A 55,041-nucleotide genomic window follows, 5' to 3' on the forward strand; every position below is an offset into this window, starting at 1 on the left:
TCGCGCGGATGCCGATCGGACGCTGGGGCACGCCCGACGACCTCGCCGGCGCCGTCGTCTACCTCGCCTCCGAGGCCTCCGCCTACGTCACGGGCACGGTCCTGTGCGTCGACGGAGGGTGGTCGGCGCGCTGACCCGTCATCGGAGGTCGGTCAACGCCTCCACGATCGTCGACTCGACGAGTTCCAGATGATGCACGGTCTCCCGCTCGGCAAGGCTCGCGTCCTGGGCGACGAACGCCTCGAGCAGCGTGTCGTGGTCGTGTGCGGACAGCACGTCGGCGTTCAGCGATGCCACGCTCAGCCGGACGTAGCGCTCGGCGACCGTGGCGAGCTGGTCGAGGACCCGGCGTCCGATCCCGTGGACCGCGGGCTCGATCAGCTTCCGGTGGAAGGCCTGGTGGCTCCCGAGCCAGGCGTCAACGTCCGATCCCGATTCGGCGGCGAGGTGGCGGCGGGCCGCCTGGGCCGCGGCGACCTGCTCGTCGGTGCGGATCGTGACCGCTCGGGCCATCAGTGGCGGTTCGAGTAGCCGCCGCATGGCATAGACCTCGCGCAGCTCCGCCAGCGAGACATCCGCCGCCGTCGTGCCGCGTCTCGGCACGGTCACGACCAGGCCCTCGGCCTCGAGCGCGCGCAACGCCTCCCGCACCGGGATGTGGGAGACACCGAACCTGGCCTGGATGTCCCTGGGAAGGATCTTCTCGCCCGGCTTGATCTCGCCCGTGAGGATGAGCGATCGGACCAGACGCACGAGATCCCTGCCCAGGCCCGCCGAGACAGCGTGCGGCTCAGCCGTCACGGCGGACCTCCTTCACGTCGGGCAGGCGGGGTGGCTCGCTAGAAACTATAGGTGTGTCTCAGGCGGGCCGGAGCTGCTCCTCATGGATGTCCAGCCAGGCACGGAACGTCTGGAGCCGGGGGTTGAGGGAGCGCACGAAATCGAGATCGCGGGCTCCGACGAAGTCCTTCTCCGCCTCGTAGTAGTACTGGAACATGTTCCCGAACTCGGCGGCGCCCGGAATGGGCAGCGCCCGGAACTGGTCGTGGGTCAGTGGCCGGTAGTCGACCGGTTCACCGAAGGCGTCAGCGAACGCGTCGGCGAACTGCTCACCGGTCAGGTGCTCCCCTGCGATGCTCACCGTGGCGCCGATGTACTCCTCGCCCCGCGCGAAGATCCCCAGCGCGGTCCGTCCCACGTCCTCGGCCGCAATCCCGGCCAGCCTGCGCTCGCCCATCGGCAGGGTAAACACCAGCCTGCCGTCCTCGCCCCGGGTCACCCCGAGGCCCACCGCGAAGTTCTCCCAGTTGAAGCTGGTCTGCAGGAACGTGGTGGGGACGCCCCGCTGCTCGAACAGCGCGTTCGCCTCCGCCTTGGCGTCGAAGTGCGGCACGGTGTAACCGTCGAGGGCCGGATACCGGTCGGAACCGACCGGGAGCTGGTCACGCGTGTCCTCGAGCGTGGACCAGATCACGTGCTGCACACCCGCGGCCTCGAGGGCGGCCGCCGCCGCTGCCGCTTGGGCGATCTCGATCCTCGCCGAGCCGTGCTCCCAGAAGTTCGTCACCACGAACGCGCCGTACGCACCGTCGAAGGCCTTGTGCAGCGACGCCTCGTCCTCGAGGTCGGCTTCCACGACCTCGGCGCCTGCCTCGGCCAGCCTGCGCGCCCGCTCCGAACCCGCGCCGCGGGTGATCGCGCGCACGGAGAACGGGCCCTCCGGATCGGCCAGGATCGCGCGCGCCAGACCGCCGCCCTGAGCGCCGGTCGCACCGATCACGGCGATGATCTTCTTGTCGGTCATCACATCTCCCATGGCTTCGTTCGAGCAGTTACCTGTCCGGAACAGCTAACTTGCGTAATATCATTCCGCCGCGGCTGAACTGTGGCGCACGGCACGCAGATCTTCCGACTGCAGGCCCGCGCCACGCGAGATCACTGTTCCGGACAGGCAGCGCTACCATCGATGCATGGAGTCGGTTGGGGCCAGTCGGGGTCGGACGCCGTCGCCGACTGCTGCGGCGAGCGGGCCGATCAGCCATGCCATCGCCCGCGTCGCGTTGTTGCACAGACAGCGCGCCCGGCAACTGCTGCGACAGATCGGCCTGTACCCGGGGCAGGAACTGCTGATGATGCACCTGTGGGATACGGGCGCCCTACGCCAGGCCGACCTCGCGACCGTGTTCGACACCGACTCAGCCTCGATGACCCGCTCCGTGCAACGGCTGGAGCGCGCCGGGTTCGTCCGGCGTCGGCCGGACCCGACCGATCGTCGAGCGACCCTGGTGGAGCCGACCACGGCCAGCAACGGCCTCCGCGAACGCGTGGAGCGGGTGTGGGCCGAGCTGGAGGCCTCGACGGTGGCGAACTTGACCTCCGAGCAGCGCGACCACCTGCTGGCCGGCCTCCATCGGGTGGAGACGAACCTGGCGGGACCCGCCGAACAGCCACCCCACGGTTGACCGTGTAGAAATTATAGTCTAGAAAGACTCATCCGCGGTCCGCATTGAGGAGCTCCGATGGCGATGCTGCATCCGGACGTCGAGCACCACACCGCGACCGTGAACGGTGTCCGCCTGCACTACGTGACCGCGGGCGAAGGCCCGCCCGTGTACCTCCTGCACGGATTCCCGGAGACCTGGTTCGCCTGGCGCAAGCAGATCCCGGCCCTCGCCGAGCGCTTCACGGTCGTGGCGCCGGACCTGCGCGGCTACGGCGCCTCCGGCAAGCCCGCAGCCGGCTATGACAAGCGCACGATGGCGGGCGACGTCATCGGCCTCATGGATCACCTCCGCCACTGGCGCATCGCCCTCGTCGGCCACGACCGGGGCGCGCGGGTCAGCACCCGCTTCGCGAAGGACCACCCGGACCGGCTCGACCGGCTGGCGATCCTGGACAACATCCCCACTCGGGTGGTCGCGGAGACCTATGATGTCGCGAAGGCGCGAGCCGGATACTGGTTCTTCACCTTCCTCGGGGTGCCCGACCTCCCCGAGACCCTGATCGCCGGGAACGAAGAGGCCTTCCTCACCCACTTCTTCCGCAGCTGGTCGTACAACCCCGAGCTCCTCTCCTCCGAGGAGATCGCGGTCTATGTCAAGGCCTACCAGCAACCGGGCGCGATTCGCGGCGCCTGCTCCGACTACCGAGCCGCCGCCGAGGACGTGGCACAGGACACCGAGGACTCCGACAAACTGATCGACTGCCCGGTGCTCACTCTGTGGGGGGCCGATTCCGACGTGATCGGGAAGGCTTACGACGTCGCGGAGATCTGGCGCGGAATGGCGAGCGACCTGCGTGCCGTCCCCATCTCCGAATGCGGGCACCTGTGCCAGGAGGAGCAGCCGGAGATCGTGAATCGGGAGCTGCTGGCCTTCCTCGACGGCTGGACCGGATAGCGCAGCACTCGTACATCCACGAAGAGGTAACCCATGGCTGGAACGAAGTTGTCCCTGCTCGACCTCGGCCGCATGGACGTCGACGACGGATTCTTCATCCGCGGCTGCAACGCGGCCGTCGTCTCCGACCCGCACCCGCAGTACGACCGGCGCCACATCGCCGTGGTCGCCTCGGTCATCGAACACCCGACGGCGGGCCCCATCCTGTTCGACACCGGCTGCGCCCGGCACGCCGAGGACGAGTGGCCTGCGCCGGCCTGGGAGGCCTTCCCGCTCAACGTCTACGAGGAAGAGCACCACCTGGACAAGGCACTCGAAGCGGCCGGCTACGGCATCGACGAGATCCGCGCCGTCGTCATGGGCCACCTCCACCTCGATCACGCGGGCGGGCTCGAGCACTTCCGGGGCACGAACGTCCCGATCTACGCCCACGAACTGGAGATCAAGGAGCACTACTACGCGGTCGCCACGAAGGAGGACATCGGCGCCTACCTGCCGAGCGACCTGAACTGGCAGCTCAACTGGCAGCCGATCCACCGCGACGAGACCGAGCTGTTCGACGGCATCACAGTGCGCCACATGCCCGGGCACACACCGGGCCTGCTCACCATGCAGGTCGAAACGCAGAACTCGGGTCATTTCATGCTGACCTCGGACCTCTACCACGTGCGGGACCTGTTCGAGCAGGACGGCCTCACCCAGGGCTGGCTCGGCCGCGATTCCCACAACTGGCACCGCTCGCACCGTTGGATGCGCCAACTCCAGCACCGCTACTCCGCCACCATGGTGTACGGGCACGACGCCACCGTGATCGAGGAACTCAAGACGCAGGCGAAGCAGTTCGCCTGATCCGCCGGCCACCGCCGTGACGGCTCGTCACCCCCGGGGCCGTCGCGGCGGATCCGTTCTGGTCCGGACGAAGCTCGACCACATCCTCGCGCGCCTGCCCGATGGCCTGCGAACACCGGTCGGGCACCGCGGTGCGAGGTTCTCGGGCGGCGAATGGCAGCGCATCGCGATCGCCCGTGCCCTGACCGCCACACAGCTCCAGAGGCTTGCGGCGTGTTGAGCCTCGTGGGCCGCGTGCAACATTTCCCGAGTCCACGCGACGGTCGCTCCGCGCACCAAGGTCACGTGGCACCCCAGCGAGCCGGCGGGCCAGGCGGCCGTCAGAACATCGTGTTGTCGTTGGCGGGAGTCTCCGGCACGTCCTGCACGGCGTCCCAGTGCTCGACGATCTTTCCGTCCCTGACCCGGAAGAGGTCGATGACCGCCCGGCCGCGCTCGCCGGGTGTGTCGACGTAGTGGCTGTGGACGGCAACCAGATCGCCCTCGGCGATGATCCGCTTCGGCGCCACGCTCAGCTGCGGGAACTGCTCGAAGTACGCGCCCGCTCCGGCCTTCACACCTGCCACGCCGTCGGGGAAGTTCGGGTTGTGCTGGTGGTACTCGGGGCCCACGTAGGTGTCGATGGCGGCCAGGTCCTTGCGGACCAGGAGCTGGTCGACGAAGGCGGTGACGAGCTTCTTGTTGTACGCGGTGAACCACCGCTGCTCCGGCGCCTCGGTCTGTGGCCGGCTGAGGGTGGAGAACATGTCGTTGCCGTTGGCCGTGGTCGTCGGCACCTCCTGGAGGACGTCCCAGTGCTCGGCGATCTTCCCGTCCTGGAAGCGGAAGATGTCGAAGACGGCGAGCCCGGGGGTGCCGGGGACCAGGACGCCACGGGAGTGCAGGAGCACCAGGTCGCCCTCGGAGATGGCCCGCCGGACGTCGAGCATGGCGTCCGGGAACTGCTGTCGGATGGTGGCGCCGAAGGCCTTCATGGCCTCGGGGCCGTCGGGGGCAAGCGGGTTGTGCTGGATGTAGTCCGGCCGTACGAAACGCTCGATGACGGTTGTGTCGCCCCCGTCGGACACGGTCTTGAGGACTTGGGCCGCGATCTGCGTCTTCCGTGTCCCTTCCATGGTCAGCACGATCTTGCCGGTGACGCGGCCGGTTTCGCCGAGGGCATGGGCCTTGGCGGCTTCGGCGAGCGGGAAGGTGGCCTCGATGTGGGCGCGCAGGGCGCCGGTCTCGACGAGGCCGGCGATGGCTTGCATACCGCCGTGGTCGGCCTCGACAAGGAGAGACTCGAAACGGATGCCCCGCTCGGCGATCTTCGCCAGCTCGTCGGGGTCGATCGGTACCAGCAGGACCGAGACGAGGACGCCGCCCGGGCGCAGGACGGCGAGGGAGCGGGCGCGGGCTGCGGTGTCCAGCGAGACCGGGTCGAGGACCACGTCGATGTCGGTGACAGCTTCGGTGAAGTCGACCGTGCGGTAGTCGATGACCTCATCGGCTCCGAGTGAACGCAGGAAGTCGTGCTTGGAGGCGCTGGCGGTGCCGACGACGTGCGCGCCGCGGGACTTGGCGATCTGGACGGCGAGGTGACCGACGCCGCCGGCCGCCGCATGGATGAGGACCCGTTGTCCGGGGCGGATGTCGGCGGTGTCGACGAGTGCCTGGTAGGCGGTGAGGGCGGCGAGCGGCAGGGCACCGGCCTGGACGTGGTCGATGCCGGCCGGCTTGTGGGCGAAGGAGCGGGCGGGTGCAGTCACGTACTCGGCGTGCGAGCCGACACCGTATGGGTAGGGCAGCATGCCGAAGACCTCGTCGCCCGGCTTGAACAGCGTGACGCCGGGGCCGACGGCCTCGACGACCCCGGAGACGTCCCAGCCCAGGACGAGCGGCAGGCGGTCGATGGACAGCGCCTGAGCGCGGTTCTTCCAGTCGGTCGGGTTGATGCCGGCCGCGCGGACGGCGACCAGTACCTCACTCAGGCCTGGCACGGGCCGGGGAATCTCCACTTCCTCGAGTACCTCGGTGGAACCGTGGGCGTCCTGCCTGATGGCGCGCATGGTGGCGGTGTTCGTCATGCGTCCAGCCTTGCCTCCGGCACCGTTCGATACCATGGCATGAATGCCACCTTTCGACGGGATCATGCCATGGGCAGCGTTCACCGCGTCGTCGTGCTGGCCCCCGACGGGGTGTACCCCTTCGACCTGGGCATCCCGAACCGCGTCTTCGGCGCCGCAGGCGGCCGCTACGAGGTCCTGACCTGCACCGCCGACGGCCGCCCGGTCCGCACCAACGCCGACTTCTCGATCACCGTCGAGCACGGCCCGGAGGCCTTGCGCACAGCCGACACCGTCATCATCCCAGCCTTCGACACCCCCGAGGTCAGCCGGAAAGCGGCCACGGCCGTGGCGGCGGCGCTCGCGCACGTGGCAGCCGGCACACGCCTAGTGTCGATCTGCACCGGCGCCTTCGTCCTCGCCGCCGCGGGACTCCTCGACGGCCGGCCGGCCACCACGCACTGGACGCTCGCGGACCTCTTCCGCGACTGGTACCCGCAGGTGGCACTGGACCCGGACGTCCTCTTCGTCGACGACGGGGACGTGTTGACCTCGGCCGGCGCCGCCTCCGGGATCGACGTCTGCCTGCACATCGTCCGCAAGGACCACGGCAGCGAGCTCGCCAACCGGGTGGCGCGCATCTGCGTGGTCCCGCCATGGCGCGACGGAGGACAGGCGCAGTACATCGAGCACCCGGTGCCCGAGGCCACGGCGAACGGAACGGGCGCCGCCCGCCAGTGGGCGTTGGAGAACCTCCACAAGCCGCTGACCCTGGTCGACCTCGCCGAGCATTCCCACATGAGCCTGCGCACCTTCTCCCGCCGCTTCAGCGAGGAGGTGGGCATGAGCCCAGGCCGCTGGCTGATCCAGCAACGCCTCACCCGCGCACGACACCTCCTGGAGTCGACCGACCTGGCGGTCGACGACATCGCCGGCCATGTCGGCTTCGCCGGCGGCACGTCGCTGCGAGAGCATCTGCACGCCGCCATCGGCGTCTCGCCGCTTGCCTACCGGCGCACCTTCCGAGGCGTTTAGCAGCCGAGCACGCCAGCAGCACGGCCGCGCTGTCGCGACGACTCCGGCGTGCCACTCCCTGCCACGACAGAGCCATCCCCCGCGGGCTCGTCGACCCGATACCTGGTGAGTCGACGATGTCCGGTTGCGGCGTCGAGCAACCTGAGGCTATTATCTGTCGAACGTAAGCTTACGAACGTACTTCCATTGGATCCATCGTTCGCCGCGGCGCGCGGTCGGTGCCCAGATCTCGAGGAGTCCCCATGACGACGTTGACCGACCAGACCGTTCTCGTCACCGGCGCGAACCGCGGACTCGGACGCGAGTTCGTCGAGCAGTTCCTGGCCCGGGGGGTGGCGAGGGTCTACGCCGCCGCCCGCAACCCTGAGTCGATCACCACTCACGACCCCCGCGTCATCCCGCTGCAGCTCGACGTCACCGATCCCGAGTCCGTCGCCCACGCAGCCGAGACCGCCCACGATGTCAGCATCGTGGTCAACAACGCCGGTATCTCCACACCGACCCCGGTGCTGAGCACTGACACCGCCAACCTGCGCCGGGAGCTCGAGGTCAACCTGTTCGGGCCGCTCGCGGTCACCACGGCCTTCGCCGACCGGCTCGCCGATCGTTCGGGTGCGGTGGTCAACGTGGCGTCGGCCCTGGCCTGGATCGGGCTCGGCGGCAGTTACAGCGTCTCCAAGGCGGCCCTGTGGAGCGCGACCGACTCGATGCGCCTCGATCTGACCCCACGCGGGGTGCAGGTGGTCGGCGTCTACATGGGGTACGTCGACACCGACATGACCACCGGGGTCGACGCACCGAAGACCGCGCCCGCCGACGTCGTCCGACAGGTCCTGGACGGCCTCGAAGCCGGAGCCGTCGAGGTCCTCGCCGACCAGACCGCCCGCGACGTGCGCGCCGCGCTCGACCGCCCGGCCGACGAGCGCTACGCGCCGTTCGCGGCTGCTGGCTGAAGTACAGCTACGCCAGCAGCGCGAGCGCTGCCGCGGCGGGTGGAGGGTTCGCATGATCGTCAGAAGTGGTGGCAGAACGTCAGATCCGTCGCTCTGCCACCACTTCTGGTGATCACGGCCCCAGCGGCGTCCCAGTCGCGGCCGGACCGCGTGACGCACGCAGCGCAGATCCCTCCCACAGAAGGAACGGCCGTGAACAACGAACAGCAAGCACGAGACGACGTGGTCACGTCGTTCCAGAACGCACCGACCCATACCGTCTCCGCCGGTGGCGTAGATTTCGCCTACCGCGAGCTCGGCCCCAAGACCGGCGTCCCGGTGGTCTTCCTCACCCACCTGGCCGCGGTCCTCGACAACTGGGACCCTCGAGTCGTCGACGGCATCGCCGCGAAACACCGGGTCATCGCGTTCGACAACCGGGGCGTCGGCGCGTCCACCGGCTCGACGCCGCGCACCATCCAGGCGATGGCCAAGGACGCCGTCACCTTCATCCGGGCGCTGGGTCTCACGCAGGTCGACCTCCTCGGCTTCTCCATGGGCGGCATGATCGCCCAGGTGATCGCTCAGGACGAACCGCAGCTCGTCCGTAAGATGATCATCGCGGGCACGGGGCCCGCCGGCGGCGAGGGCATCACGAACGTCACCAGGCTCTCGCATCTCGACACCGTCCGGGGACTGCTCACGTTCCAGGACCCGAAGCAGTTCCTCTTCTTCACCAGGACCCCGAACGGGCGTCGGGCCGGCAAGGAGTTCCTGGCTCGTCTCAAGGAACGCACGAACAACCGGGACAAGGCGATCTCCCTCAAGTCCTACGGCGCGCAGCTCACGGCCATCCACCGCTGGGGACTGGAGCGGCCATCCGACCTCTCCGGCATTCGCCAGCCCGTGCTCGTCGCCAACGGCGAGACCGACAGGATGGTGCCGACGAACAACTCGGCCGACCTGGCCCGCCGCCTACCGGACAGCGAGCTGGTGATCTACCCCGACGCCGGTCACGGCGGCATCTTCCAGTTCCACGGGCAGTTCGTGGAGAAGTCCATCGAATTCCTCGCGCGGTAGAGCCCGAGGAGCTGGCGACCCCCGGCGAGCCTCGGGTCGGAGTCGGACCGCGAACTCGAGATCGCGGTCCGAGGGGGTGGCGGGCGGCGCGGTCAGCGCTCGAGGAACTCCAGGACCTCCGGCACGAACTGCTGGTGGTGCTGGAAGACGCCGCCGGCGGGACCCGTGCCAGCGAGGATCGCCCGGCGGACGAGGTCGGGATGCGGGAGCGCGACGACCTGGGCAACACCGCCGCCGAGGGGAACACCGCCGCGAGGCCCGAGCTCGCGGTACGCGAACTCCACACCACCGGCTTTGATCGTGCGGGTCGGCGTGTGCTTCCACCTCGTGTCGGCCGCACCCTCGGGCACGTCGGCCTTCGTCATCTCATGACCTCACCTTGACGACGACCTTGCCCTTCGCGCGCCCCTTCTCGAGGTACGCCATGGCCTCTTTGGTCGACTCGAACGGAAACACCCGATCCAGGACCGGTTGAATGATCCCGGAGTCGACGAGAGAAGTGATCTCGCGCAGCTGGTCTCCACTTGCCCGCATGAAGAGAAATGAATAGCTCACATGACGACGCGCAGCCGCCCTCCTGATCGGATAACTCAGCACGCGCGTGGCCGGACCAAAGATCCGGGACGACCCGATCTCCTTCGCGAAGGCCGGGTCGGGCGGGCCGGAGATCGAGATGAGCTTTCCGCCGGGCTTCAGAACGCGCAACGACTTCTTGAGCGTCTCGGCGCCCAGACTGTTCACGACCACATCGTAGTCATGCACGACTCTTTCGAAGTCGTCCTTCTTGTAATCGATCACGACATCGGCCCCGAGGCGCTCGACCAGTTCGACGTTGGCCGTGCTGGTCGTGGTCGCCACGGTCGCGCCCACATGCTTCGCCAGCTGGATCGCAATCGTTCCCACACCACCGGAGCCGGCGTGAATGAGAACCCTTTGACCCTTTTCCAGATTCGCCCGCTCGATCAGCGCTTGCCACGCGGTCAAGCCGACCAATGGAATGGACGCCGCCTCTTCCATGGTCAGGCTCTCCGGCTTCGGCGCCACGTCGTCTTCGCTTATCGAGATGAACTCGGCGAAAGTGCCGATCTGATCCGTGCCCGGCCGCGCGTAGACCTCGTCTCCGGGCTTGAACCGCCGCACCCGAGATCCGACCCGGACCACGACCCCGGCCACGTCGTGACCCAGGACGACCGGCAGACGATAAGGCAGGAAGAGCTTGAACTCGCCATTTCTGATCTTGGAGTCCAGGAGATTCACCCCGGCGGCGCGGACCTCGACCAGCACGTCGTTCGCCCGCACCTCCGGCTCGGACATCTCGCCGAACCGCACATTGTCACCGCTTCCGTAGCGATCGAGCACGAAAGCCTTCATGGTCCTCACCTCTCCAACCTGGTGCGCGCCCGGTTGATCTTGCGCACGCCCTTGCCGAGGACTCGGCCGGAGACGATGCGGCGGAGCGCGCTGGTGCGTCCGGCGGTCGGGCCGGCCGTGTTGCTGTCGTCATCAACTTCCGAACCCTTAGGATTATGACTATAATATCATAGCGCCCGGAGCGAGCCCCGCCAGCTCGTGGCGAGGAAAAAATTATGACTGTACTCTCACGGGAGAGGCCCGTCGTCCCGGCTGGAGGAGCGTGTGGTGCGGTACGGCAAGGAGCACAAGCAGGCGACCCGGCAGCGGATCATCGAGACGGCCGGGCGCCGGTTGAAGCGCGACGGCATCGACGGCTCCGGCGTCGCCACTCTCATGGCGGACGCGGGGCTGACCAACGGCGCCTTCTACGCCCACTTCGCGTCGAAGGAGGACCTGGTCGCCACCGCGGTCGCCCACCAGCTCCGCACACAGTACGAGGGCCTCGACGGGCTGGCTCCCGGCCGCGCCGGCGTCGAACAGCTCGTGCGTGCCTACCTCTCGCCCGAGCACCGCGACAATCCCGAGGACGGCTGCCCGTCCGCCGCGCTGCTCGACGAGATCCGCCGCTGCACCGACACCACCAAGCAGGCCTACACCGACGGCGTCCTGGCGGTCGTCGACGACATCGCCGCCCACCTGGCACCGCACGACCCGCCCTCAGCACGCGTGAAAGTACTCAGCATTTACGCCCTGATGATCGGGACGCTGCAGCTCTCCCGCGCCCTTGCCGACCGGGAACTCGCCGACAAGGTCCTCGAACAGGGCATCCACAACGCCCTCACGGTGCTGGACGCCAACCAGCAGAGCTGACCCGCCGCATCACAGACGGTGTGGCCCCTCTGCCGCCCCGGTCGGCCCCGCGTGACTCGCCGGCCTTCGAGCGTTCCCGGGTCCCGTTCGCCGGTGGCCGCGGCCCATGATCCGCAGTACCGGTTGCTCATGGCTGTGCCGGCAGCCATGAGCACCCGTTACTTGCGATCTTCCCGTGCATGATCCGGAGTTTCGCAACCGGCTGTGGTCCCGACCCTCCACCCAGCCCTCTCCCGGATGATCGAGGCGCCCCCTCGGGGCTGGGCCGCGGGCAAGTCCGTGATCAGGAGGTACGGGGCACCAGCTGCAGGGGTGCAGCTCCGGTCCCGATCCGCTGATCACGCCTCAGATTCCAGGGCGGCCAGTAGGCGAGGATCGGGACCACAGCGGAGCGGGCGGGCCACCGATCGCGGCGAGCCGCAACTTGGTCTCGTCGGCGCTGCCCGGCACGGTCGTCATGATCACGATCTTGAGTTCGGAGTCCCCGTCGGTCAGCACGTCGCAGTCCACCGCGACCGGCCCCACCGACGGGTGCCCGATCGTCTTGCGGTCCTCGCGGTGGGCCGCCACCGTGCCCGCCGCCCACAGCTCGGCGAACCGCCCGTTGCCCGCCTCCAGGGAGCGGATCAGCTCGGCGAGCCGCGTGTCGCGCGGGAAGCGGCCGGTGGCGCGGCGCAGGTCGGATACGACCGCGGCGTCCGTGGCGGCGCTGTCCTGCTCGGTCACGGGCCACCGCGCGACGTGGACAGAACCGCCGTCCACGGGGAACCTGTCGCGGGCGAAGTTGCGCAGCTGGCCCGGCGACGACGACGGATCGCCCAGCAGCCCGGCCCAGCTGCGGTTCCACCAGACCAGCCGCCAGTCGGCCGCGAACACGGCGACGGCGACGTCCCCGAGCCGGGTGAGCACGCGGTGGACGCCGGGCGGGATGTGATCGGAGATCAGGCCGTCCGCCGGTGGGACGAGGTGGGCCAGCCGGTACAGGTGGTCCCGCTCCGCGGTGGTCAGCTGCAGGGCACGCGCCAGCGACGCCACCACCTGAGCCGAGGGCGTCCTGGCCCGCCCCTGCTCCAGACGCACGACGTAGTCGACCGACACGCCTGCGAGGTCGGCGAGCTCCTCGCGGCGCAGCCCGGCCACGCGGCGGGACCGGCCCACCGGCAGCGCCACCGCCGACGGCGGCAGCCTCTCCCGCCAGGTGCGGATCATCGCACCGAGCCCGGCCTCGGACGACCTGGTCATGAGGTCCACCTTCCCGCATCGTCGGTCGTCGACGGGGTGTCGATGGTGGTACTGCTGCTCCTACCGTCCAGGCGTCCCTGGCCGCGTGCCGGGGGCGGACGAACACTGGCCGCATGACGATCACCTTCATCACCGGCGCGAACAAGGGGCTTGGGCGCGAGACCGCCCGCCGCCTCGTCGAACTCGGTCACACCGTGCTCGTCGGGGCCCGCGACCCCGAACGGGGCGCGGAGGCCGCCGCCGCGCTCGGCGCGCGGTTCGTCCTCATCGACGTCACCGATGACGCGTCCGTCGCCGCCGCGGCCGCGGACGTCGCCGAACACGAGGGCCGCATCGACGTCCTGGTCAACAACGCCGGCGTCCACGGCCCCGCCGGCGATCCCAGCACGCTGAGCGGAGCCGACGCCCTCGGTGTCTTCGCCGTCAACCTCGCCGGTGTGGTGCGGACGACCACCGCGTTCCTGCCGCTGCTGCGCCGATCGACAGATCCGGTGATCGTCAACGTCAGCAGCGGGATGGGGTCGCTCGCCTACACCCACGACCCGTCGCGGGCCGAGTCGAAAGTCGTCGCACCGCTCTACACCGCCTCGAAAGCCGCGCTCACGATGCTGACCACCCAGTACGCCAAGGCGCTGCCGGAGATCCGCATCAACGCCGCCGATCCCGGCTACACGGCGACCGATCTCAACGGCCACAGCGGCCCCCAGACCGTCACCGAAGGCACGGACGCCATCGTCGGCCTCGCCACCGAGGGGCCCAGGGCCGGCAGCGGACGCTTCGTCGACCGAGTTGGCGAGATCGCCTGGACCTGAGAAGTTCTGGCCGCGGTCGACGGGTTGACGCGCCTCACACCTGCAGCAGGCGTAACAGCCATGTCATACGTGCTCTGTAGCTTCACCGGATGCATCACCGATCAGACGGCGTGATACATCAGGAGCGGCCATGACGAACCGAATGCGCCTCCCCGCAGTCGCGGTGAGCGGACTGCTGCTCGCACTGGCCGCGTGCGGAGGTCCATCGGGGGCCTCCGAAGCCGCGGCCCCGTCGAACTGCACCCAAGCCGTTCCCGACTCCGCACTGGCCCAGCCGGGCAAGCTCAACCTCGGGACCAACGCGACGCTGCCCCCGCTGAGCTACACCGACCAGAACGGCGACCTGTCAGGGCAGCGGATCGAACTCGGTGAGGAGCTGGCCGCACGGCTGTGTCTCGAGCCGGTGTGGACCAACGCCCAGGCCACGACGATGCAGCCCAGCCTCGACGCGAAGCGCATCGACGTGGCGGACATCGGCTTCTTCGTCACCGAGGAGCGCACGAAGGTCATGCGGATGATCCCCACCGAGCGGATGGGGATCAGCATCTCGGTGCCGACCGGCAATCCGGACCAGGTGACGGACGTCGCGCACCTGTCCGGCAAGTCGGTGGCCGTCTCCGCGGCCAGCTTCGAGGAACGGACTGTCCGGCAGTTCTCCGACCAGCTCGTGGCCAAGGGGCTGGCCCCCATCGACGTGCGGTCGTTCAACGAGTACGACATCGCCTTCCAGGCTCTGTCGTCGCGGCAGGTGCAGGCGGTGGCAACCACGAGCCCGGTCGCGAAGTACTACGCGGAGCGCGGCGGGTTCGACGCCGCGGTACAGGGGCTGCAGCTCACCCCCACCGCGCTGACGATCCGCGGGGACAACGCCGCGCTCGCTGACGCGATCATCACGGCACTGAACGGCATGCGCGCCGACGGAAGCTACGGCGCGCTGACGGAGAAGTACGCGCTCGAGCCGGTCGAGGACTTCCGCGTCCTCTACACCGGCTGACCGGGGTCGGCCGATGGCCTTCGACTGGAGCGCCGCCCTCGACGCCGTATTGAGCCCTCGCCTCCTCGAAGGGGCCTGGACGACGGTGTGGCTGTCCGTTCTGTGCATGGCGCTTGGCTTCGTCGGCGCGGTGCTGGTCGCGGCGATGCGCGAGTCGCCGTTGCGTCCGATCTCCCTGCTCGCCCAGTGCTACATCTGGGTGTTCCGCGGAACGCCGGTGCTCGTCCAACTCATCCTGATCTACACGGGACTGCCCCAGCTGGGGATCCGGCTGGACGTCGTGACCTCCGCGATCGTCGGGCTCACCCTCAACGAGGCGGCCTACCAGGCCGAGATCCTCCGCGGCGGGATCCGGGCGATGCCCCGCGGCCAGTTCGAGGCCGCGCGGGCGCTCGGTATGACCGACGCGACGATGATGCGCCGGATCATCGCGCCGCAGACCCTGCGCCTGGTGCTGCTCCCGCTCGGGAACAACTTCAACGCGCTGATCAAGGCAACCTCGCTGGCGTCGGTGATCTCGATGGAGGAACTGCTGCGGCGCACCGAGCTGATGGGCCAGTTCACGTTCAAGGTCCTCGAGACCTTCACCGTCGCCGCCCTCTACTACCTGCTGATGACGACCCTGTGGGGACTCGTGCAGTCCCGGCTCGAACGCCGGCTGAACCGGCACGTCCTGCCCGAGGTCACGGCGGCACCCCGGCTGGCGGTGGCCGACCGTGGCTGAACGAGGAGACCTCATGGCCACGGAAGCGCCCGCCCCCGCCGGCACCGCGCTGTCTGCGCGCGGGCTGCACAAGCGGTTCGGGCACCAGCACGTGCTCCGCGGGGTGGACCTGGACGTCTTCCCCGGCGAGGTGGTCTGCGTGCTCGGGCCGAGCGGTGGCGGGAAGAGCACGCTGCTGCGGTTGCTCAACGGGCTGGAGACCGCGGACGGCGGTGAGGTGCGCATTGCCGGTGAGCTGCTCGCCGCGCCGTCCCGGCTGGGGGCGCTGCTCGGTCTGAGCTCCCGGAAGCTGGCCCAGCAGCGCCGGCACATCGGGATGGTCTTCCAGCAGTTCAACCTCTTCCCGCAGCTGACGGCGGCCGAGAACGTCGCGTCCGGCCCGATGTACAGCCTCGGGACGGGACGCGACGAGGCCATCACCGCCGCGCGAGGGCTGCTCGACCGGGTCGGGCTTCCCGACAAGGGCGACGCGTACCCGGACCGGCTCAGCGGTGGCCAGCAGCAACGGGTGGCGATCGCGCGGGCCCTCGCGATGCAGCCCCGCGTGCTGCTGTTCGACGAGCCGACCTCGGCACTCGACCCCGAGATGGTCGCCGAGGTGCTCGACGTGATGCTCGCGCTCTCCCGCGACGGCATGACGATGGTCGTGGTCACCCACGAGATCGGGTTCGCGCGTGCAGCCGCCGACCGCGTGGTGCTGATGGCCGACGGACAACTGGTCGAGCAGGCCCCGCCCGCCGACTTCTTCGAGCGACCGCAACACGCCCGTACGCAGCAGTTCCTGGCGAAGGTCCTGTGAGCGGCGGTTTAGTGTCCCGAACCGGAAGTCCACCACATAACTCGACGGCCCAGCTTCCCGCTGGGCGCACCGGCGAACCGGCCGAGTACGCCCGGTACGAGGCGCGGTCCGCCGGCACACCCAGCGGAAACCTGGATCCGCCGATTTATGCACCGGACTTCCGGTTCGGGACACTAACGACTCAACGCGCCGCCCAGCCGCCGGCGGAAGTCGCGCACGTGCTCGGTGAGGATCGTCTCCAGTGCCGCCCGGTCGCGCGTGCGCAGCGCCTCGCGCGCGGTGCGCAGCGTCGACAGTTGCTCCGCCCTGCTCTCCATCTCGCAGTGGGTGAGGTGGAACAGCCGGATGGACGCGTCGACCAGCTGCGAGTAGTAGCGGCTGAGATAGCGGTTGCCGGCGATCTGGAGCAGCGCGTCGTGGAAGGCGCGGTCGACCACCGGGTCGGACGTCGGGTCGTCGTCGGCCTCCACCGTCGCGATGAGATCGTCGAGCACCGCGAGGTCGGCCTCGGCAACCCGGCTGATCACGGCCGTGGCCACCACGCCCTCCATCGCCACGCGCAGGTCGAAGATCTGCTGTACGTCGTCGAGCTGCACGGAGCTGACGAACGTGCCGCGGCGCGGAGTGATCTCCACAAGGCCCTCGTGGGCGAGCCAGAGCAGCGCGTCGCGAACCGGGGTGCGGCCGACGCCGGTCGCGGCCATCAACGCCTGCTCCTCCAACGCCTCCCCCGGCCGTAGCTCGCCCGTGACGATCCGCTGCCGGATGGACTCGTAGGCGCGCTGCGCCTGCGTCTTCTTCGCCCCCACGATCCGTAACGTATCACACGATATATCAAGGAGCCGACTCGATGAACCGCGACGACGTGGACTGGTGCGGGTACTGGCCCGCGGCCCCCACGCCGTTCGGCCCCGACGGGGAGCTGGACGAACCGGCGCTGCGCGCCACCCTCGCGCTGTATGCCCACCAGGGCGTGCACGGGGTGCTGGTCAACGGCACGACGGGCGAGTGGTTCGCCCAGTCCGCCGCCGAGCGTCGCCGGGTGGCCGAGGTCGCGGTGGACGCACTGCGCGACACGGACGTCGTGGTCGTGGTGGGTTGTACCGGATACACCCCTGCCGAGACGATCGCGCTCGCCGAGCACGCCAGGTCCGCGGGTGCGAGCGGAGCTCTCGCCACCGTGCCCCCGTACGCGCACCCGACCGATATCGAGGCGGTCGCCTTCTACCGGACGGTGACCGAGGCGGTCGACCTGCCGTGGATGATCTACAACTGGCCCCGTGGCGTCGCCGTCGACCTCTCGGTGGAGGTGATCGCCCAGCTCGCGGAGCTCGACCGGGTCGTTGCGGTCAAGGACAGCACCGGCGACGAGCTCAAGGCGATGCGCGCCTGCGAGGCCGTCGTCGGGGGTGTTCGGTTCTTCGCCCGGTTCATCCACCGGAGGGGCATGGCCTTCCTCACCGGCATCGGCGGTGACGGCAACATCGACGGCGGCGGACTCGGCGCCCCGTTCGCGGTGCCGTTCTACGAGGCCGTGTGGGCCGGGGACCTGGAGCGCGCCGGGCGGTTCTCGGACCGCTACGGAGCACTCGCCGCCGCGCTCGTCCGCGACGACTACAGCGCCCGGTTCGCCTCGCCAACGGCGCAGCTCAAGGCCGCGATGGGGCTGCTGGGGCAGCCGGGCGGAACGGTCCGGCCACCGTTGCTCCCGCTGACCGATCCGGCCGCGCTCGACGCGCTGCGGAGCGCGCTCGCGGGCGCGGGGTTGGTGCCGTGACCATTACCGCGGACGCCGTCGTCGTCGGGGCAGGCGTGGTCGGCGCCGCCTGCGCGCACCGGCTGTCCCGGGCCGGCCTGCGGGTCGTCGTCCTCGATCGCGGCGAGCCCAACGGGGGCGGCTCCGGCGCCACGGCGGCGAACATCCACGTGCAGGGCCTGCACAGCAGGCGGCCGGCCCAGCAGGTGCGCCTGGACGCCCGCAGGTTGCTGCCGCTGCAGCACGCGGCGCGGAGACGCTGGGACGGGGTGGCCGGCGAGCTGGGGCGCGACGTCGGTTTCGTCGCGTGCGGCGGGCTGATGGTCGCCGAGACCCAGGACGACGTCGACGCGCTGCGGACGAAGCAGGCGTGGGAACACTCGGCGGGGATCGACACCGAGGTGATGGACGCCGACACGGCGCACGCCGCGCTCCCCCTGCTCGGCGCCGGGGTGCTCGCCGCGACCTGGTGCGCGAGCGACGCGTTCGCCGACCCGTGGCTCACCACCCCGGCCTACCTGGCCGCGGCCGCCGAAGGCGGGACGTCGATGCACCCGTACCACCCCGTGCATGCCCTGCGTCGCGGCCGGGAGACCTGGCGGGTCGAGGCCGGGCAGGCCACGTGGGAGGCCCCGTTCGTGGTGAACGCCGCGGGGCCGTGGATGGGGGAGATCGCGGCGCTCGCGGGGGCCGCGCTCGCCATGGCCCCGCTCGCCATCCAGATGCACCGACTGACCCGGACGGAGCTGCGGCTGCCCCACCTCGTGCAGCACGTCGGGGAAGGGTTCTCGGTGAAGCAGGATCGCCACGGCAGACCGGTGCTCGGTGGCGGCTGGCCCGCGGAGCCGTGGACACCGGGCGAACCGGCGGCGGCCAGCCCGGCCGGCGTCGCGGGCAACCTCGCCCAGCTGCGCAGGCTGCTACCCGCGCTGAGTGACCTCCCCGTCGAGTCCGTCCACGCCGGACCGCTCGCGGCCACCCCCGACGAGATGCCGGTCGTCGGGATGCACACCGAGCATCCCGGGTTGATCAGCGTGGGCGGCACGTACGCGTTCACCCTCGCGCCGCTGTGGGCCGACGTCGTCGCGGCCTTGGTCACCGGGACGGCCCCGCCCGTCGAGATCGCCGACCTCGGGCCCGACCGCCTGCGCGTCCCCGTCCCCCAACTCACGAGGAGATGAGAGTTGCCGAGCCGACCCCACCCCGTCCGCATGTTCGTCAACGGGCAGGCGATGTCCGGAGGAGAACTGCACGACGCGCTCGCCGAGGCGAGGTTCCTCGGCCCCGTCGAGACCGCGCCGAACTACCGCTTCTACTCGGTGCGCGACGAGTTCCCCGGCATCCACCACGTGCCGGACGGCGGCGCGGCCGTGCCCGGCGAACTCTACGAGCTGGACTACGCCCTGCTGCGCGAGCAGCTCCTCCCGAGGGAACCCGCCGAGCTGGAACTCGGCGTGATCGAGCTGGCCGACGGCACCGGGACGCTGTCGATGGTGATGCGGGCGGCGGCGATCGGGCTCCCCGGCGTCACCGACATCACAGCCGCCGGCGGCTGGCTGGCCTACCGAGGAGCGAGCGCATGAGCGCGGATCTCGTCGTCCGCGGCGGCACGGTCGTCGACTCGGCCTGGGAGGGACCGGCGGACGTGCTCGTCAGCGACGGTGTGGTGGCCGCGCTGCTCGCACGGGGCACGCCGGTCGACCCGGACGTGCCGGTGGTCGACGCACGCGGCCGGCTGGTGCTGCCCGGTGGCGTCGACCCGCACTGCCACGTCGGGTTCACCTCCGGCGAGTACACCTCGCTCGACGACCACCGCGAGTGCACGACCGCGGCCGTGTTCGGCGGCACGACCACGATCGTCGACTTCGCCATCCCGCGTCCCGGGCAGCGCCCGCTCGACGTCGCACGGGCCCAGCGCGCCAAGATCCCGGCCGGGCTGTGCGACGCGGCATTGCACGGTTGCGTGGTCGAGTGGGACGACACGACCGCCGATCAGCTGCGGGTGCTCGCCGACGAGGGCGTCCGCACGATCAAGATGTTCACCACGTACCGCGGCGAGAGCATGGCGGACGAGTCGACGATCCTTCGGACGATGGCCGCGCTGCGCGACCTCGGCGGCATGGTGGTCGTGCACTGCGAGGCCGACCACATCATCGTCGACTCCCAGGAGCACGCCGCCGGCGTCGATCGGATCGGCGCAGGCGACATGCCCGCGACCCGCCCGGAGCTCGCCGAGACCGCGTCGGTCGCGGAGGTGCTGGCCATCGCGGAGTCACAGCGGACCCCTGTGTACTTCGTCCACCAGTCGACGGCCGCGGCGGTCGAGCTGGTCGCCGCGGCCCGGCGCCGAGGGCTGCGCGCCTACACCGAGACCGTTGCGCACCACCTGCTGCTGGACGAGTCGTCCTACGCGGGACCGGAGCCGGAACGGTTCGTCTGCTGCCCACCGCTGCGGGCGAGGGAGTCCGTCGAGGCGCTCACTAGGCACCTGTTCACCGGTGAGATCAGCACGATCGGGTCCGACCACTGCTGCTACGACACGGCGCAGAAGCGGGAGCACCGCCACGACGTGCGTCAGATGCCCAACGGCCTGCCCGGCGTCGAGACGCGGCTGGCGACGGTGTTCTCCGAGTTCGTGGTCGGGCGCGGGCTGTCGCTGACCCGGTTCGTCGAGCTCACCGCCGCCAACCCGGCCCGGGCCAACGGGCTCTACCCCCGGAAGGGGTCGCTGATGCCGGGCGCCGATGCCGATATCGCGATCTGGGACCCCCGGCTCGCGTGGACCGTCACGGCCGCGCAGCTGCACCAGGCCACCGACTACACCCCGTACGAGGGCAGGCGGCTCACGGGGCGCCCGACCACCGTCGTCGTCGGCGGGCGTGTGGTGGTGGACGAGGGCGAGCTGGTGGACGGTACGGCCCGCGGCCGGTACGTCCCGGCAGGCGACATTCCCGCGGGGCCGGTTCAGTAGCGACAGCCGTAGCCGTCGCGCACGCCGACGTTCGGGGTCCACCCCAGCCGGCGGGAGATCCCGAGGCCGCTGGTGACGACCGACGGGGTGACCGCGGTCAGCGACACCGACCCGGTTCGCACGACGACGGACAGCGCTGCAACGACCCGTCCTTCGCCGTCCAGGATCCGGGTCGCGACCGAGTCCGCGCCATGGCTGAGCTCCTCGCGCACGATCGCGGTCCCCGTTCGGCGGCAGTCGGCGAGCTCACCGCGCAGCCGTGCCGGGTCGGTGACCGTCTGCGGCGTGAACCGTTCGAGCCCCCGCTCCACCAGTGCGTCGAACATGGCGGCGGCGCCGTGGGCCAGCAGCACCTTGCCGACCGCCGAGCAGTGCAGCGGCAGCCCACCGCCCACCCCCGACGTCAGGCCGACGGCGCTCGTCGTGGAGAGCCGCTCCACGATGACCCCTTCGTGCCCTTCGAGGACGGCGAGCTGCACGTGCTGTTGGAGGGCGGTGTAGAGGTCCTCCATGAACGGCAGGGCCACCGTCCGCAGCGGCTCCGTCAGCGGTGCGAGCGTGCCCAGCTGCCACAGCCGGGTCCCGACCGTGAGCGTCCCGTCGCGTGCCCGCTCGAGCGCACCTGCGGCCACCAGCTCGAAGGCCAGCCTGCGCACCGTGGCCTGGGGCAACCCCGTTCGGCGGGCCAGCCCGGCCAGCGTGAACCGGGTGTGCCCCGGCTGGAACGCGAACAGGACCTGCAGCAGCCGGGAGCTGACGCTGCGCCCCGGTTCACTGGTCGGTGGCATGCCCTGGTTATAGCCGTTGAACGAACACCCGCAGGTGCATTCGTTCATTCAATGGACTCGACGGTTTCGCCGCCGTCCGGGCTCTCGAACAATCGCGGTCATGGTCGCATCGCCTGCGGGCACCCCACGGGTCGCCATCGTCGGTGGCGGCATCGGCGGCCTCGCCGCAGCTGCCTTCCTGCACCGCGCCGGGCTGCCCAGCACCGTCTACGAACAGGCCCCGCAGCTCACAGAGGTCGGCGCGGGGCTCGTCCTCGCACCCAACGCGGCCCGGCTGTTGCGCCGGCTGGGCGTGCTGGACCGGCTCCACGAGCACGCCGTACCGCTGGACGTCGGGTGGGAGTTCCGCCGCTGGGAAGACGGGCGCGTCCTGTCCGCGGAGAACCTGGCCGACGCCTGCGAGCGGCTCTACGGCGAACACACCTACACCGTCCACCGGGCAGACCTCCTCACCGCGATCGCCTCCGCCGTCCCCCCGGACGCGCTCCAGCTGGGCAAACGCTGCACCGACCTCACGGTCAACGGCGACATCGCGCGGCTGGCGTTCGCCGACGGCACCCGCGCGGAGGCCGATGTGGTGATCGGCGCGGACGGAGTGCACTCGACGATCCGCGGCGCGATCACCGAACCGACGCCGGCGACCTACTCCGGGATCTGCGCGTTCCGCGCCCTCGTGCCGGCCGACCGCGGCCCCTCGTTCGCGCGGCGCCGCGCCCAGACACTGTGGATCGGCCCCGACCACCACCTCGTGCACTACCCCATCGCCGGCGAAACCGTGATCAACCTCGTCGCTTTCGCCCCGGCGGGCGAGTACACGACCGAGTCGTGGAGCGCCACCGCCACTGTGGAGGAGTTCCTCGCCGAGTTCGCCGGATGGGATCCCCGGCTGCAGGAACTGATCCGCGGTGCCGGCACCCCCGGCCGATGGGCGCTGCTCGACCGGGAACCACTCCGACACTGGAGCCAGGGCCCCATCACCCTGCTCGGCGACGCCGCCCACCCCATGTTCCCCTTCTTCGCCCAAGGGGCAGCCCAGTCCATCGAGGACGCCGCCGTTCTCGCCCGCTGCCTCGCCGACGACGTGCACGCACCCGAACGCGCCCTGCGCCGCTTCGAGTCGCTCCGGATCGAGCGCACCACCCGGCTCCAGGACGTCAGCCACGCCCGAGCACACCTCAACCACCTGCCCGACGGGCCCGAACAACGAGCCCGCGACGCATCACTGGCCCATGCGGACCCGCTGGTCGACAACGGCTGGATCTACGCCCACGACGCCGAAGCCGAAGCGGCCGCAACCCCGGTCTGACGAGGAGGTACCGATGATGAACGCCGACCAGGCGGAGATCAGACAGCTCGTGGAGAACTGGGCGCTGTGGCGGGACGCAGGCGACTGGGACCGGTTCGCCACGACGTGGCACCCGGACGGATGGATGAGCGCCACGTGGTTCCAGGGCCCTGCCGCCGACTTCATCGCCGCGAGCAGGCGGGGCTTCGAGAACGGCGTCAGCATCCTGCACTTCCTGGGCGGGCACACCTCGGACGTCGCCGAGGACCGGGCGATCGCCCAGACCAAGATGACGATCAACCAGCGCGCGGAGGTCGACGACGTCCAGGTGGACGTGGTGTGCACCGGCCGCTTCTACGACTTCCTGTCCCGGGACGACAACGAGTGGACGATCGTTCGCCGCCAGCCCATCTACGAGAAGGACCGCCTCGACGTCGTCGACCCCGCCGCCTCGCTCGAGCTCGACCCCGAGCTGCTCGCCCGGTTCCCCGACGGGTACCGCCATCTCGGATACGTGCAGACGAAGGCCGGGTTCACGGTGAAGCCCGGCCTGCCGGACCTGGTCGGAGAGGCGGTCGACCGGCTCTACCGCGAGGGCGCCGCATGGCTGGCGGGCTCGGAGCGGCCCGGGGTGCCGGCGTGACTCGCCTCTGACGGCCCTTATCAAACCGGCAGGTCGGGCCCTCATCAAGCCGCCAGGCCGCAAGGCCTCCGGTGGCGCCGCGCATCGTGCGGGGCCGCCCCTCCCCTGTCAAGGGCGCTCCGCGTCGCTTCGCGATCGCTTCGCGACCCTTGACAGGCGAGCCTCTGCGACCCCTCTGGGCAGTAGCACGGGCAGGCCAAGGGCCTGCCCAGATGGGCGCGCGGCGCCACCGGAGGCGGATTCACGGGCATGATCAAGGCTTCGGCGCGGAAACGGGCAAAAACCACCCGGGAACGCGCCGAACTGCTGATCAAGCCGCCATTCCGGGGACAATGCGGCGATCAAGGCGAAATGGTCGCTAGATGATCTTCAATCGCGACCACCAGCCCTTGATCACCGCACTGACCTGCCAGTATCGGGTGCAGATGGTCCTTGTCGCTGGGCTTTTCGGGTGAACCCCCGTCACGCTGCCCGAATGCGGCCGGGAATGTCAGGGTGCGAACGTAGTTTCGAATCGTGGCCGGAATGGCGGAACTCGTGGACCGGGCGGTGGCGCTACCGCCCGGTCCGGAGCTGTCCGCCGTCCTGGATGCGCTGCCCCGGGAGAAGGTCCCGAACACTCGTCTGGTCGAGGTGGTGCGGGCTCGGGCCCGGCAGCTGGCCCATGACCAGGCAGAACTGTTCGCCGACTTGGTGGAGATCGCCCACGCCGTCGCCATCGCCGACCTGCCCGGCGACCGGGCCGAGGCGGTGGCGCGGGCCGCGGAGCAGTTCGAGTGGGCCTCCCACGAGATCGCCGCCGGACTCACCTGGACCCCCACCGCCACCGACCGGGAACTCGGGTTCGCCACCGCCCTGGTCGAACGCCTACCGCTGGTCTACGAATCCCTCCGGCACGGCCACATCGACCGCGGTAAGGCACGGGTCTTCGTCGAATACCTCGACCCGGCGAACGGTGACCTCACCGACCAGCAGAGCCGGCGGCTCTGCGAGAAATTCGTGCCGCAGGCGCCGGGATTGACCACCAAACAGCTCTCGGACCGGCTGTACCGGGCGCTGCACGCGATCGACCCCGACCTGCGCCGCCGCCGATACGAGCGCGCCGTGCAGGGCCGAGGCGTGGCGCTGTACCTCGACCCGCGCACCGGCACGGCCATCCTGGTCGGGAACGGACTCCCACCCGACGAAGCGGCCGCCGCGGGCCAGCGGATCGACCGGCTCGTGGAGGCCACCAAACGGGCCGGGCACCCAGCACGACGGGCACAGATCAGCGCCGACATCTACCTCGGAATGCTCAACGGCACCTTCCACGGCCTCACCGAGAACGACATCATCAACCGGCTCCTGGCCACCCGACGACCCGAAGACGGCCCCGACATCGACCATCCCGACGACCACCCCGCAGCCGAGGCCGCTGCCACAGCTGCCGCCCCGGCGGGCGAGAACGCCGAGCGGTGGACCGGAGACCGGGTCGCCACCCGCGAGGGCATCGAGATCCGAGTCGGGCTCGCCACCCTCGCCGGGCTGGACGACCGGCCCGGCGAGATCCCCGGCCTCGGACCCGTCGGTGCCCACCTCGCCCGCACCGCCGTCGCCGCCCAACGGCGGGGGGCGTCCTGGAAGTTCGCCATCGTCGACACCGACGGCCACCTCCTCCTCGCCGGACCGCTCCGGCGCCGCCCCCGCACCTCCACGCGAGCTCTTCCGGTGCGGGGCGGGATCGTCGAGCTCCACCTCACCCTCGACGAGCTCGGCGGCTACGGCACCGACCCGGTCCTCGGCGACTGGAACGGGCTGCTGGCCGAGATCGCCGACGCCTGGGCCGACCGCGACGAGCTCCGCCGGCGACTGGCCGCCAACCCGCACGCACGGTTCGCGCGCGGCCGGCTCGCCGACCACATCCGCATCCGCGACCGGAACTGCTGCGGCCCGGGCTGCACCCGCCCGGCACGGCGCAGCGACCTCGACCACACCCGCGACCACGCCCGCGGCGGCGAAACCGTCGAGGTGAACATCGGCCCCGCCTGCAAGCGTCACCATCCGGACAAGGATCGGCACTGGTCCCTGGCCCAGCCCGAGCCCGGGCTGTTCCTGTGGATCAGTCCGTTGGGGCGCATCTACGTCCCGAAGGGCGAACCGGTCCGCCCCGACCTGCCCGACCCGGACCCATCGCCACAGCCGGACGACGAAACCGGCGCCGAGGTCGACCAGCGGCTGCGCATGGTCGACCCGCGAATCCTGGAACGACCGGAGGCGGACCTGCCTCGGCCACCACCGCCGAAACCCGAACCGCCACCGGACGAGCAGCCGCCGTTCTGAGGGGCGGCACCAACGGCCGAGCGGTCAGCGCCAGGAGAAGTCGCCGGGATCAGTGGCCGGTCATGCGCTCGAGGTGTTCCGGGTAGCGGGCACCTTGCACCTGGATCGCCGACGCGGCCTTCTCGATCTCGGCCAGATCGTCGGCGTCGAGCTCGACGTCGGCCGCACCGAGGTTCTCCTCGAGCCGGCCGAGTCGTTTGGTGCCCGGGATCGGGACGATCCACGGCTTCTGGGCGAGCAGCCACGCCAGCGCGACCTGTCCCGGGGTGGCGCCCTTGCGGGCGGCGATGGTGCCCAGCAGGTCCACCAGCGCCTGGTTGGCCTGGCGCGCCTCTGCCTCGAACCGCGGGATCGTGGTGCGGATGTCCGAGCTGTCGAAGGCCGTGTTCGGGTCGATCGTCCCGGTGAGGAACCCCTTGCCGAGCGGGCTGTAGGGCACGAACCCGATGCCGAGCTCCTCGCACGTGGCCAGCACTTGCTCCTCGGGACGCCGCCACCAGAGCGAGTACTCGCTCTGGACCGCGGTGACGGGCTGGACGGCGTGCGCCCGCCGGATCGTGGCCGCGGCCGCCTCGGACATCCCGAAGTGCCTGACCTTGCCCTCCGCGATGAGCTCACCGACGGCGCCCGCGACGTCCTCGATCGGCACCTCCGGGTTGACCCGGTGCTGGTAGAACAGGTCGATCGCATCGATCTGCAGCCGCCGCATCGACTGCTCCGCCACCTGCTTGATGTGCTCGGGCCGACTCGACAGACCGGTCTGGCGCCCCTGATCGTCGAAGGCGAAGCCGAACTTGGTCGCGATCACCACCTCACCGCGGAACGGCGCGAGGGCCTCCCCGACGAGCTCCTCGTTGACGAACGGTCCGTAGACCTCGGCGGTGTCGAAGAAGGTCACGCCGCGATCGACGGCCGCCCGGACCAGGGCGATCGCGTCGTGCCGCTCCGGCACCGGTCCGTAGCTCTGGCTCAGGCCCATGCAGCCGTAGCCGATCTCAGAGACGGTCAGGTCGCGTCCGAGCGTCCGGGTCTTCATCAATGGTCTCCTCCACTTCGGAAGATGCGCTTGGCGACTGCCATCGCGGACATCGCCTTCGGCCACCCCGCGTAGAACGCCAGGTGCGTGATCGTTTCGATCAGCTCGTCCTCGGTGGCGCCGTTGTCCTTGTTCTCGAGGCAACCTCGTTTCCCGCCCGCATGGGAGGTCGAACCTGTAGGGGGTTCCAGCTCAACCCCCCTCGGCCCCCGCGAAGGATCTACCGTCATGGCTGTGGACAACCGGGCCGAGATCCGCGAGTTCCTGGCCAGCCGGCGCGCCAAGGTCACGCCGGAACAGGTCGGGCTGCCGGCGGGCGGCGGCAAGCGCCGCGTCCCCGGCCTGCGCCGCGAAGAGGTCGCCGTGCTCGCAGGCGTCAGCACCGACTGGTACTCCAAACTGGAGAAAGGCCACTTGGGCGGCGTCTCCACCGACGTACTCGACGCCGTCGCCCGCGCACTGCAACTCGACGAAGCCGAGCGCACCCATCTCTTCAACCTCGCCAGGGCCGCCAGGGCCACCAGCCCCGACCGCACCCCACGCCGACGCGGCCGGTCCCGCGTCCGGCCGAGCGTGCAGCGCATCCTCGACTCGATGGTCACCACGCCCGCGTTCGTCCGCAACGGACGTCTGGACCTGGTCGCGATCAACGCGCTCGGCCGGGCCCTCTTCTCCCCGGCGTTCGCGGACCCGGTCCGGCCCGCGAACCTCGCCCGGTTCAACTTCCTCGACCCGGCGGCGCGCGACTTCTACCCGGACTGGAACAACTCCGCCAACACCACCGTCGCCCTGCTGCGCACCGAAGCCGGCCGCGACCCCCACAACAAGGACCTCGCCGACCTCATCGGCGAGCTCGCCACGCGCAGCGACGCGTTCCGCGTCCGCTGGGCCGCCCACGACGTGCGCCTGCACCGCAGCGGCGTCAAGCACTTCCACCACCCGGCCGTCGGCACCGTCGAGCTCTCCTTCGACGCCTTGGACCTCCCCACCGACCCCGGTCTCACCCTCACCGCCTACACCGCCGAACCCGGCTCCCCGTCGGAGGATGCGCTCAGGCTGCTCGCCAGCTGGGCGGCCACCGCCGGTTCAGAGCCCCTCGACCACACCCCGACCAGCAAGGACTGAAACCACGCCGGCGCCGACTGTACGTGGCGGGCCCGACCTGCTCAGGCAGATCGGGGCGGGTTGAGCTCGGCGAGCCGCGCCGCGCTCTCGCGGTCCATCGGCAGGAACGTCTCGATCGCGAGGTTCGCGGCCGTGACGTCGAGCGGGGCTCCGAGGGTGGCGATGACCGTGAACAGCCTGACCTCGCCGATGGGAGTTTGGAGCGTGAACGAGACCACCGGCTGGGTGGCGGGGCTCGTCGGCGCCTCGCCGGGGAGGTAGGACTCGACCTCCTCGACGAGCTCGGCGAGGGCCGGATCGGCGTCTTCGCGGCTCCTCCGCTTCAGCCGGTGAATCAGCGGCGCGTTGCACGCGGCGGTCAACGACGAGATCCGCGGCAGGCCGCCCGGGTGAACGCCGAGGCGGAGCATGTTGATCGGTGGCTCGAGGAGCTCCGGGTCAACACCGTCCCAGAGAAGCGGCGCGGCTCGATTGGACTCGATCAAGTTCCAGAGCCCGTCGACGATCAGAGCCGGGTTCGGTTCGTGGGCCTCGAGCAGCCGCTCGAGCGACTCCCGAAGCGGCTGCATCACCTCCCCCTGGTAGGGCAGGTCCAGATACGAAGGCGCGAAGCCGCCCGCGAGCAGCAGTCGATTGCGCTCCGCGATCGGCAGATCGAGGTGCTGGGCCAGGTGCAGGAGGAGCTGTCGACTCGGGCTGGAGCGGCCGGTCTCGATGAAGCTCAAGTGCTTGGTCGAGACGTTGGCGTCCAGGGACAGCGCGAGCTGGCTGAGGCCGCGTCGCGTGCGCCAGAAGCGGATCAGCTCGCCGGCTGTCTCAGGCTCCCGCTCGGTCTGGACGACCACGTGGATCAGGCTAGCGGGGCGTCCTGCCCGGGTCCATTACGCCTCGTGTAGTGCCGAACGGCGTTACACGAGAGGTAATCGACGCGCGGCATCCCCTCCGGGATCGTTGAAAGCGAAGCAACGGAAGGGAATGGCCATGACGACAACAGGCAGTGGGGACGACGCGATGAGGGTGCGAACCACCCGCGAGGTACTCGACCTGTACAACGATGCTTTCCGTCTGCACGACCCAGGGCTACTGGATGATCTGATCGCGGACGATTGCGTCATCGAGGACACGGGACCGGCTCCGGACGGTGTTCGCCGTGAGGGCGGTCAGGCGTGCCTGGCGCGGTGGTCCGAGCTCGCGGAGAACCGTGCACTGAGGTTCACGCCGGAGGCGGCGGAGATCCACGGGGATCTCGCGGTCCAGCCGTGGGGCCTGCAGTGGGGCGACGGCGCGCAGGACCGTGTCCGTGGCGTGAACCTCATCCGGATCCGCGATGGCCGGATCGTCGAGGCACGCGGCTACGTGAAGGCCTGATGAGGACCGATCCCGAGGAGGAAAAATGATCATCATTGCCGGCCACGAGCTCGTAGAAGCCGAGCAGCGCGACATCTTCGTCGCTGCCTTCCGTGATCTCGTCACGCGCGCTCGTGACTTCGACGGATGCATGCACATCGCCATCACCGCCGACTCCGTGGATCCTGAACGGGTCAATATGGTCGAGGTGTGGCGGGACGCCGACGCGCTGAACAAGTGGCGGAAGCGGGCCAAAGGTCCGAAAGTCGGCAAACCCAAGCACATCGAGGTCAAGCGATACGACGCCACCGACGGTGTCCCGCTCTTCTGACGGCCGATCGGGCGATTACCGCTCCTGGTGCCGGTCCGTGTCCCGCCGCCGCTCGGCGCGCATCTGCGCCCATCGCCGCAACCGCTCCCGCACCTGCTGCTCGTATCCGTTGCCGGTCGGCCGGTAGAACGTGGTGCGCTCCATGCCCTCCGGGAGGTAGTCCGCTCCGGAGAAGCCGTCCTCCACATCGGGGTCGTACTGGTATCCCCGTCCGTAGCCGAGGTCCTTCATCAGCCGGGTCGGCGCGTTCAGGATGTGCGCGGGCGGCATCAGCGATCCGGTCTCGCGGGCGGCGCGGGTCGCGGCGGCCAGCCCGCGGTAGACCGCGATGGATTTGGGGGCCGTCGCGAGGTAGACGACGGCCTGCGCGATCGCCAGCTCCCCTTCGGGTGAGCCGAGCCGTTCGTAGACGTCCCAGGCGGCGAGGGCCTGCTGGATCGCGTTCGGGTCGGCGATGCCCACGTCCTCGCTCGCGAACCGCACGATGCGGCGGGCGATGTAGAGGGGGTCCTCGCCGCCGTCGAGCATCCGGGCCAGCCAATACAGGGCGGCGTCCGGGTCCGACCCCCGCATCGACTTGTGCAGCGCGGAGATCAGGTTGTAGTGCCCTTCCTGCGCCTTGTCGTACAGCGGCGCCCGCTTCTGCACCTGGCTCGCCAGGCCGGCCACGTCCAACGGGTCGGCCCGGTCGGGCAGCGCCATGAGCTCTTCGGCCATGTTGAGCACGTATCGGCCGTCGCCGTCGGCCAGCGCAATCAGCGCCTCGCAGGCCTCCGCCGTGACCGGCAGCGGCCGGCCAGCCAGATTCTCGGCGCGCTCGATCAGCCGGGCCATGGCGTGCTCGTCGAGCCGTTCGAGGACGAACACCTGGCAGCGGGACAGCAACGCCCCGTTGAGCTCGAAGCTCGGGTTCTCCGTTGTCGCGCCGACCAGCACGATCGTCCCGTCTTCGACGTAGGGCAGGAAGCTGTCCTGCTGGGCCCGGTTGAAGCGGTGGATCTCGTCGACGAACAGCAGCGTGCCGTGGCCCGCCTGCCGGCGCTTCGTGGCCGCCTGGAACACCTTGCGCAGGTCGGCAACGCCCGAGAACGTGGCGGACAGCGACTCGAAGACGAGGTCGGTCCGCTCGGCCAGCAGCCTCGCGATCGTGGTCTTCCCGCAGCCGGGAGGCCCCCAGAGGATCATCGACACGAGACGGTGCTGGGCGACCATCCGCCCTATCGGTGCGTCCTCGGCCAGGAGGTGGTCCTGGCCCACGACCTCGTCGAGAGCGCGCGGGCGCAGCCGGTCGGCCAGCGGTCGGCCGGCGTCGTCTTCGAACAGTGCCATGGGGGAACCGTCACTCACCCCACGATCCTGGACCCCGGGACCGTCAGAACGGCGTGATCAGGGGTTCGGCGCGTTCTCGTGTCAGATTCGCCCGCTTGCGCGCCGAAGCCTTGATCATGGCTGCGGAACCGCCTCCTGAGGCGCCGCGCGCGGCCCTGCCTGTGCTTGCAGCCCTTTCAGGGCTTGCGCCCTACGGCACAGTACGAGTCGATGGGCGCGGGAGCGCCGATGTCGGTCGGGTTCGGGCGCCAGAGCGGCGTGGACACGAGGCCGGGTTCGACCATCTCGAGGTTCTCGAAGCACTGCCGGAACTCGTCGAGGGTGCGCAGCTCGTAGTTGCTCATCGCGGCGCTCTTGCGGACCTTGTCACTGACGTCGGCCCCGTCGAGCAGCGCGAGGTAGCTTCCGGCGGGGACGCCGGCCATGAGGCGGTCGATGATCGATCGCATGTCGTCGAAGTCGGGGGCGGCATGCCCCAGGACGCCCAGCAGCATGACGGCAACCGGCCGGTCGAGGTCGAGAGTCTCGCCTGCGGCCGCGAGGATCATCTCCGGTTCGCGGACGTCCGCGTGGATGTACCTGGTCACGCCCTCCGGTGTGCTGTTCACCAGCAGGGCGCGGGCGTGCGCGAGCACGAGCGGGTCGTTGTCGACGTAGACGACGCGGGCGGCCGGGTCGTGCCGCTGCGCCACCTCATGGGTGTTCTGCATGGTCGGTAGCCCGGTGCCGATGTCCAAGAACTGGTCGATCCCCACCTCGCCCGCCAGGTAGGTCACCGCGCGGATGAGGAACTGCCGGGCCTGCCGCGCGATGACGAGGATCTCCGGGTTCTGCGCCGCCACCGCGTCACCGACGGCCCGGTCGGGTGGGTAGTTGTCCTTGCCGCCCAGCCAGTAGTTCCAGATCCGGGCCGAGTGCGGGATGTCGAACCTGAGCTCGGTGGGCTCGTGTTCCACGGGCAGCTCCTCAGGGCGGCGTCGCCGTGATGCTATGCGGGCCGCAAGCCTCACGCCGCCCTGTTGCCCGTCGGCAAACGCACGCGCAGGCTGCAGACCGGTTCACAGCCGCGCGATGCGCGCGTTTCGCCAGCGGCAGGCGGAGTCGGGCGCCCACCGCTCCTCGGCCAGTCCCGGCGCTGGGTCGTTGTCGTGCGCCTCGAACGCGATCCGGCCGGCCGGGCCGAGGAGTTCCTGAACCGCCTGCGGGTCGTAGTTCGGCGCCTCGAGCGTGGCGAGGTCGATCTCGGCGACGAGCAGGTCGTTGATCCAGACGGTCACGGCCGGAAGCGCACCCACGCACCGGATCCGGAACTCGTTCCAGTCGCCCCACTTCCACACGCGCAGGAAATCGTCGAGATCGGCCGCGCGCGTCAGCATCGCCCGCTTCGCCTCCGTGAACGGCTCGAAGCTCGTCGCAGGGTCGTCCGGGCCGAGACCGATCGCGTTGCCGCGGTCGTCGTAACGGGCGTCGAGCGTGAAGGGAACCGCGTGGAAGGAGGCGATGCCGTTCCCGAAGAACCCGCCGATGGAGCCCGATCTACGGTGATCGACGAGGATCTGCAGACCGGCCCACGAGTCGGGCCTGCGACGGATCATGATGCCGGTGTCCGCGGGCCAGTCCGGTTTCGCCTCGACGACGAGCTCGAAGTCGCCGAAGTCCTCATCGGACAGGAGATAGCCGCCGTACCCGGAGCCGGGCGGGTCCTGCCGGCCGACCACCGCGCCGTCCTCGACGGTCCATCGTGCCGGATGCGCGAGCGCCTGCTCCTCGTAGTCCGCGGGAAAGAGGTCCACGACGTCGAGGACCTCCGGGCCACCCGGGTACAGCGACCCGTAACTGCGCGGGATCTGCGTCCAGCCGCTGAGGTCGGTTCCGGTGAAGAGCGGGGTGTACGTCAGGTCGCTGGAAATGCTCACGGCAGGTCCTTTCGGGTTTCCGGCGCAGCGAGACGAAGATCCGCAGCGGTGTGACCGGCCGGCGAGTGGCTGTCGATCCAGACGGGTAGCGCCGCACGTCCGAGAAGCTGATCGAGAGCGAGGAAGGCAGCACCCACGAGACCCGCGCGATCACTCAGCGGCGAGAAGCTCACCCGCAGATCTCGCACGGACGAGGGAAAGGCACGCGGGTACATCGCCTGCCGGATGGCCGAGAGGAAGGAGTCCCCCGCGGCCGCGACGGTGCCACCGATGAGGATCAAGGACGGGTTGTGCACGTTGACCAGCACAGCGAGCACGCGACCGACCTTGTCGGCGGCGCGGTTGAGGATCTCGACCGCAGCCCGGTCCCCCATTGCCGCTGCCCGCGCGACGTCGTTGGCATCGAGGTCGCCCTTCGCCTCGTGGATCTCGCGGAGGGAAACACTGCGCCCGCTCCGTGCCGCCTCCCGCCCAGCGGCGGCCAACCGCTGGGAACCGGTGAACTCGTTCAGACAGCCCAGGTTCCCGCAGGCACACGCGAATGCGGGGTCGTCCGACACGCTGATGTGGCCGATCTCGCCCGCGGCGCCGCCGACCCCGTGGATCAGCCGTCCGCCGCTGATGATGCCGGCCTTCGTGCCCGAGCCCATCTTGACGTAGATCATGTCGGGCGTTCGGCTGCCGCCCTGGCGGAACTCGCCCAGCGCCATCAGGTTGACCTCGTTGTCGACCCACACCGGCACGCCGAAGGCCGCCTCGAGCCTGTCGCGCACGGGGTAGTCGCCCCAACCGGGCAGGAACGACAGCGGCACCGGTCGGCCGGATGCCGCATCCACCGGACCGAGCACGCCGATGCCGATCCCCCACAGCGGAGCGGCGAGCTCGTCCGCAGCCGCGGCCAGCAGCTTGCGGAACATCTCCTCGACCCTGGCCAGCGTCGTCTCGGCGCCTGCGAGGGTGTCGGCCGGTTCGATGTGCTCCTGGATCAGGCGGCCGGACAGGTCGGTCAGGCCGACGCTGATGACGGTTGCTCCGAGCTCGGCGACGAGCAGTAGCCCGGCGCGTTCCTCGAACTGGAGCTCACGCGGGAGACGTCCGCCCGTCGACCGGCCGAACCGGCCTTCACTCAGCAGGCCACAGGCGATCAGCTGCTCGACACGCAGCGCGACGGCCTTCCGACCGAGCCCGCTGAGCCGGGAGATCTCGGGCCGAGTGACCGCAATCCCCGAACGGACGAGGTGCAGCACCATGGCGAGCCCAGGGCTGTCCGGACCGCCATCACCAACCGTTGACACGGGCATCGAGTCCTCACCCCCTCGCTGCGAGCGTAGCGAACCTTTTTAGGTTCCTGAAGCATTGCGCTAGGTTCCTCACGAACCTAAGGTGCTGACCGTCCGCGGTTGACCGTGGCCGAGGGCAAGGCCGCACTGCGAACGGCGCACGTGAACGGATGAGCGCGGCCCTCATCGGGAATTGATCTTCCCCAGTCGCACCGGAGCGCCTCGAAGGAGAGACCGATGACCGCCCGAGAACGGCAAGTCCTCACGCGACGCAACTTCCTCGGGCTGAGTGCCGCGGCCGTAGGGGGCTCGCTGCTCGCCGCGTGCGGCGGCGGCAGCGCGTCCGGCGGCGGCAACTCCATCGCCTTCTGGGACATGCCATGGGGCGCGGCCGCCTACCCGCCTGCGGCGCAGGCGCTCACCGAGGCATACCGCCCCGCGAACGGGTTGCCGTCGGCGACCTACCAGAGCATTCCGTGGAACAACTTCGTGCAGACGTTCTCGTCGGCGATCGCGTCGAACACGGGTCCCGCCCTCAGTACCGGCGGCGGCTTCCAGGCCTTCCAGTTCGCCGAGCAGGGTGCCATCGCCTACGCGGACAACGTGATCACGGCCTTCCAGGCCGACGGCACGCTCGACGACTTCCTCCCCGGAACGGTCGAGCCCATGAGGACTCCGGCCGGCTACGTCGCCGTTCCGTGGCAGCTCGACATGCGCGTGTGGTGGTACCGCAAGTCATCCCTCGACGAGGCAGGCGTCGCCCCGCCCACCAACTGGGACGAGCTGCTGACGGCGGGCCGCGCCCTGGCGCAGAAGGGCATGTACGGCTTCGGGACCGGCATCGGACCCGGCTCGCCCATCGGCGCGCACACCCTGATCATGATGATGATCAACAACGGCGGCGGCATCTTCACCCCCGACGGCACGGTCGACCTGGTCACCGACCGCAACGTCGAGGCCATGACCTTCGTCCAGGAACTCGTGAGGTCCGGGATCGTCGACCCGGGGACGGTCAGCTACACCCGGGACAACACCTTCGCCCAGTGGAAGAACAAGAAGTTCGCCATGGGCATCGACAGCGCCGGGTTGGACGCCGACACCGGCGACACGACCGGCGACCTGCTCGTCATGAGCCCGCTGACGGGTCCGCACGGAGACACGTCGGGCCTGTCCTTCGTGAACAACATCATGATGTACATGAACACCCCGTCCCAGCAGGGCTCCGAGGCGTTCCTCACCTACTTCATCAAGAACATGAAGACGCTGTGGCAGCAGAACGTCATGCCCGGGCTGCCCGTCCTCAAATCCATCGTCGCCCTGCCCGAGTTCCAGCAGCAGACCCAGAAGCTCAAGGTCATCCAGGAGTACCAGCCGGTGGCGAAAACCTATGCCGCCCTGTCCACGCAGCTGACAGCCAGGCTGGCCCAGATCGACGCCGGCGATCCACTCACCCAGTTCGCCCAGACCATGTTCGCCGGCCAGACCGATCCACGGACCGCGCTGACGACGCTCCAGACCGGGCTCTCCTCGATCGTCAAGTAGCCCCGATCGGAGAGTGCGATGACAACGATCACCGAACGGCAGCTCGGCGAAGAGGCCCCGGCCCCGGCGCCACCGCGACGGCGCACCGGCGGCCCGACACGCGTCTACGTGCTGCTGATCCTGCCGTCCGTGGTGCTACTCCTGCTGATCAACGCGTATCCCGTTGTGTACGCAGCCCTGCAGTCGGTGCGCAACGGGAACCTGATCAACCCGGGGACATTCGTCGGGCTCACCAACTACGAGAACGTCCTGACCAGCTCGGCGTTCTGGAACGCCGTCGGCTTCACGCTGGTCTTCACGCTCGTCGGCGTGTTCGGCAGCTGGCTGGTCGGGCTGGGCTTGGCGCTGCTGCTGCGCACGACGATCCCGGCACGCGGATTCTTCAAGGTGCTGCTCCTGCTGCCCTGGGTCGTCCCCATCGTCGTCTCATCCACCTCCTGGAACTGGCTGGTCGCCACGGCAGACAGCCCGCTGCCCCAGCTCTTCGCCACACTCGGGCTGGGCGCCCCGCTGTTCCTCGCCGACCCGACATGGGCCCAGATCATGGTCTGCGTTTTCAAAGTCTGGGTGAGCTTCCCGTTCATGATGCTCATGACCAGCGCGGCCCTGGCGGGCGTCGACGACACGATCTACGAGGCAGCCCGGGTGGACGGCGCCTCCCGCTGGCAGCAGTTCCGCATGATCACGCTGCCGATGATCGCCAGATCCACCTACATCTCCTGGATCCTCATGACGATCTTCTGCGTCAACGACTTCCCCACCATCTACCTGCTCACCGGCGGCGGTCCGGTGGACGCCACGACGTCGCTCGTCGTGCTCGCCTACCGCACGGTGTTCCAGAACTTCCAGGTGGGCCCCGGGGTGGCCATCGCCTACCTCATGACCATCACCCTCGTCGTCGTGTCGGTGGCGCTGTACCGCCAGATCAGGAAGGCGGCCATCTGATGACCACGACCACTCAGCGCGGCCAGTGGTGGCGCTTCGCCCTCCTGCTCGTCATCTGCGCCGTCGTACTGGTCCCGGTGCTCGCGGTGCTGTGGTTGTCCGTGCGCCCGTCCGCCCAGTCGACCAGCACGGCCACGTTCACCCTCGAGAACTTCGTCAACGTCTTCACGCAGACGCAGACGCTCACCTGGCTGGCCAACAGCCTGCTCGTGACCCTCGCGACCGTGCTGGTGTCGGTGGTCGTGGCCGCGCCTGCCGGATACGTGCTGTCCCGAAGCCGCAGCCGCATCGTCACCGGCTACTCGTTGTTGCTGTTCATCGTCCAGTCGCTGCCCGTGATCACCGCCGTGATCCCGCTGTTCATCCTGTTCGCCCAGATCCGCCTCGTCGACAATCTGGTGGGGCTGGGGATCATCTACGTGGGCGCGTCGATGTCGGTGGCCACGTGGATGATGGCGGCCTACATGGACACGATCCCGGCCTCCTTGGAGGAGGCCGCCTGGATCGACGGCGCCTCGGTATTCGGCGGATTCGTCCGCATCGTGTTGCGCAACTCGTTGCCGGGTGTGCTGTCCACCGCGATCTTCACGTTCCTGGTGTCGTGGAACGACTACCTGGTCGCGATCGTGTTCCTGCGGTCGCAGGAGCGGTTCACCCTTCCGCTCGGGCTGCAGTCGTTCTTCCAACAGAACACCACCGACTGGGGATCGGTCATGGCCGTCGCCGTGGTCATGCTGGCCCCGCCGGTGATCGTGTTCGCCGCGCTGAACCGCTACTTCAGCGTGGGCGGTATCGGCGGATCGCTGGCAGGCCAATGATTGGGGAGGCAGGAGTCGTGCAGGTCGGATTCAACCCGCTCACCTGGTACTTCACCGAGAACGGCTACGACCCGGGTGCCGCCCCGCCCCTGCCGGAGATCTACCGGCAGATCCGCGATGCGGGCTTCGACGCGGTGCACGTCGAGATCCCGGCAGGCATGTCGGCGCGCGACTACCGTCGCCTGCTCGACGACACCGGGCTCGCCCCGGCCCCCGGCTACTTCCAGGCGCCGTTCTCCGATCCCGATGCGCGGTCCGCCACCGTCGAAAGCGCCCGCCGGGTGGCCGGCGAGCACGCGGCGCTCGGGCTGTCCCGGATCTTCGTCGCCGAGCAGTTCGGCGCCGCGGAGCGCGTCCAGCAGCCCGGGAAGGGCGCGGGCTTCCAGCCCGACCGGTTGAGTCGCATCGTCGAGAACCTGACCGACGCCGCCGCCGCCATGGTCGCCGAAGGGGTGACCCCGTGCCTGCACCAGCACGTCGGCACCTGGATCGAGACCGAGGCCGAGACCACCGCGATCCTCGATCGGATCGATCCCACCCTGCTGTTGGTGGGCCCGGACACCGGACACCTCGCATGGGCCGGAGCCGACCCGGCCCGGTTCATCCAGCGCTACCCGGACCGGATCGGGGCCGTGCACCTCAAGGACATCCGGGCCGCGGTCCGGGAGCGTTCCAACGACGACGACTACATGACCGCGGTCGCCCAGCACATCTGGACCGAACCGGGGCGCGGCGACGTCGACTTCGCCGCCGTGCTGGACGTGCTCGCCGGGTTCACCGGATGGTTCGTGGTCGAGGTGGACCTCGCCGACCAGCCGACCCCGAAGGAGACCGCCGCAGTCTCGGCGGAGTGGGTCAAGCAGCACCTGAGCACCGGCTCCGCGGCATGAGGCCGCTGGGCGTGGGGATGATCGGTGCCGGCCCGGTGACGCAGGCGATCCACCTGCCGACGCTGGCCACGCTCGCCGACCGGTTTCGGGTGCGGCACGTGATGGACGTCGATCCCGAGGTCGCCACCGCCGTGGCGGCGCGCGTCGGGGCACGGGCGACCACCGACGTCGACCAACTCCTCGCCGATGACGACGTCGACGTGGTGGCGATCTGCAGCCCGCACGAGTTCCACGCCGACCAGGTCGCCGCGGCGGCACGAGCGGGGAAGCGCGGCGTGCTGTGCGAGAAGCCGTTCGCCACGACGGTGGACGAGGCCCAGCGGATCGCGGCCGTGTCCGCCGAGACCGGGATCCCGGTCGTGGTCGGGGCGATGCACGCGTACGACCCCGCCGTGGTGGCGTCCTTCCAGGCCCTCGGTGCGCAGGCAGCGGACACGCAGCTGGTCCACGTGCGCACGTACCTGCCCGCCAACGAGGCGATGGTGGATCTCGCGACCGACCCGCTGCCTGCACGCCCCCCGACGCGTGGGCCCGAGCCGGATGCCCTCGAGGCGGAGGTGGCGATGCTGCGGGGCGGGATACTGGGGCTCGCCACCCACGACCTGCCGCTCGTCCGGTCCGTGCTGCCGGAGATCACGGAGGTCACCTCGGCCACCACCGTCCAGCCCTTCGGCTACGAGCTGGCCTTCCGGTGCGGGGCCGGCGCGGCACGGCTGGTGGCGCTGATGCCGGGGCAGTGGCAGCCGGACTGGACGCTGGACGCCTGGGGTCCCGGCCACCACCTGCACCTGGCCTTCCCACCGTCGTACGTCCTGGCCGGATCCACCGTCGCGGAGTTGCGCACCGCGGCCGGTTCCCGCAGCTGGCGCTGCGCAACCAACGGCTACCAGAGGGAATGGCTACACCTGGCCGACGTGGTGACCGGCCGCGCCGAGCTCGCCATATCCGTTCAGGAGGCCGTCGCCGATCTGCTCTACGCGCTACAGCTGGCCGACGGTGCCGAGAAGCTGATCAGGGGCGCGGCATGACCGCCCCACTCACCGTCGCGGCGGCAGGCGAGCGGCACGTGGTCCACCAGCATCACGCAGTGGTGTCCAGCATCCCGGACCGGTTCCGGCCGACCCTGCACGCGGGCGACGTCACGCTGGTCGACGCCTCCGTCGCGGGTTGGGTGGAGAAGCTCGAAGCCGCCGCGCGACAGGGAGTGCGCGGCGTTCTCGTGGCAGCCGCCGGGGCCGGGGACGGATCGGACGCGGTGCGGGCCGCGGGCGCGGTCGCCCGCGACGCCGGCGTGGTGGTCGTGGTCGACAGGGGCCGGTCGGCGGATCGCGCATGGCGCGATGTTGCACCGAGCTGGCGCGCCGATGCGGCCACAGCGGCGCTCCTGGACAGCACGGCATCGATGACCGACGAAGGACTCGACCGCGTGCTGCTCGAGCAGCTGGCGCTGGTCCGGGCCGTCGTCGGCAGCCCCGACCACCTCGGCACGGGCACCCTGTCGGCATCGGCGTACCAGATCAGTGGAACGGCGGGCACCGTGCGGATCAGTCTCTCCGCCGCTCCGGGGCCCGACCCGGCGCTGGCCGTCGACCTGATCGGCGTGGAGCGGCGCAGACGAGCCCGGTTCGACGGACTCGGGCTCGCGGCGCCCGCGCGGATCAGCGAGTTCGACCAGGCCGGGGCGCGGACCGGACCACCCCACTACGAGAGCCCCCACCGGGTGGCCTGGCTCGAGCTGCATGCCGCTCTCACCGACACCGACGCCGGCTCCCCGCGGCCCGACCTCGACGACCTGGCCGAGGACATCGCGTGGGCCCAGCACCTGCTCGATGCCGACGGCCCGTGAAGTCGCCGCGCCAGCCGAGTGGCCCGGCTATCGCGCGACCTCGACCGGCTCCGTGGCGCCCGATCCGGTCCGCAGCTCCACGCGGGCGGTCTCCCGCACGGTCGCCACGGCCACCAGTCCCACCACGACGGAGAAGACCAGGTAGAACGCGGGGGCGAGCGAGCTACCGGTCGCGCTGATCAGCCAGGTCGCGACCACCGCGTAGGCGCCGGATCCGATCACCCCGCCGACGTTGAACCCGAGCGACACCCCCGTGTACCGCACCCGGGTCGGGAAGAGCTCCGGATAGATGGTGTACACGACACCCTGCACGATCCCGAAGGGCACGTTCAGGACCAGCGCCGCGACCACGGCGAGCGCGAGGCTGCCCTGCTGCATGAGCCAGAAGCACGGCACCGCGAGCACCGCGAACCCGCCCAGCCCCATCGCGAGCACGCTGCGCCGGCCGATCCGGTCCGAGAGCCCGCCCGCCCACGGGATCACGGCCAGCGGCATCACGGTGATGAGCACCGTCAGCCAGATCGTTCCGGTGAGCGGGTAGCCGAGCACGGCGGACAGGTGCACGACCAGGTACACCGACCCGAGGCCGCCTGCCGTCATCTGGGCGTAGCCGATGCCGATCACCCGCAGCGTCGCGGCCCCGTGATGGCGCAGCACCTCCGTGACCGGCGCCTTCGCCGGCGCGCTCTCGGCCACCATCTCCTGGAACAGCGGCGAGTCCTCGACCCGCGTCCTGAGCAGCAGCGCGACGACGAGCAGCGGCGCGCCGACCAGGAACGGGACCCGCCAGCCCCATGAGGCCATCTGCTCGGTCGTGGTCACGGTCGTCATCAGCCCGACCATGGCCGCCGCGAACCCCATCCCGACCGCGCAACCGACAGAGGTCGCCGAGCCGAACAGGCCCCGTCGCCGCGCCGGCGCGGACTCGACCGCAAGTGAAGCGGCCCCACCGATCTCGCCGCCCGCCGAGAAGCCCTGCATGATCCTCAGCAGCGTGAGGAGGATCGGCGCCGCGACGCCCACGGTGGCGTGGGTCGGCAGCAGGCCCGTCGCCACCGTCGCGATACCCATGATCGTCACGGTGGCCAGCAACACCACCCGCCGGCCGCGCCGGTCGCCGAGCCTGCCGAACACGATCCCGCCCACGGGCCGGGCCAGGAAGCCGCTCCCGAAGACGGCGAGCGTTCCCAGCAGCCCGACGAGCTCGTCGCCCGCCGGGAAGAACAGCGGTGCCAGCACCACGGCCAGATAGCCGTAGATCGCGAAGTCGTAGTACTCGATGGCGGTGCCCACCGCCGCGGCGATGCTCGCCCGCCGCCCCGCGCGGGCGGCGTCCTCAGATGATCGTGCCCGTGATGGCGTCGACATCGGCGACCCTTCGACAGGTGACGACGGCAGCGTCGTCGGACCGGAACAGATTGGAACATATACCTGAACTGAGCTCGGTTCAATACGTCAGACCACCGAGGCCCCCGCGTCGATCGGCAGCGAGGCGCCCGTGATGTAACGCGCCTCGTTCGAGGCGAGGAAGAGGACCGCGTTGCTCACGTCCTCCGGCTCCACCCAGGGCACCGGGATCGCGTTGAGTGCCGTCATCGGGCCGACGACGTCGGCCTTCGTGGGGTTCTCGAGATCCGGGCGGAAGAGCCGGAAACTCCACTCGTTGTCCAGCATCGGGGTGTTGACCTGGGTGGGGTGGATGGCGTTGACCCGGACGCGGTGCGGCGCGAGCTCCGCCGCGAGGACGCGCGCGATGCCGACCACCCCGTGCTTGGCCGCCGCGTAGTGCCCGATGTTCTGCCAGGTGCGGATCGCCGCCATCGAGCTGGTCAGGACGATCGACCCGCCGCCTGCTGCGATCACGTGCGGAACGGTGGCCTTGCAGGTGTGCCAGACCCCGGTGAGGTTCACGTCGATCACGTCCCGCCAGACCTCCTCTGGCAGCTCGTGAAGCTTCCCGTTCGACGAGATCCCGGCGTTGGCGACGACGACGTCGAGGCGGCCGAGCCGCGCAAGGCCCTCCTCGACCGCGGCCGACAGCGCCGCGTAGTCCCTCACATCCGCCTCGACGGCGACCACGCGCCGGTCGAGCTCCTCGATCTGCCGGGCCGTCTCCGCCAGGTCGTCGGCCGTGGCCATCGGGAACGGGACGTTCGCCATCTGCCGGCAGATGTCGATCGCCACGACGTCCGCGCCCTCCCGGGCCAGCCGGACCGCATGGCTGCGGCCCTGCCCGCGCGCGGCCCCGGTCACCAGCGCGACCCTGCCTTCGAGCTTGCCTGCCACTGCTACCCCTTCCCGTCGGGCCGGCCGATACGTGCCGCAGTGCGCGTACGGATGTCGAGGCCGGCGGCCCGGCCCTCGGCGATCGCGTGGCTCACCTGGCGAGGTGCCACGGCGTCGCCGATCCGGGTGGCCGGCCGGTCCGGATGCGGCACCGGCCGCGGATACCGGGTGCCGACCTGCACCACGAGGTCGGCGGGCACCGTTTCCTCCGCGCCGTCGAGCACCCGGCGCAGCCGCAGCACCCCGCCATCCCACGCGACGGGCGCACACAGCGGCCGGACGTCCAAGGGGCGGCCGGCGAGCCGCTCCAGGAGCTGCGTGCGCGACTCGGCCGGGATGGCCCCGGCGAACGCGCTGCCGGGTGTGGTGAGCACGACTCGCGGGACGCCCGCGGCGAGCGCGGCCTCGACCGCGCCGACACCGGGCCAGCCGCCGAACCCGTCGTCACACACCACCACCGAGCGGGTGCCGGTCAGCAGCGTCCCGGCGTCGCGCAACAAGGTCTCCGCGGTGACGGCACCCTCGACGGTCGGCACGGACTCCTGCGCGCCCACCGCCCACACGATCTCGTCGGCGGCCGCAAGATCCGCCTCCGTCGGTTCCGCACCGAGCCGGACCCGCACGCCGAGCGCGTCGAGCCGTCGGCGGTAGTAGGCCAGCAGGTCCGCCCAGCCGGAGCGGTGCGGGGCGGCCGACGCGGAGCACAGCTGACCGCCGATCCGGCGCGACCGCTCCAGGAGCACCACCTCGACGCCCGGACGCGCGGACGCGGTGATCGCACACTCAAGGCCGGCAGGGCCGGCGCCGACGACGAGCACCCGCGGCCCCGACGGGACGTGCCCGGCGGGCCGGTAGGGCCGTGCGGGCTTGCGCGACTCGCCGGCCGGCGCGAGGTCCGGGTTGACGGCGCAGAGTCCGGTCGGGTCGTAGCTGCGGCAGTCCTGCAGGCAGGCGACGCACGGCCGGATCTCGGCGTCGCGGCCGTCGAGCACCTTGCGCGCGAAGTCCGGATCCGCGATGTGCGCCCGCGCGCTCCCGACCAGGTCCGCGGCCCCGGACTCGAGCGCCTCCGCGATGTCGGCGGACCGGCGGAACGCCGCACAGAGCAGCAACGGGACGCCCAGCTCCGCCCGCAGTTCCGCCGTGGAATCGAGCAGAGCGCGGCCGAGCAGCGGAGGTCGCACCGTCCCCATGTCTGGGACGTACCGCCCGCGGTCGCCCCAGGTCAGGTCGAGGTAGTCGAATGGCGCTTCCGCCTGCACAAGGGGCAGCAGCTCGGCGAGCTCCTCCAGCCGCAGGTGTCGCGGCCCGTCCCCCTCCACCGACACGCGCACCCCGACGACAACGCGGTCGCCTGCACCGGCCCGCACCGCCCGGACGACCTCCGCGAGCGCCCGTGCGCGGTTCGCCGGGCTGCCGCCGTAGCGGTCGGTGCGGGTGTTGGCGGACCTGGAGAGGAACTGCGCCAGCAGGTACCCGTGCGCCGCGTGGATCTCGACGACCTCGAACCCCGCCTCCACGCAGTGCGCGGTGCTGACCCGGTAGTCCTCCGCGATCCGGGCCACCTCGTCGACGTCGAGCGGCCGGGCGGGCGCAGGCTCGCGCGGGCCCGGCACCGGGCTCGGCGCCACGAACGGCAGGAAGGTGCCCGCGCCCAGCGTCTCGCGGCCGAGGTGGCCGAGCTGGATACCGGCGACGGCACCGCCCGACCGCATCGCCGCGGCCCGTTCGGCGAGGCCCGGAATCGCCCGCCGGTCGTAGGCCTCGGTGAGGATCCGGTTCTTGAGCACCGAGTCCGGCGACACCTGGGTGCCGCCGGCGATCAGCAGGGCGGCACCGCCGGCCGATAGCCGGGTCCAGTAGGCCGCGTCCTGCGCCGTGGGAACGCCGTCGGTCACGGTGGCCAGGCCGTGCGCGGTCACCACGAGCCGGTTGCGCAACGTCAGGCCACCGAGGGCGAGCGGCGCACCGGCCGGGTGTGTCATTGCTGCTTCTCGGCTGCGTACGTCTTCGTCGCCTGCTCGATGGCGCTGATCGTCCGGTCCTTCCAGACGGTCGTCGAGCCTGCCCCCTTGGCGCCGAGCACCCAGTCGTGCGAGGCGTGCATGGGTGCGAGCTGGCCGCGGAAGTGCGGGATGACGTACTCGGCGAACAGCTCGACGGACTTCTCCCGGGCGCGGGGCGACGCGAAGTCGGTCAGGTTCATCACGAAGCAGCCGAACCCGCCACTCTGCTCCGCCAGGCTCTCGATCAGCCGGATCGCGTCGTCAGGGGTGCCGATGAGGATGTTGCCCGCGTCGATCGCCTCGTCGATCCGGCCCTCGAACCCGGTCTCCTGCGAGGCCGGGAGCGGGGAGATCTCACCGAGGTAGCCCCAGATCTCCTCGAAGCCGTACCGGCAGTCCTCCCGGGCCTGCTCGGCCGTCTCGGCGATGTGCATGATGCCGGCGAGGCGCCAGTCCGCCTGGGAGACCTGCGTCCCGGCCTCGGCCGCTTCCGCCTCGACGATCGACCAGTGGTCGCGCAGCGCCGCGAACGCGGCGGGCGATGTCGCGGCCAGGTTGATCATGCCGACACCAAGGCGGCCTGCGGTGCGCGGCCCGGCCGGAGAGGCGACCGCCGCGACGACCGTGTCGATCGTCGGGCGGCTGTACGGCAGGACCTGGAGCCGGGCGTCGCGCAGGCTGAACCACTCGGTCTCGGCGGTGACGACCTCGCCGCGGCACAGCCGCACCACGACCTCGGCCGCCTCCAGCATCCGCTCGCGCAGGACGCCGGCGTCGAGGCCGATCATGTGCGCGTCCGACGCGAGCTGCCCAGGACCGAAACCCATGATCGCGCGGCCGCGGGAGAGGTGGTCGAGCAGCACCATCCGCTCGGCCACCATGAACGGGTTGTGGTACGGCAACGAGATCACCCCGGCGCCGAGCTTGATCGTCCGGGTGCGCTCGGCCGCCGCGGCCAGGAAGACCTCAGGGGAGCCGATCGGCTCGTGCCCACCCGAGTGGTGCTCACCGATCCACGCCTCCTGGAACCCCAGCCGGTCGGCGAGCTCGATGAGCCGCAGGTCGCGCTCGAAGCTGAGCGTCGGGTTGATCCCGATCTTGTGGAACGGGGCCTGGAAGACGCCGAACCGGGTGGGGCCGTTGCGGAGATCGCTGGACATGGTTCTCCCTCGGGTCATCCGATGACGGGTGCTTCGACGCGACCGCCGAAGCCCTGGACGAGGCGCACGGAATCGAAGGCCTCGACGAACCGCGTGATCCGGCCGTCCCGGACCGTGAAGCGGCTGAGGTAGTCGTTCGTGTAGCGCAGGCTCGGGTCGGCCATCCGCATGTCACTGCGGTACTCGGCGAGCACCTCGCCGGGGTCGGAATGGAGCGTGTCGAGCCGGAGGTCGTGCAGGTTCTCGGAGAGGATCATCGAGCTGACCGAACGCTGGAAGTCGAGCAGAGCCTCGCGGCCATCGATGCGGGTCCGCATCCCCGGCGCGGGGAACCTGATCTCGAACACGACGTCCTCGGCGAGCAGGTCGCACATACCGTCGAAGTCCCAGGCGTTGATCAGGGCGATGTAGTCGCGCACGAGACCGAGATTCGTCTGCCGCAGAGCGCCGTCCGGTGCCATCGAGCAACCACCTCGCCTATGAAGTGAATTGACTTCAGTTAAGGTAGTCACGGGACGCCGCGGTGGTCAACACTCGCGATGAAGCACCCCGCCGACCTGCAACGACCGCCGGCGGTCTTGCCGCGGACTCGTCAGAAGCGTCGCCGCCACGCCGCACGCTGACGACCACGATCGACACAAGGCACGATCTGTGACGTGCGGCAAGGCCCAGGAGAAGGCGGCGAAGTGGACGAGCTAGCAGAGATCGCGACGGCGAAGGATGCCGCCGACAACGAGCTGGTCCTCGCCTTCGGGCGACTGCAGGGGGCGGCCAACCGGCTGGAGTACATCCTCGGGCACGCCCTCGAGGAGCAGTGCGGCATCAGCCATCTCGTCTTCGAGGTGCTACTCATCCTCGGACGGGCGGGCGAGCCGGGACTCTCGATGCGGGCCATCGCACGGGAACAGGTGCTGACGACCGGCGGCGCGACCCGACTGGTCGACCGCATGGAGGCGGCCGGCCTGGTCCAACGCGTCGAGGACCCGGTCGACCGGCGCGGGCGGCTTGTGCGCCTCACCCCGCAGGGCGAGCAGACGGCGGTCACCGCGTCCCGGATCCACGTCCAGAACATCCGCCGCTACTTCCTGGAACCACTCCCGCCGGAGGACCGGGACCAGTTCGCCGAGAACCTGCGCATCCTGAGCCACTCGGCCCGGGACATGCTGCCCCGCCTGCCCTGACGGCCCCCTCGACCGCGCCCGGGGGGCTCAGCCGGTAAATTCGTTGACGCCAAGGGCGAAGTCCCAGTGGCCAACCCCATTGCCGGCGAGGCCCACCGTGACCACGCCCACTCCTTCCAGCCAGTGCGCCATTTTCAGGCCGCCGACGTCCAGCGGACGCAGCCCGAGGCTCTCGATGAATGCCGCCACGCCCGCCTTGGCCCGCGCATCGTCGCCAGCGATGAAGACGTCGGGCCGGCCCTTCTCCAGGACACTACGGAAGATGGTGTTGAACGCCTTCACCACGCTCGCGCCGGCCGGGGCCACCTTGGCGACTTCCTGCGCGATCGAGGTCTCCTCGCTGTGGGCCAGTCCGTCGAACGTGGCGTTGAAGGGGTTGCTGATGTCGACGATGACCTTGCCCGCGAGGGCGTCTCCGTACTCGGCGACGACCGGTCGGAGCGCAAGCTATGTAGACCGATCCGTACCGAACGGTCTACGCTGGCGGCATGACGGAGTTGGCGAAGGGCCCCCTGGGCCGGCGCCGCGGCAGGGGCGCACGCGAGCGCATCCTCAGCGCGTCACAGCAGCTGTTCCGCGATCAGGGCGTCAACCGCACCGGCATGGACCAACTCTGCGCCGCGGCCCAGGTGTCCAAGCGCACGGCCTACCAGCACTTCACCAGCAAGGACGAACTCGTCGCCGAATACCTGCGCCGATTCGATCCCGACGTCATGCCCGGGGTGTTCGACCGCACCGACCGCACACCCCGCGAACGACTCCTCGCCGCCTTCGAGATGCCCGCGTCCACGCCCCTGTGCCCCTACATCGCGGCGGCCGTCGAACTCCACGACCCCCAACACCCCGCATCCCAGTACGCACGCGACTACAAGACCGCCATCGCCGCGCGGCTCACCGAAACCGCCCGCGAAGCCGGCGCCACCAACCCCGAACAACTCGGCGAACAACTGGCGCTGCTCATCGACGGCGCCTCGGCCCGCACCCGAGTCCTCAACAGCGATTCCTTCCCCACCGCCGCCGCCATCGCCGCCGTCCTCATCGACAACGCCATCCCCGCGTCATCCCCTCGGCAGCCCAGCGATGACCGCGGAACTACCGGGCCTGCTCCCGTTCCGGTGGGAGGCCGATGACGGCCCGATCACGCCTCGCCGGCCTGAAGACGACGTCGAGTTCGGCGCGGCCGCAGCGGTAGCTACCGGACCCGGACTGGAGAGCGGGTCGCGAGATCTGGCCGCGGCCATCCGTACGTATCGTTGAACAGTCGCCCAGATCGGGCGCCACTCGCCGTCGGTCCGCTCGCGGGAAATTTTGGAATCGGCTGCGGAGCGCCGACGGGATTCGAACCCGCGGCGAGGCCGAGCAGGGCTCACCCTGCCTCGACTAGCCGGCACGGGGAGAGCCTTCCCCGTGCCGGTGCAATGGGCCACTCTGCCACAGCGCCCGCAACCTGCCGGACCGCGCGATCCCGGTCCGGCAAGCATAAAAGGTCCAGTGTCGGAAGAACCAGCCGATTTCCGGCACAGGCCGGCCGGCTCGGCGTCACCCCGGCGGAGCGTGTGCCGTACACCGACGGACCAGCTCGGCCAGTCCGACGGCTCGCCGAGGGGGCCGGGTCATGGTCAGATCACACGGACGCTGTCCGCCTGCGGCCCCTTCTGACCCTGGCTGGTCTCGAAGGACACCCGCTGGCCCTCCTCCAACGACTTGAACCCGCTGCCCTGGATAGCCGAGTAGTGAACGAAAACGTCCTTCCCGCCGTCGTCGGGGGCGATGAAGCCGAAACCCTTTTCGCCGTTGAACCACTTCACGGTGCCCTCAGGCATATTTCCTCCTCGTGTACGAACGCGACGCCGATCGTGCCACCTCACGGCGGCAGGGGCACGCCCCATCCCCCACAGGCGGGTCGGAGCCGGGTGACCGGTCACGCCAGCCGGGCGATCTCCTCGGCCACCCGTACCGGCCGGTGCGCGTGGAGATCGTGGTCGCCGCCGCGGAACTCCACGAGCTCCGCGTGCGCCATGGCGGTGGCCGCTTCGCTGAGCTGGTCGCGCTTGCGGACCGGCGTGGCGTCGCCGGTCGCCGCGAGCAGCAGCACGCGGCACCGCACCAACGGGTACAGGGTCCGCGGCCGGTGCCGGAGCAAGCTGCCGATGATCGCGCGATGCCGCTCGCGCTCCAGTCGCGGAGTCACGCTGCCGTCGGCGCGCTCGCGGAGGTTGCCCAGCACCCCCTCGATGGCCGCCTCCGGCCAGTCCGGGTGACCTGTACGCAAGCTGGCGCGCACCGCCGCCGAGGTCACGCCGTCGAACCGGGGCGGCGCCAGCACCGACCACGCCGCGTCGAGGTCGGGGAACTGGTCGCCGAGGTGCAACCACCCACCGTCGACGAGCGCGAGCCCGTGCACGAGCCCGGGACGGTCGGCAGCGAGCTGGAGAGCGATGTTGCCGCCCCACGCGTGCCCCGCGACGACGGGCGCGCTCCATCCGAGGTCCGCGCAGACCGCGGCGAGGTCCTCGGCCGCCAACCGGGTGGGATCGGTCGGAGCCGCGTCGAGGTCGTCGGTGTCCGTGTCCGGGACGTCCTCGGACGAACCATGACCGCGCAGGTCCACCGCGACCACCGGGTGACCCGCCTCGGCGAGCCGCGCGGCGACGCCGTCCCACAGCTGGGCGTTTGACGACAGGCCGTGGACCAACAGCACCGGCCGGCCACCGCCACCGCGCCAGGAGCGCGCGCCCAGCCCCGCCGGTCCGACCGTGACCACCTCGGGCATCAACACCTGGAGAGCCTAGGGGCGCCCAGCCGGAACCGATTCACCGCGGCTGGTCAGCTGTCCCTCGCGGGGTCGGGCGCGGGCCTTCAGATCATCAGAGCGCTCGTCTCGTGGGAATCAGCGGGGCGGCGCAGCGCGGTCGTCGAGCAGCAGCGAGGCGAGCGGCACGTGGTGCTGGCCGGCGTGCATGTCCCGGTCGAGCAAGCCGCCCTGGCTGACGCGGCGGGGGAAGGAGATCTTGACGGTGTTCAGGGCCGGGATGCGGAAGAAGCGGACGGACTGCGGATCGACGGCGTAGAGCCTCGCGACGACGTCCTCGTTGAGGAAGTCGGGGTCGGCGGCCGTCCGGTAGCCGTCCGCGTCGATCATGAACAGCTCCATCGTGACCCAGAACGGTCCCGCGTTCTTCGACCGCACCTCGATCGCGAGGTCGCCGAGGGTGGTCGGACCCGGCTTCTCAGGCGGCATCGGAAGACACCTTCCCGTGCTCGATGTGGAACAGCGACCGCTCGTCGTCGACGGCGACGACGTGGTTGAGGACGAACTCGTAGGCCGCGCCGCGCTCGACCTCGGCCGGGGAGCCGGCGAAGGCGAAGGTGGGCAGGTAGGTCATGCCCGGCAGGGGCAGGTGGAGCATCAGCGGGTTCGCGACTTTCGCGACGGCGGTGGCCGTGGCCTGGTCGCCGGCCCGGACGACGAGCATCGCGCCGACCTCACGCGGCGGTCCGACCGCCGGTTCGAGCGCTCCGAGCACGCCGTTGTGGCCGTAGAGGCGCAGGTCGAAGGCGTAGTCGTCCGGAGCGAGGCCGAGGGTCTGCCGGACCCGGGACCGGAGCACCTGCTCGAGCAGCGCGCCCCACTCGTCGATCCGGCCGAGGATGTGCGAGTCCCGGATGGCGGAGAACGACATCGTCTCGTACCCGCTGATCCGAGCACCCTCGAGCTTGATCGTGGGTTGCTCGGCCGGGTGGAAGAGCGAACCCTCGACCCGGACCCGGCGCTCGTCGAGCGCGCGGTAGGTGGCCTCCGTGACGTCCAGGGTTCCTGCCGGCTCGCGCATCCGCCACGGGTCGGCGGTCTCGTAGAGCATGTGCGCGGCGACCGAGACCGTGGTGCAGCGCGTGTCGGGGTCGAGGGGCTCGATCGTGAACCCCTCGGCGTCGATGGTGGCGAGCACCCCGCCCGCGCGGGGGTCCGTGGTGCACTGCCCACCGCACTCGACGATCTTCGACGCGTGCCACGTCGGGCCCGGCGGCATGCCCTTCATCAACGGGAACGCCGCGGCCACCGCGGTGTCCGTCGCGCGACCCGCGAGCACGACCCGAGCACCGGCGCGCAACGCCTCCGCGATCGGCTCGTGGCCCATCATGGCGACGATGTGGGTGCAGTCTGCGACGACGGCGGCGTCGAGCTCGCCCACGGGAGCGAGCGCGGACACCCGTCCCTCGCGCAGGTGCGTCAGCACGGTGTCCGAGGTCTGCTCGCTGTAGATCCGGGCGACCGGCAGGTCGAGCCGCAGGTCCGTGAGGATCTCGTCGACGATCCCGCCGACCCAGTCGACACCCGCGTCGGTGCCGCTGGTCCCGCAGGAGCCGACGATGAGGGGGATGCCCACCTCGGCCGCGGCCGCGAGCAGTTCTCGCAGGTCACGGGCGACGGCAGCGGCGGTGGTCTTGGGACGTCCGGCGCCCAGGTAGTAGGGCCCCGAGTCCGTGGAACCGCCGTCCACCGCGATCACGTCCGCACCGAGTGCAATCCCCCGCGCCACCGTCTCCGCCGGGAACCCGGCTCCCAACATGCCGGTCGGGCTCAACACCCGGACGGTCTCACCGGTCTGCGCATGGTCCATCTCGGCCGCTCTCTCCTCGGGCCGAGGACGAGCCACGGCGCTTTGCTACAGCAAAACTAGAGTGGGATAGCGAAGGGTGCAAGACGTCGCTTCCGACGCCTCGCCATTAGAGTTGCCGCATGGCCGAGCAGGCGTTGCGGGCTCTCGAGACCGAGACCCTCGGTGATCGCGCCTACCGCGCGCTGCACGAGGCCATCGTCACGGGCGAGTTGCACGAGGGCCAGAAGGTGACCGAGCGAGGCCTTGCCGAACGCCTGTCGATGAGTCCGACGCCCGTGCGCGCCGCCATCCAGCGTCTGGAACAGGAAGGCCTGCTGCGCCGGACCGGCCCTCGGACCGTCCTCGTCGCGAAGATCGGCGACACCGCCCTGCGGGAGATCGCGGAGGTCGAGGTGGCCCTCCGGGGTATGGCCGCGCGCTTCGCCGCGCGACATGCCACCCCGGCACAGATCGACACCCTCGAAGCGATCCTCGACCAGGCGGACGACGTGCTGGTCGTGTTGCGGGAGCGGCGCAGGCAGGGCCGGGACATCAGCCGGCACGTCGACGCCATGCTCGATCTCATGGAGCGGTTCAACGAGGTCGTGGAGGACTGCGCCGACAATCCCCTCCTCATCAGCATCCTGTCCCGCGCCCGGGTGTTCTCGCGGGAGGAGCGGCGCAGGCTCGTGCGCGAACGGATCACACGGGGGTCCGATTACGGCGAGGACCGCTACGCCACGCACCACCGGCTGGTCGAGGCCCTGCGCGCGGGCGACTCCGAACGCGCAGAGGCGGCGGTCATCGAGGACGTACGCGGCGGCCTCAGCACCCTCCTCGCGGAATCGCCACCGCTCGGTTAGTACTACAGCTGGATTTCGTGATCACGGTGCTCGGCGCTGCTGCCGGGGCCGGCTCGGGGGCGTCGAACGGCGCGGGCCATGCGTCAAGCCGTGGTCGGCAGCGCCAACCCAGGCGCCACCACCGCCGCTGGATCGGCCGGTGTGGGTCGACCTCGTCCGGCTTTACGGTGAGCCCAAACAGTCCGTCACCGGCTTCGACGAACCCGTCCCGGGCGGAGTCCTCCAGGTCAGCTGCCGAGTACCCGGCCTGCTCAAACGGCGGAAACGCTCTGCGGACGGGCGTTGGTTCGGTTGTAGACCCGGTTTTGAGTTGACCGCTGACCGGTCTGTAGATCGTCCCGTCACGGTTGAGCTGCTTGCGTTGCGTGGCAGCGGTGGCCGATCGTGCGGAGGGCGTCGAGCAGTTCGGGTGGGCCGTCGACTTCGAAGTCGGCGTCGATGACGAGGATGTGCGCGGCGAGCATGTGCGGAGTCTCCGCTCCGACGTGGACGAGACAGGTGTGATCGTCGACAGGTTCGACGACTGTGGCCGGGGTCAGCCATTGCACCAGTTCGCTGGCCGGTATGTGCACGATCACCCGTGCGCGGTAGCGGGTGAGTGCGGCATCTACACCTTTGGTGACGTAGGCGGTGAGGTCCTGCTCCGGGGGCTCGCGCGGCGTGAAACGCGGCCCGGTGGGGGTTCGTGGCTGCATCCGGTCGACGCGGAAGGTGCGCCAGTCGGCGCGGGCGGAGTCCCAGCCGACGAGGTACCACTTGCGGCCGAGGTGCACCAGGCGGTGCGGCTCGACCTCGCGGTGCTGGTCAGTGCCGTCGTGGGTGCGGTAGTCGAAGCGGAGGCGGTGCTGGTCCCGGCAGGCCGCGGCGACGGCGGTCAGTACCTCTGGGGCGACGGTCGGTCCGCCGTGTTTGGGGGTGACGGTGGAGGTGCGCAGGAGGTCGATCCGGTGGCGCAGCCGGGAGGGCAGGACCTGTTCGAGCTTGGCCAGCGCGCGGGTGGCGGCTTCCTCGATCCCGGCGACCGCGCCACCGGTCGCGCTGTTGAGGCCGATCGCGACCGCGGTGGCCTCGTCGTCGTCGAGCAGCAGCGGAGGCAGCTTCGTCCCGGGGACGAGCCGGTAGCCCCCGGCCACGCCGCGCACGGCGTGCACTGGGTAGCCGAGCTCGCGCAGCTTGTCGATGTCGCTGCGCACGGTGCGCGGGCTCACTCCGAGCCGCTCGGCGAGCTCCTCCCCGGTCCACGACGGGCGGGCTTGCAGCAGCGACAGGACCTGCAACAGTCGGGCCGAGACGGTCATCACATGGAGTGACGCTACTCCTATTGCGGAAGGGTTCTTGCCGTTATAGACGGTGTCATGCGGACATGACGAAAGCCACCACCGCATGCGCCGACGCCGACGCCGACGCGAGCATCAGTCCGTTCCGGATCGACATCCCGCAGGCCGACCTCGACGAGTTGGACGAGCGCCTGGCCAGGGTCCGCTTCCCGGATGAGCTGCCCGGCACCGGCTGGGACCTCGGCGTCCCGACCGGATACCTGGCCGAGCTTGTCGACTACTGGCGCAACGGATACAGCTGGCGCGAGCACGAGGCCGCGCTGAATCAGTTTCCGCAGTTCGTGACGGAGATCGACGGCGCCCAGGTGCACTTCCTGCACGTGCGCTCGCCCGAGCCGGACGCGGTGCCACTGATCCTCACCCACGGGTGGCCGGGCTCGATCGTGGAGTTCCTCGGCCTGATCGGTCCGCTGAGCGACCCGCGCGCTCACGGCGGCGATGCGGCCGACGCCTTCCACCTGGTCATCCCGTCGGTCCCCGGCTTCGGCTTCTCCGGACCCACCCGCGATACGGGCTGGAATCCCAACCGGGTGGCCAGGGCGTGGGTGGAACTAATGCGCCGCCTCGGCTACGAGCGCTTCGCCGCCCAGGGGGGCGACCTGGGCGCATTGATCACGCCGGAGCTCGGCAGGGTCGCGCCCGAGTCGGTCATCGGGATCCATGTGAACGCCGCCACCCTCGGCTTCCAGCCGCTCGGCCCCGCGCCGGAGGACGTGGTGGCCAAGCTGACGGACCAGGAGCGGCAGCGCTTGGCGGCGATCGGCATGTTCGCTGCTGTCGGTTCCGGTTACATGGCGATCCAGTCGACCCGTCCGCAGACCCTCGCGTACGGCCTGACCGATTCCCCCGCCGGCCAGCTCGCCTGGATCATCGAGAAGTTCAAGGAGTGGTCCAACCCCTCGGCCGAGCTGCCCGAGGACGCCATCGACCGGAACACCCTGCTCACCAACGTGATGCTGTACTGGCTGACCGCGACGGGCGGATCGGCGGCGCGGATCTACTACGAGACCGGCAAGTACGCCCAGGCAGGGTGGTTCCCCCTCACCCGTTCCCAGGTGCCCACCGCGGTGGCGAACTTCGCCGGCGACACGGCCATCCGGCACTGGGCCGAGGAAGCCAACACCATCGTCCGCTGGAGCGAGTTCGACCGCGGTGGACATTTCGCAGCCCTGGAAGCCCCCGACCTCCTGGCCCACGACATCAGGGAGTTCTTCAGCACACTGCGATGAGTCCACAGCGATGGACCGACCGCGCGACGGCGTCGGCCGGCCAGGGTTCGAAGCGGATTGCTCCGAGCCCCGGCTGGT

The 55,041-nt window shown here is 70.3% G+C and carries 58 protein-coding genes and 1 tRNA gene (1 of these 59 cut by a window edge); 32 read left to right on the forward strand and 27 right to left on the reverse strand.

Going from position 1 to position 55,041, the window contains the following annotated elements:
* Window positions 1-134, forward strand: the 3' portion of a protein-coding gene (locus K1T35_RS36580; protein WP_255621120.1) for an SDR family oxidoreductase. 142 nt of this gene lie to the left of the window's left edge; only the last 134 of its 276 coding nucleotides appear in the window; its start codon lies beyond the left edge, outside the window; it ends in the stop codon at window positions 132-134.
* Between the two features lie 4 nt (window positions 135-138).
* On the opposite strand, the gene K1T35_RS36585 is transcribed toward K1T35_RS36580, so the two are convergent.
* Together K1T35_RS36585 and K1T35_RS36590 are read right to left on the reverse strand one after the other, a co-directional pair.
* Complete coding sequence (locus K1T35_RS36585) at window positions 139-801, reverse strand: GntR family transcriptional regulator (protein ID WP_220256295.1); 663 nt, start codon at window positions 799-801, stop codon at window positions 139-141.
* Window positions 802-859: 58 nt separating this feature from the next.
* On the reverse strand, window positions 860-1,804 hold the full coding sequence (locus K1T35_RS36590; RefSeq protein ID WP_220256296.1) for an NmrA/HSCARG family protein: 945 nt from the start codon (window positions 1,802-1,804) through the stop codon (window positions 860-862).
* A 166-nt stretch (window positions 1,805-1,970) separates the two neighbouring features.
* Here K1T35_RS36590 and K1T35_RS36595 point away from each other — a divergent pair, with 166 nt between their 5' ends.
* From K1T35_RS36595 to K1T35_RS36605, 3 genes are read left to right on the forward strand one after another with little or no spacing between them, the layout of a single operon-like run.
* Window positions 1,971-2,462, forward strand: coding sequence for a MarR family winged helix-turn-helix transcriptional regulator (locus K1T35_RS36595; RefSeq protein WP_220256297.1), 492 nt, complete (start codon window positions 1,971-1,973; stop codon window positions 2,460-2,462).
* A 57-nt stretch (window positions 2,463-2,519) separates the two neighbouring features.
* Window positions 2,520-3,398 (forward strand): alpha/beta fold hydrolase, encoded by an 879-nt coding sequence (locus tag K1T35_RS36600; protein WP_220256298.1) that lies wholly within the window; start codon window positions 2,520-2,522, stop codon window positions 3,396-3,398.
* A 33-nt stretch (window positions 3,399-3,431) separates the two neighbouring features.
* Complete coding sequence (locus K1T35_RS36605; RefSeq protein WP_220256299.1) at window positions 3,432-4,247, forward strand: N-acyl homoserine lactonase family protein; 816 nt, start codon at window positions 3,432-3,434, stop codon at window positions 4,245-4,247.
* Window positions 4,248-4,567: 320 nt separating this feature from the next.
* Here K1T35_RS36605 and K1T35_RS49930 read toward each other — a convergent pair whose 3' ends face one another.
* Window positions 4,568-6,313, reverse strand: a complete 1,746-nt coding sequence (locus K1T35_RS49930) for a nuclear transport factor 2 family protein (protein WP_220256300.1) — start codon at window positions 6,311-6,313, stop codon at window positions 4,568-4,570.
* 69 nt (window positions 6,314-6,382) lie between these two features.
* Here K1T35_RS49930 and K1T35_RS36615 point away from each other — a divergent pair, with 69 nt between their 5' ends.
* The 3 genes from K1T35_RS36615 (at window position 6,383) to K1T35_RS36625 (ending at window position 9,339) form a co-directional block, all read left to right on the forward strand.
* Window positions 6,383-7,327 (forward strand): GlxA family transcriptional regulator, encoded by a 945-nt coding sequence (locus K1T35_RS36615; protein WP_220256301.1) that lies wholly within the window; start codon window positions 6,383-6,385, stop codon window positions 7,325-7,327.
* A gap of 242 nt (window positions 7,328-7,569) precedes the next feature.
* Window positions 7,570-8,280 carry an SDR family oxidoreductase gene (locus K1T35_RS36620; RefSeq protein WP_220256302.1) on the forward strand — a complete coding sequence of 237 codons (711 nt, stop codon included), beginning with the start codon at window positions 7,570-7,572 and terminating at the stop codon, window positions 8,278-8,280.
* A gap of 192 nt (window positions 8,281-8,472) precedes the next feature.
* A complete protein-coding gene (locus tag K1T35_RS36625; protein ID WP_220256303.1) occupies window positions 8,473-9,339 on the forward strand; it encodes an alpha/beta fold hydrolase in 867 nt (288 codons plus the stop codon).
* A 92-nt stretch (window positions 9,340-9,431) separates the two neighbouring features.
* Here the strand turns inward: K1T35_RS36625 and K1T35_RS36630 are convergent, their stop codons facing one another.
* Window positions 9,432-9,704, reverse strand: a complete 273-nt coding sequence (locus K1T35_RS36630) for a hypothetical protein (RefSeq protein WP_255621121.1) — start codon at window positions 9,702-9,704, stop codon at window positions 9,432-9,434.
* Window position 9,705: 1 nt separating this feature from the next.
* The gene (locus tag K1T35_RS36635) at window positions 9,706-10,710 is read right to left on the reverse strand and encodes an NADP-dependent oxidoreductase (RefSeq protein ID WP_220256304.1); all 1,005 of its coding nucleotides are present in this window, start codon (window positions 10,708-10,710) and stop codon (window positions 9,706-9,708) included.
* A 267-nt stretch (window positions 10,711-10,977) separates the two neighbouring features.
* On the opposite strand from K1T35_RS36635, the gene K1T35_RS36640 reads away from it, so the two are divergent.
* Window positions 10,978-11,562 carry a TetR/AcrR family transcriptional regulator gene (locus K1T35_RS36640; protein ID WP_255621122.1) on the forward strand — a complete coding sequence of 195 codons (585 nt, stop codon included), beginning with the start codon at window positions 10,978-10,980 and terminating at the stop codon, window positions 11,560-11,562.
* Window positions 11,563-11,907: 345 nt separating this feature from the next.
* Here K1T35_RS36640 and K1T35_RS36645 read toward each other — a convergent pair whose 3' ends face one another.
* Window positions 11,908-12,804, reverse strand: coding sequence for a helix-turn-helix domain-containing protein (locus tag K1T35_RS36645; protein ID WP_220256306.1), 897 nt, complete (start codon window positions 12,802-12,804; stop codon window positions 11,908-11,910).
* 113 nt (window positions 12,805-12,917) lie between these two features.
* Here K1T35_RS36645 and K1T35_RS36650 point away from each other — a divergent pair, with 113 nt between their 5' ends.
* From K1T35_RS36650 to K1T35_RS36665, 4 genes are all read left to right on the forward strand, one after another.
* On the forward strand, window positions 12,918-13,616 hold the full coding sequence (locus K1T35_RS36650; RefSeq protein WP_220256307.1) for an SDR family NAD(P)-dependent oxidoreductase: 699 nt from the start codon (window positions 12,918-12,920) through the stop codon (window positions 13,614-13,616).
* A gap of 130 nt (window positions 13,617-13,746) precedes the next feature.
* Window positions 13,747-14,610, forward strand: a complete 864-nt coding sequence (locus K1T35_RS36655; RefSeq protein ID WP_220256308.1) for a transporter substrate-binding domain-containing protein — start codon at window positions 13,747-13,749, stop codon at window positions 14,608-14,610.
* Window positions 14,611-14,623: 13 nt separating this feature from the next.
* Entirely contained in the window at window positions 14,624-15,334 is a 711-nt protein-coding gene (locus K1T35_RS36660; protein ID WP_220256309.1) for an amino acid ABC transporter permease, read from the forward strand.
* 13 nt (window positions 15,335-15,347) lie between these two features.
* Complete coding sequence (locus K1T35_RS36665; RefSeq protein WP_220256310.1) at window positions 15,348-16,133, forward strand: amino acid ABC transporter ATP-binding protein; 786 nt, start codon at window positions 15,348-15,350, stop codon at window positions 16,131-16,133.
* 173 nt (window positions 16,134-16,306) lie between these two features.
* On the opposite strand, the gene K1T35_RS36670 is transcribed toward K1T35_RS36665, so the two are convergent.
* Window positions 16,307-16,942 carry a GntR family transcriptional regulator gene (locus K1T35_RS36670; RefSeq protein WP_220256311.1) on the reverse strand — a complete coding sequence of 212 codons (636 nt, stop codon included), beginning with the start codon at window positions 16,940-16,942 and terminating at the stop codon, window positions 16,307-16,309.
* Window positions 16,943-16,983: 41 nt separating this feature from the next.
* Here K1T35_RS36670 and K1T35_RS36675 point away from each other — a divergent pair, with 41 nt between their 5' ends.
* The 4 genes from K1T35_RS36675 to hydA are packed head-to-tail and all read left to right on the forward strand — an operon-like array spanning window position 16,984 to window position 20,860.
* Window positions 16,984-17,910, forward strand: coding sequence for a dihydrodipicolinate synthase family protein (locus K1T35_RS36675; protein ID WP_220256312.1), 927 nt, complete (start codon window positions 16,984-16,986; stop codon window positions 17,908-17,910).
* Window positions 17,907-19,070, forward strand: a complete 1,164-nt coding sequence (locus K1T35_RS36680) for an FAD-binding oxidoreductase (RefSeq protein WP_220256313.1) — start codon at window positions 17,907-17,909, stop codon at window positions 19,068-19,070. Before K1T35_RS36675 ends, K1T35_RS36680 begins: the two co-directional genes overlap by 4 nt.
* A 3-nt stretch (window positions 19,071-19,073) precedes the next feature.
* Entirely contained in the window at window positions 19,074-19,472 is a 399-nt protein-coding gene (locus K1T35_RS36685) for a gamma-glutamylcyclotransferase (RefSeq protein ID WP_255621123.1), read from the forward strand.
* On the forward strand, window positions 19,469-20,860 hold the full coding sequence (gene hydA, locus K1T35_RS36690; RefSeq protein WP_220256314.1) for a dihydropyrimidinase: 1,392 nt from the start codon (window positions 19,469-19,471) through the stop codon (window positions 20,858-20,860). Before K1T35_RS36685 ends, hydA begins: the two co-directional genes overlap by 4 nt.
* Here hydA and K1T35_RS36695 read toward each other — a convergent pair.
* On the reverse strand, window positions 20,854-21,648 hold the full coding sequence (locus K1T35_RS36695) for an IclR family transcriptional regulator (protein ID WP_255621124.1): 795 nt from the start codon (window positions 21,646-21,648) through the stop codon (window positions 20,854-20,856). The two genes, hydA and K1T35_RS36695, sit on opposite strands and share 7 nt — an antisense overlap.
* A 100-nt stretch (window positions 21,649-21,748) precedes the next feature.
* On the opposite strand from K1T35_RS36695, the gene K1T35_RS36700 reads away from it, so the two are divergent.
* The 3 genes from K1T35_RS36700 (at window position 21,749) to K1T35_RS36710 (ending at window position 25,895) form a co-directional block, all read left to right on the forward strand.
* A complete protein-coding gene (locus tag K1T35_RS36700; protein ID WP_220256316.1) occupies window positions 21,749-22,954 on the forward strand; it encodes an FAD-dependent monooxygenase in 1,206 nt (401 codons plus the stop codon).
* 13 nt (window positions 22,955-22,967) lie between these two features.
* A complete protein-coding gene (locus tag K1T35_RS36705) occupies window positions 22,968-23,576 on the forward strand; it encodes a nuclear transport factor 2 family protein (protein ID WP_220256317.1) in 609 nt (202 codons plus the stop codon).
* Window positions 23,577-24,101: 525 nt separating this feature from the next.
* Window positions 24,102-25,895 carry an HNH endonuclease signature motif containing protein gene (locus K1T35_RS36710; RefSeq protein WP_220256318.1) on the forward strand — a complete coding sequence of 598 codons (1,794 nt, stop codon included), beginning with the start codon at window positions 24,102-24,104 and terminating at the stop codon, window positions 25,893-25,895.
* 49 nt (window positions 25,896-25,944) lie between these two features.
* On the opposite strand, the gene K1T35_RS36715 is transcribed toward K1T35_RS36710, so the two are convergent.
* Together K1T35_RS36715 and K1T35_RS49430 are read right to left on the reverse strand one after the other, a co-directional pair.
* Entirely contained in the window at window positions 25,945-26,931 is a 987-nt protein-coding gene (locus K1T35_RS36715; protein ID WP_220256319.1) for an aldo/keto reductase, read from the reverse strand.
* Entirely contained in the window at window positions 26,931-27,161 is a 231-nt protein-coding gene (locus K1T35_RS49430; RefSeq protein WP_255621125.1) for a carboxymuconolactone decarboxylase family protein, read from the reverse strand. The genes K1T35_RS36715 and K1T35_RS49430 overlap by 1 nt, the downstream gene beginning before the upstream one ends.
* Between K1T35_RS49430 and K1T35_RS36725 the strand changes: the two genes are divergently transcribed.
* Window positions 27,160-28,056, forward strand: a complete 897-nt coding sequence (locus K1T35_RS36725; RefSeq protein ID WP_220256320.1) for a helix-turn-helix transcriptional regulator — start codon at window positions 27,160-27,162, stop codon at window positions 28,054-28,056. The genes K1T35_RS49430 and K1T35_RS36725 overlap by 2 nt on opposite strands.
* Window positions 28,057-28,097: 41 nt before the next feature.
* On the opposite strand, the gene K1T35_RS36730 is transcribed toward K1T35_RS36725, so the two are convergent.
* Window positions 28,098-28,901 carry a helix-turn-helix domain-containing protein gene (locus K1T35_RS36730; protein WP_255621126.1) on the reverse strand — a complete coding sequence of 268 codons (804 nt, stop codon included), beginning with the start codon at window positions 28,899-28,901 and terminating at the stop codon, window positions 28,098-28,100.
* A gap of 166 nt (window positions 28,902-29,067) precedes the next feature.
* On the opposite strand from K1T35_RS36730, the gene K1T35_RS36735 reads away from it, so the two are divergent.
* Window positions 29,068-29,424 (forward strand): nuclear transport factor 2 family protein, encoded by a 357-nt coding sequence (locus tag K1T35_RS36735; protein ID WP_220256321.1) that lies wholly within the window; start codon window positions 29,068-29,070, stop codon window positions 29,422-29,424.
* Between the two features lie 25 nt (window positions 29,425-29,449).
* Window positions 29,450-29,734, forward strand: a complete 285-nt coding sequence (locus tag K1T35_RS36740; protein ID WP_220256322.1) for a putative quinol monooxygenase — start codon at window positions 29,450-29,452, stop codon at window positions 29,732-29,734.
* Window positions 29,735-29,749: 15 nt separating this feature from the next.
* On the opposite strand, the gene K1T35_RS36745 is transcribed toward K1T35_RS36740, so the two are convergent.
* From K1T35_RS36745 to K1T35_RS36760, 4 genes are all read right to left on the reverse strand, one after another.
* Entirely contained in the window at window positions 29,750-31,063 is a 1,314-nt protein-coding gene (locus K1T35_RS36745) for a replication-associated recombination protein A (RefSeq protein ID WP_220256323.1), read from the reverse strand.
* A 176-nt stretch (window positions 31,064-31,239) separates the two neighbouring features.
* Window positions 31,240-32,019 carry an SAM-dependent methyltransferase gene (locus tag K1T35_RS36750; RefSeq protein ID WP_220256324.1) on the reverse strand — a complete coding sequence of 260 codons (780 nt, stop codon included), beginning with the start codon at window positions 32,017-32,019 and terminating at the stop codon, window positions 31,240-31,242.
* A 102-nt stretch (window positions 32,020-32,121) separates the two neighbouring features.
* The gene (locus tag K1T35_RS36755; RefSeq protein WP_220256325.1) at window positions 32,122-32,979 is read right to left on the reverse strand and encodes a DUF1080 domain-containing protein; all 858 of its coding nucleotides are present in this window, start codon (window positions 32,977-32,979) and stop codon (window positions 32,122-32,124) included.
* A complete protein-coding gene (locus tag K1T35_RS36760) occupies window positions 32,976-34,274 on the reverse strand; it encodes an ROK family protein (protein WP_255621127.1) in 1,299 nt (432 codons plus the stop codon). Before K1T35_RS36760 ends, K1T35_RS36755 begins: the two co-directional genes overlap by 4 nt.
* A gap of 222 nt (window positions 34,275-34,496) precedes the next feature.
* Between K1T35_RS36760 and K1T35_RS36765 the strand changes: the two genes are divergently transcribed.
* From K1T35_RS36765 to K1T35_RS36790, 6 genes are read left to right on the forward strand one after another with little or no spacing between them, the layout of a single operon-like run.
* A complete protein-coding gene (locus tag K1T35_RS36765; protein ID WP_220256327.1) occupies window positions 34,497-35,801 on the forward strand; it encodes an ABC transporter substrate-binding protein in 1,305 nt (434 codons plus the stop codon).
* Window positions 35,802-35,819: 18 nt separating this feature from the next.
* On the forward strand, window positions 35,820-36,746 hold the full coding sequence (locus K1T35_RS36770; protein WP_220256328.1) for a carbohydrate ABC transporter permease: 927 nt from the start codon (window positions 35,820-35,822) through the stop codon (window positions 36,744-36,746).
* Window positions 36,746-37,564 (forward strand): carbohydrate ABC transporter permease, encoded by an 819-nt coding sequence (locus K1T35_RS36775; RefSeq protein ID WP_220256329.1) that lies wholly within the window; start codon window positions 36,746-36,748, stop codon window positions 37,562-37,564. Before K1T35_RS36770 ends, K1T35_RS36775 begins: the two co-directional genes overlap by 1 nt.
* A 17-nt stretch (window positions 37,565-37,581) precedes the next feature.
* On the forward strand, window positions 37,582-38,454 hold the full coding sequence (locus tag K1T35_RS36780) for a sugar phosphate isomerase/epimerase (protein WP_220256330.1): 873 nt from the start codon (window positions 37,582-37,584) through the stop codon (window positions 38,452-38,454).
* Window positions 38,451-39,482: a Gfo/Idh/MocA family protein gene (locus tag K1T35_RS36785; RefSeq protein ID WP_220256331.1), complete on the forward strand. Its 1,032-nt coding sequence runs from the start codon at window positions 38,451-38,453 to the stop codon at window positions 39,480-39,482. The genes K1T35_RS36780 and K1T35_RS36785 overlap by 4 nt, the downstream gene beginning before the upstream one ends.
* On the forward strand, window positions 39,479-40,300 hold the full coding sequence (locus K1T35_RS36790; protein ID WP_220256332.1) for a hypothetical protein: 822 nt from the start codon (window positions 39,479-39,481) through the stop codon (window positions 40,298-40,300). Before K1T35_RS36785 ends, K1T35_RS36790 begins: the two co-directional genes overlap by 4 nt.
* A gap of 27 nt (window positions 40,301-40,327) precedes the next feature.
* On the opposite strand, the gene K1T35_RS36795 is transcribed toward K1T35_RS36790, so the two are convergent.
* The 5 genes from K1T35_RS36795 to K1T35_RS36815 all read right to left on the reverse strand — a co-directional run bounded on the left by K1T35_RS36795 (window position 40,328) and on the right by K1T35_RS36815 (window position 46,213).
* A complete protein-coding gene (locus K1T35_RS36795; RefSeq protein WP_220256333.1) occupies window positions 40,328-41,668 on the reverse strand; it encodes an MFS transporter in 1,341 nt (446 codons plus the stop codon).
* Between the two features lie 87 nt (window positions 41,669-41,755).
* Window positions 41,756-42,586 carry a mycofactocin-coupled SDR family oxidoreductase gene (locus tag K1T35_RS36800; protein WP_220256334.1) on the reverse strand — a complete coding sequence of 277 codons (831 nt, stop codon included), beginning with the start codon at window positions 42,584-42,586 and terminating at the stop codon, window positions 41,756-41,758.
* A 2-nt stretch (window positions 42,587-42,588) separates the two neighbouring features.
* Window positions 42,589-44,571, reverse strand: a complete 1,983-nt coding sequence (locus K1T35_RS36805; RefSeq protein WP_220256335.1) for an FAD-dependent oxidoreductase — start codon at window positions 44,569-44,571, stop codon at window positions 42,589-42,591.
* The gene (locus K1T35_RS36810) at window positions 44,568-45,752 is read right to left on the reverse strand and encodes an LLM class flavin-dependent oxidoreductase (RefSeq protein ID WP_220256336.1); all 1,185 of its coding nucleotides are present in this window, start codon (window positions 45,750-45,752) and stop codon (window positions 44,568-44,570) included. The genes K1T35_RS36805 and K1T35_RS36810 overlap by 4 nt, the downstream gene beginning before the upstream one ends.
* 14 nt (window positions 45,753-45,766) lie before the next feature.
* Complete coding sequence (locus tag K1T35_RS36815; RefSeq protein WP_220256337.1) at window positions 45,767-46,213, reverse strand: nuclear transport factor 2 family protein; 447 nt, start codon at window positions 46,211-46,213, stop codon at window positions 45,767-45,769.
* 225 nt (window positions 46,214-46,438) lie between these two features.
* On the opposite strand from K1T35_RS36815, the gene K1T35_RS36820 reads away from it, so the two are divergent.
* Window positions 46,439-46,933, forward strand: a complete 495-nt coding sequence (locus K1T35_RS36820; protein WP_220256338.1) for a MarR family winged helix-turn-helix transcriptional regulator — start codon at window positions 46,439-46,441, stop codon at window positions 46,931-46,933.
* Between the two features lie 27 nt (window positions 46,934-46,960).
* On the opposite strand, the gene K1T35_RS36825 is transcribed toward K1T35_RS36820, so the two are convergent.
* A complete protein-coding gene (locus K1T35_RS36825; RefSeq protein WP_255621128.1) occupies window positions 46,961-47,239 on the reverse strand; it encodes a hypothetical protein in 279 nt (92 codons plus the stop codon).
* Between the two features lie 182 nt (window positions 47,240-47,421).
* Between K1T35_RS36825 and K1T35_RS36830 the strand changes: the two genes are divergently transcribed.
* Window positions 47,422-48,063 carry a TetR/AcrR family transcriptional regulator gene (locus K1T35_RS36830; RefSeq protein ID WP_220255294.1) on the forward strand — a complete coding sequence of 214 codons (642 nt, stop codon included), beginning with the start codon at window positions 47,422-47,424 and terminating at the stop codon, window positions 48,061-48,063.
* A 193-nt stretch (window positions 48,064-48,256) separates the two neighbouring features.
* Here the strand turns inward: K1T35_RS36830 and K1T35_RS36835 are convergent.
* The 5 genes from K1T35_RS36835 to K1T35_RS36855 all read right to left on the reverse strand — a co-directional run bounded on the left by K1T35_RS36835 (window position 48,257) and on the right by K1T35_RS36855 (window position 51,555).
* Window positions 48,257-48,374, reverse strand: a tRNA-Pro gene (locus K1T35_RS36835).
* Between the two features lie 178 nt (window positions 48,375-48,552).
* Entirely contained in the window at window positions 48,553-48,756 is a 204-nt protein-coding gene (locus tag K1T35_RS36840; protein WP_147259109.1) for a cold-shock protein, read from the reverse strand.
* 98 nt (window positions 48,757-48,854) lie between these two features.
* Window positions 48,855-49,706 carry an alpha/beta fold hydrolase gene (locus tag K1T35_RS36845; protein WP_255622723.1) on the reverse strand — a complete coding sequence of 284 codons (852 nt, stop codon included), beginning with the start codon at window positions 49,704-49,706 and terminating at the stop codon, window positions 48,855-48,857.
* Window positions 49,707-49,823: 117 nt separating this feature from the next.
* Window positions 49,824-50,174: a DUF4387 domain-containing protein gene (locus K1T35_RS36850; RefSeq protein WP_220256340.1), complete on the reverse strand. Its 351-nt coding sequence runs from the start codon at window positions 50,172-50,174 to the stop codon at window positions 49,824-49,826.
* Window positions 50,164-51,555, reverse strand: a complete 1,392-nt coding sequence (locus K1T35_RS36855) for an acyclic terpene utilization AtuA family protein (protein ID WP_220256341.1) — start codon at window positions 51,553-51,555, stop codon at window positions 50,164-50,166. The genes K1T35_RS36850 and K1T35_RS36855 overlap by 11 nt, the downstream gene beginning before the upstream one ends.
* Window positions 51,556-51,674: 119 nt before the next feature.
* Between K1T35_RS36855 and K1T35_RS36860 the strand changes: the two genes are divergently transcribed.
* Window positions 51,675-52,397, forward strand: a complete 723-nt coding sequence (locus K1T35_RS36860) for a GntR family transcriptional regulator (RefSeq protein ID WP_220256342.1) — start codon at window positions 51,675-51,677, stop codon at window positions 52,395-52,397.
* 341 nt (window positions 52,398-52,738) lie between these two features.
* Here K1T35_RS36860 and K1T35_RS36865 read toward each other — a convergent pair whose 3' ends face one another.
* Entirely contained in the window at window positions 52,739-53,698 is a 960-nt protein-coding gene (locus tag K1T35_RS36865) for a YafY family protein (RefSeq protein ID WP_220256343.1), read from the reverse strand.
* A 62-nt stretch (window positions 53,699-53,760) separates the two neighbouring features.
* Here K1T35_RS36865 and K1T35_RS36870 point away from each other — a divergent pair, with 62 nt between their 5' ends.
* A complete protein-coding gene (locus tag K1T35_RS36870; protein ID WP_220256344.1) occupies window positions 53,761-54,963 on the forward strand; it encodes an epoxide hydrolase family protein in 1,203 nt (400 codons plus the stop codon).
* Window positions 54,964-55,041: the final 78 nt, after the last annotated feature.

It is taken from the genome of Pseudonocardia sp. DSM 110487 (genome assembly GCF_019468565.1).
Taxonomy (GTDB): domain Bacteria; phylum Actinomycetota; class Actinomycetes; order Mycobacteriales; family Pseudonocardiaceae; genus Pseudonocardia.

Excerpts from the sequence above, each read along its gene's own strand:
- K1T35_RS36830 (WP_220255294.1), top strand. The coding sequence starts at position 47,422 with ATGACGGAGTTGGCGAAGGGCCCCCTGGGCCGGCGCCGCGGCAGGGGC.
- K1T35_RS36850 (WP_220256340.1), bottom strand. The coding sequence starts at position 50,174 with ATGCCGCCTGAGAAGCCGGGTCCGACCACCCTCGGCGACCTCGCGATC.
- K1T35_RS36775 (WP_220256329.1), top strand. The coding sequence starts at position 36,746 with ATGACCACGACCACTCAGCGCGGCCAGTGGTGGCGCTTCGCCCTCCTG.
- K1T35_RS36695 (WP_255621124.1), bottom strand. The coding sequence starts at position 21,648 with ATGCCACCGACCAGTGAACCGGGGCGCAGCGTCAGCTCCCGGCTGCTG.
- K1T35_RS36590 (WP_220256296.1), bottom strand. The coding sequence starts at position 1,804 with ATGACCGACAAGAAGATCATCGCCGTGATCGGTGCGACCGGCGCTCAG.
- K1T35_RS36665 (WP_220256310.1), top strand. The coding sequence starts at position 15,348 with ATGGCCACGGAAGCGCCCGCCCCCGCCGGCACCGCGCTGTCTGCGCGC.
- K1T35_RS36860 (WP_220256342.1), top strand. The coding sequence starts at position 51,675 with ATGGCCGAGCAGGCGTTGCGGGCTCTCGAGACCGAGACCCTCGGTGAT.
- hydA (WP_220256314.1), top strand. The coding sequence starts at position 19,469 with ATGAGCGCGGATCTCGTCGTCCGCGGCGGCACGGTCGTCGACTCGGCC.
- K1T35_RS36815 (WP_220256337.1), bottom strand. The coding sequence starts at position 46,213 with ATGGCACCGGACGGCGCTCTGCGGCAGACGAATCTCGGTCTCGTGCGC.
- K1T35_RS36790 (WP_220256332.1), top strand. The coding sequence starts at position 39,479 with ATGACCGCCCCACTCACCGTCGCGGCGGCAGGCGAGCGGCACGTGGTC.
- K1T35_RS36650 (WP_220256307.1), top strand. The coding sequence starts at position 12,918 with ATGACGATCACCTTCATCACCGGCGCGAACAAGGGGCTTGGGCGCGAG.
- K1T35_RS36630 (WP_255621121.1), bottom strand. The coding sequence starts at position 9,704 with ATGACGAAGGCCGACGTGCCCGAGGGTGCGGCCGACACGAGGTGGAAG.
- K1T35_RS36675 (WP_220256312.1), top strand. The coding sequence starts at position 16,984 with ATGAACCGCGACGACGTGGACTGGTGCGGGTACTGGCCCGCGGCCCCC.
- K1T35_RS36655 (WP_220256308.1), top strand. The coding sequence starts at position 13,747 with ATGACGAACCGAATGCGCCTCCCCGCAGTCGCGGTGAGCGGACTGCTG.
- K1T35_RS36795 (WP_220256333.1), bottom strand. The coding sequence starts at position 41,668 with ATGTCGACGCCATCACGGGCACGATCATCTGAGGACGCCGCCCGCGCG.
- K1T35_RS36700 (WP_220256316.1), top strand. The coding sequence starts at position 21,749 with ATGGTCGCATCGCCTGCGGGCACCCCACGGGTCGCCATCGTCGGTGGC.
- K1T35_RS49430 (WP_255621125.1), bottom strand. The coding sequence starts at position 27,161 with ATGACGGTAGATCCTTCGCGGGGGCCGAGGGGGGTTGAGCTGGAACCC.
- K1T35_RS36615 (WP_220256301.1), top strand. The coding sequence starts at position 6,383 with ATGGGCAGCGTTCACCGCGTCGTCGTGCTGGCCCCCGACGGGGTGTAC.
- K1T35_RS36605 (WP_220256299.1), top strand. The coding sequence starts at position 3,432 with ATGGCTGGAACGAAGTTGTCCCTGCTCGACCTCGGCCGCATGGACGTC.
- K1T35_RS36810 (WP_220256336.1), bottom strand. The coding sequence starts at position 45,752 with ATGTCCAGCGATCTCCGCAACGGCCCCACCCGGTTCGGCGTCTTCCAG.
- K1T35_RS36725 (WP_220256320.1), top strand. The coding sequence starts at position 27,160 with ATGGCTGTGGACAACCGGGCCGAGATCCGCGAGTTCCTGGCCAGCCGG.
- K1T35_RS36845 (WP_255622723.1), bottom strand. The coding sequence starts at position 49,706 with ATGCCCGAGGTGGTCACGGTCGGACCGGCGGGGCTGGGCGCGCGCTCC.
- K1T35_RS36765 (WP_220256327.1), top strand. The coding sequence starts at position 34,497 with ATGACCGCCCGAGAACGGCAAGTCCTCACGCGACGCAACTTCCTCGGG.
- K1T35_RS36740 (WP_220256322.1), top strand. The coding sequence starts at position 29,450 with ATGATCATCATTGCCGGCCACGAGCTCGTAGAAGCCGAGCAGCGCGAC.
- K1T35_RS49930 (WP_220256300.1), bottom strand. The coding sequence starts at position 6,313 with ATGACGAACACCGCCACCATGCGCGCCATCAGGCAGGACGCCCACGGT.
- K1T35_RS36715 (WP_220256319.1), bottom strand. The coding sequence starts at position 26,931 with ATGAAGACCCGGACGCTCGGACGCGACCTGACCGTCTCTGAGATCGGC.
- K1T35_RS36600 (WP_220256298.1), top strand. The coding sequence starts at position 2,520 with ATGGCGATGCTGCATCCGGACGTCGAGCACCACACCGCGACCGTGAAC.
- K1T35_RS36635 (WP_220256304.1), bottom strand. The coding sequence starts at position 10,710 with ATGAAGGCTTTCGTGCTCGATCGCTACGGAAGCGGTGACAATGTGCGG.
- K1T35_RS36620 (WP_220256302.1), top strand. The coding sequence starts at position 7,570 with ATGACGACGTTGACCGACCAGACCGTTCTCGTCACCGGCGCGAACCGC.
- K1T35_RS36805 (WP_220256335.1), bottom strand. The coding sequence starts at position 44,571 with ATGACACACCCGGCCGGTGCGCCGCTCGCCCTCGGTGGCCTGACGTTG.
- K1T35_RS36735 (WP_220256321.1), top strand. The coding sequence starts at position 29,068 with ATGAGGGTGCGAACCACCCGCGAGGTACTCGACCTGTACAACGATGCT.
- K1T35_RS36855 (WP_220256341.1), bottom strand. The coding sequence starts at position 51,555 with ATGGACCATGCGCAGACCGGTGAGACCGTCCGGGTGTTGAGCCCGACC.
- K1T35_RS36840 (WP_147259109.1), bottom strand. The coding sequence starts at position 48,756 with ATGCCTGAGGGCACCGTGAAGTGGTTCAACGGCGAAAAGGGTTTCGGC.
- K1T35_RS36705 (WP_220256317.1), top strand. The coding sequence starts at position 22,968 with ATGATGAACGCCGACCAGGCGGAGATCAGACAGCTCGTGGAGAACTGG.
- K1T35_RS36870 (WP_220256344.1), top strand. The coding sequence starts at position 53,761 with ATGACGAAAGCCACCACCGCATGCGCCGACGCCGACGCCGACGCGAGC.
- K1T35_RS36645 (WP_220256306.1), bottom strand. The coding sequence starts at position 12,804 with ATGACCAGGTCGTCCGAGGCCGGGCTCGGTGCGATGATCCGCACCTGG.
- K1T35_RS36710 (WP_220256318.1), top strand. The coding sequence starts at position 24,102 with ATGGCGGAACTCGTGGACCGGGCGGTGGCGCTACCGCCCGGTCCGGAG.
- K1T35_RS36660 (WP_220256309.1), top strand. The coding sequence starts at position 14,624 with ATGGCCTTCGACTGGAGCGCCGCCCTCGACGCCGTATTGAGCCCTCGC.
- K1T35_RS36595 (WP_220256297.1), top strand. The coding sequence starts at position 1,971 with ATGGAGTCGGTTGGGGCCAGTCGGGGTCGGACGCCGTCGCCGACTGCT.
- K1T35_RS36785 (WP_220256331.1), top strand. The coding sequence starts at position 38,451 with ATGAGGCCGCTGGGCGTGGGGATGATCGGTGCCGGCCCGGTGACGCAG.
- K1T35_RS36745 (WP_220256323.1), bottom strand. The coding sequence starts at position 31,063 with ATGGCACTGTTCGAAGACGACGCCGGCCGACCGCTGGCCGACCGGCTG.
- K1T35_RS36770 (WP_220256328.1), top strand. The coding sequence starts at position 35,820 with ATGACAACGATCACCGAACGGCAGCTCGGCGAAGAGGCCCCGGCCCCG.